General features: G+C 65.7%; 58 protein-coding genes and 1 tRNA gene (1 of these 59 cut by a window edge). 31 read left to right on the top strand and 28 right to left on the bottom strand.

From position 1 onward, the window contains the following. The 6 genes from IWX81_RS10950 to IWX81_RS10925 form a co-directional block, all read left to right on the top strand. Window positions 1-265, top strand: the 3' end of a protein-coding gene (locus tag IWX81_RS10950) for an aldose 1-epimerase family protein (RefSeq protein ID WP_199281361.1). 671 nt of this gene lie to the left of the window's left edge; only the last 265 of its 936 coding nucleotides appear in the window; its start codon lies beyond the left edge, outside the window; the stop codon is at window positions 263-265. A gap of 12 nt (window positions 266-277) precedes the next feature. Beyond that, entirely contained in the window at window positions 278-427 is a 150-nt protein-coding gene (locus IWX81_RS10945) for a hypothetical protein (protein ID WP_199281360.1), read from the top strand. 32 nt (window positions 428-459) lie between these two features. Next, window positions 460-1,551, top strand: a complete 1,092-nt coding sequence (locus tag IWX81_RS10940) for a VIT1/CCC1 transporter family protein (protein ID WP_199281359.1) — start codon at window positions 460-462, stop codon at window positions 1,549-1,551. Between the two features lie 19 nt (window positions 1,552-1,570). Further along, window positions 1,571-1,975 (top strand): pilus assembly protein CpaE, encoded by a 405-nt coding sequence (locus tag IWX81_RS10935; protein ID WP_199281358.1) that lies wholly within the window; start codon window positions 1,571-1,573, stop codon window positions 1,973-1,975. A gap of 96 nt (window positions 1,976-2,071) precedes the next feature. Further along, the gene (locus IWX81_RS10930) at window positions 2,072-2,284 is read left to right on the top strand and encodes a hypothetical protein (protein WP_199281357.1); all 213 of its coding nucleotides are present in this window, start codon (window positions 2,072-2,074) and stop codon (window positions 2,282-2,284) included. A gap of 35 nt (window positions 2,285-2,319) precedes the next feature. Beyond that, complete coding sequence (locus tag IWX81_RS10925; RefSeq protein WP_199281356.1) at window positions 2,320-2,568, top strand: hypothetical protein; 249 nt, start codon at window positions 2,320-2,322, stop codon at window positions 2,566-2,568. Between the two features lie 27 nt (window positions 2,569-2,595). Here IWX81_RS10925 and IWX81_RS10920 read toward each other — a convergent pair whose 3' ends face one another. The 8 genes from IWX81_RS10920 to IWX81_RS10885 all read right to left on the bottom strand — a co-directional run bounded on the left by IWX81_RS10920 (window position 2,596) and on the right by IWX81_RS10885 (window position 11,638). Next, window positions 2,596-3,282 (bottom strand): hypothetical protein, encoded by a 687-nt coding sequence (locus IWX81_RS10920; RefSeq protein ID WP_199281355.1) that lies wholly within the window; start codon window positions 3,280-3,282, stop codon window positions 2,596-2,598. Between the two features lie 140 nt (window positions 3,283-3,422). Beyond that, window positions 3,423-4,466 (bottom strand): NAD(P)-dependent alcohol dehydrogenase, encoded by a 1,044-nt coding sequence (locus IWX81_RS10915; RefSeq protein ID WP_199281354.1) that lies wholly within the window; start codon window positions 4,464-4,466, stop codon window positions 3,423-3,425. 70 nt (window positions 4,467-4,536) lie between these two features. Continuing rightward, entirely contained in the window at window positions 4,537-5,418 is an 882-nt protein-coding gene (locus IWX81_RS10910) for a universal stress protein (RefSeq protein WP_199281353.1), read from the bottom strand. A 31-nt stretch (window positions 5,419-5,449) separates the two neighbouring features. Beyond that, the gene (locus IWX81_RS10905; RefSeq protein WP_199281352.1) at window positions 5,450-5,881 is read right to left on the bottom strand and encodes a pyridoxamine 5'-phosphate oxidase family protein; all 432 of its coding nucleotides are present in this window, start codon (window positions 5,879-5,881) and stop codon (window positions 5,450-5,452) included. Further along, complete coding sequence (locus IWX81_RS10900) at window positions 5,881-8,289, bottom strand: phosphoketolase family protein (protein WP_199281351.1); 2,409 nt, start codon at window positions 8,287-8,289, stop codon at window positions 5,881-5,883. Before IWX81_RS10900 ends, IWX81_RS10905 begins: the two co-directional genes overlap by 1 nt. An 85-nt stretch (window positions 8,290-8,374) precedes the next feature. Then, entirely contained in the window at window positions 8,375-9,325 is a 951-nt protein-coding gene (locus IWX81_RS10895) for a universal stress protein (RefSeq protein ID WP_199281350.1), read from the bottom strand. Window positions 9,326-9,392: 67 nt separating this feature from the next. Continuing rightward, window positions 9,393-10,025, bottom strand: a complete 633-nt coding sequence (locus tag IWX81_RS10890; RefSeq protein WP_199281349.1) for a response regulator — start codon at window positions 10,023-10,025, stop codon at window positions 9,393-9,395. Beyond that, window positions 10,022-11,638 carry a sensor histidine kinase gene (locus IWX81_RS10885; protein WP_199281348.1) on the bottom strand — a complete coding sequence of 539 codons (1,617 nt, stop codon included), beginning with the start codon at window positions 11,636-11,638 and terminating at the stop codon, window positions 10,022-10,024. The genes IWX81_RS10890 and IWX81_RS10885 overlap by 4 nt, the downstream gene beginning before the upstream one ends. A gap of 145 nt (window positions 11,639-11,783) precedes the next feature. On the opposite strand from IWX81_RS10885, the gene IWX81_RS10880 reads away from it, so the two are divergent. Both IWX81_RS10880 and IWX81_RS10875 read left to right on the top strand, forming a co-directional pair. Beyond that, entirely contained in the window at window positions 11,784-12,635 is an 852-nt protein-coding gene (locus IWX81_RS10880; RefSeq protein WP_199281347.1) for a universal stress protein, read from the top strand. Beyond that, on the top strand, window positions 12,632-13,096 hold the full coding sequence (locus IWX81_RS10875; protein ID WP_334593920.1) for a DUF1003 domain-containing protein: 465 nt from the start codon (window positions 12,632-12,634) through the stop codon (window positions 13,094-13,096). Before IWX81_RS10880 ends, IWX81_RS10875 begins: the two co-directional genes overlap by 4 nt. A 12-nt stretch (window positions 13,097-13,108) precedes the next feature. Here IWX81_RS10875 and IWX81_RS10870 read toward each other — a convergent pair whose 3' ends face one another. Next, the gene (locus tag IWX81_RS10870) at window positions 13,109-13,684 is read right to left on the bottom strand and encodes a DoxX family protein (RefSeq protein ID WP_199281346.1); all 576 of its coding nucleotides are present in this window, start codon (window positions 13,682-13,684) and stop codon (window positions 13,109-13,111) included. Between the two features lie 201 nt (window positions 13,685-13,885). Here IWX81_RS10870 and IWX81_RS10865 point away from each other — a divergent pair, with 201 nt between their 5' ends. From IWX81_RS10865 to IWX81_RS10850, 4 genes are all read left to right on the top strand, one after another. Then, window positions 13,886-14,746, top strand: coding sequence for a universal stress protein (locus tag IWX81_RS10865; protein ID WP_199281345.1), 861 nt, complete (start codon window positions 13,886-13,888; stop codon window positions 14,744-14,746). Window positions 14,747-14,807: 61 nt separating this feature from the next. Next, on the top strand, window positions 14,808-16,658 hold the full coding sequence (locus IWX81_RS10860) for a heavy metal translocating P-type ATPase (protein ID WP_199281591.1): 1,851 nt from the start codon (window positions 14,808-14,810) through the stop codon (window positions 16,656-16,658). Between the two features lie 48 nt (window positions 16,659-16,706). Beyond that, window positions 16,707-17,567, top strand: a complete 861-nt coding sequence (locus IWX81_RS10855) for a 3-hydroxyacyl-CoA dehydrogenase (RefSeq protein ID WP_199281344.1) — start codon at window positions 16,707-16,709, stop codon at window positions 17,565-17,567. Window positions 17,568-17,644: 77 nt separating this feature from the next. Further along, window positions 17,645-18,136, top strand: a complete 492-nt coding sequence (locus IWX81_RS10850) for a DUF2231 domain-containing protein (protein ID WP_199281590.1) — start codon at window positions 17,645-17,647, stop codon at window positions 18,134-18,136. A gap of 23 nt (window positions 18,137-18,159) precedes the next feature. Here the strand turns inward: IWX81_RS10850 and IWX81_RS10845 are convergent, their stop codons facing one another. Further along, window positions 18,160-21,663, bottom strand: coding sequence for a DUF4132 domain-containing protein (locus IWX81_RS10845; protein WP_334594073.1), 3,504 nt, complete (start codon window positions 21,661-21,663; stop codon window positions 18,160-18,162). A 155-nt stretch (window positions 21,664-21,818) separates the two neighbouring features. Here IWX81_RS10845 and IWX81_RS10840 point away from each other — a divergent pair, with 155 nt between their 5' ends. The 6 genes from IWX81_RS10840 (at window position 21,819) to IWX81_RS10815 (ending at window position 27,897) form a co-directional block, all read left to right on the top strand. Further along, complete coding sequence (locus IWX81_RS10840) at window positions 21,819-22,952, top strand: ROK family transcriptional regulator (protein ID WP_199281342.1); 1,134 nt, start codon at window positions 21,819-21,821, stop codon at window positions 22,950-22,952. A 48-nt stretch (window positions 22,953-23,000) separates the two neighbouring features. Further along, window positions 23,001-24,293 carry an extracellular solute-binding protein gene (locus tag IWX81_RS10835; RefSeq protein ID WP_199281341.1) on the top strand — a complete coding sequence of 431 codons (1,293 nt, stop codon included), beginning with the start codon at window positions 23,001-23,003 and terminating at the stop codon, window positions 24,291-24,293. Window positions 24,294-24,423: 130 nt separating this feature from the next. Then, window positions 24,424-25,344, top strand: a complete 921-nt coding sequence (locus IWX81_RS10830) for a carbohydrate ABC transporter permease (protein WP_199281340.1) — start codon at window positions 24,424-24,426, stop codon at window positions 25,342-25,344. Beyond that, complete coding sequence (locus IWX81_RS10825) at window positions 25,302-26,177, top strand: carbohydrate ABC transporter permease (protein WP_442977752.1); 876 nt, start codon at window positions 25,302-25,304, stop codon at window positions 26,175-26,177. Before IWX81_RS10830 ends, IWX81_RS10825 begins: the two co-directional genes overlap by 43 nt. Next, entirely contained in the window at window positions 26,174-27,127 is a 954-nt protein-coding gene (locus IWX81_RS10820) for an ROK family protein (RefSeq protein ID WP_334593914.1), read from the top strand. Before IWX81_RS10825 ends, IWX81_RS10820 begins: the two co-directional genes overlap by 4 nt. Further along, window positions 27,127-27,897 carry a glucosamine-6-phosphate deaminase gene (locus IWX81_RS10815; protein ID WP_199281339.1) on the top strand — a complete coding sequence of 257 codons (771 nt, stop codon included), beginning with the start codon at window positions 27,127-27,129 and terminating at the stop codon, window positions 27,895-27,897. Before IWX81_RS10820 ends, IWX81_RS10815 begins: the two co-directional genes overlap by 1 nt. A gap of 190 nt (window positions 27,898-28,087) precedes the next feature. On the opposite strand, the gene nagA is transcribed toward IWX81_RS10815, so the two are convergent. The 3 genes from nagA to IWX81_RS10800 all read right to left on the bottom strand — a co-directional run bounded on the left by nagA (window position 28,088) and on the right by IWX81_RS10800 (window position 31,686). Then, window positions 28,088-29,233: an N-acetylglucosamine-6-phosphate deacetylase gene (gene nagA, locus IWX81_RS10810; RefSeq protein WP_442977711.1), complete on the bottom strand. Its 1,146-nt coding sequence runs from the start codon at window positions 29,231-29,233 to the stop codon at window positions 28,088-28,090. A gap of 5 nt (window positions 29,234-29,238) precedes the next feature. After that, a complete protein-coding gene (locus tag IWX81_RS10805; RefSeq protein ID WP_199281338.1) occupies window positions 29,239-30,642 on the bottom strand; it encodes a family 20 glycosylhydrolase in 1,404 nt (467 codons plus the stop codon). A gap of 96 nt (window positions 30,643-30,738) precedes the next feature. Then, window positions 30,739-31,686: an NAD(P)/FAD-dependent oxidoreductase gene (locus IWX81_RS10800; RefSeq protein WP_199281337.1), complete on the bottom strand. Its 948-nt coding sequence runs from the start codon at window positions 31,684-31,686 to the stop codon at window positions 30,739-30,741. A gap of 141 nt (window positions 31,687-31,827) precedes the next feature. Between IWX81_RS10800 and IWX81_RS10795 the strand changes: the two genes are divergently transcribed. Then, window positions 31,828-32,424 carry a GNAT family N-acetyltransferase gene (locus IWX81_RS10795; protein WP_199281336.1) on the top strand — a complete coding sequence of 199 codons (597 nt, stop codon included), beginning with the start codon at window positions 31,828-31,830 and terminating at the stop codon, window positions 32,422-32,424. 9 nt (window positions 32,425-32,433) lie between these two features. Further along, a complete protein-coding gene (locus tag IWX81_RS10790; protein WP_199281335.1) occupies window positions 32,434-32,814 on the top strand; it encodes a VOC family protein in 381 nt (126 codons plus the stop codon). A gap of 111 nt (window positions 32,815-32,925) precedes the next feature. Here IWX81_RS10790 and IWX81_RS15080 read toward each other — a convergent pair whose 3' ends face one another. Next, window positions 32,926-33,072, bottom strand: coding sequence for an HNH endonuclease (locus IWX81_RS15080; protein WP_442977751.1), 147 nt, complete (start codon window positions 33,070-33,072; stop codon window positions 32,926-32,928). 1,182 nt (window positions 33,073-34,254) lie between these two features. Between IWX81_RS15080 and IWX81_RS10780 the strand changes: the two genes are divergently transcribed. Then, window positions 34,255-34,926, top strand: a complete 672-nt coding sequence (locus IWX81_RS10780; RefSeq protein WP_199281333.1) for a hypothetical protein — start codon at window positions 34,255-34,257, stop codon at window positions 34,924-34,926. A gap of 17 nt (window positions 34,927-34,943) precedes the next feature. On the opposite strand, the gene IWX81_RS10775 is transcribed toward IWX81_RS10780, so the two are convergent. The 3 genes from IWX81_RS10775 to IWX81_RS10765 form a co-directional block, all read right to left on the bottom strand. After that, window positions 34,944-35,459 (bottom strand): GNAT family N-acetyltransferase, encoded by a 516-nt coding sequence (locus IWX81_RS10775; RefSeq protein ID WP_199281332.1) that lies wholly within the window; start codon window positions 35,457-35,459, stop codon window positions 34,944-34,946. Further along, a complete protein-coding gene (locus IWX81_RS10770; RefSeq protein WP_199281331.1) occupies window positions 35,456-35,728 on the bottom strand; it encodes a type II toxin-antitoxin system TacA family antitoxin in 273 nt (90 codons plus the stop codon). The genes IWX81_RS10775 and IWX81_RS10770 overlap by 4 nt, the downstream gene beginning before the upstream one ends. Window positions 35,729-36,215: 487 nt before the next feature. Further along, window positions 36,216-36,288, bottom strand: a tRNA-Lys gene (locus IWX81_RS10765). Between the two features lie 25 nt (window positions 36,289-36,313). On the opposite strand from IWX81_RS10765, the gene IWX81_RS10760 reads away from it, so the two are divergent. The 3 genes from IWX81_RS10760 to IWX81_RS10750 all read left to right on the top strand — a co-directional run bounded on the left by IWX81_RS10760 (window position 36,314) and on the right by IWX81_RS10750 (window position 38,576). Further along, window positions 36,314-36,943: a DNA-directed RNA polymerase subunit beta gene (locus IWX81_RS10760; protein ID WP_199281330.1), complete on the top strand. Its 630-nt coding sequence runs from the start codon at window positions 36,314-36,316 to the stop codon at window positions 36,941-36,943. A gap of 263 nt (window positions 36,944-37,206) precedes the next feature. Next, window positions 37,207-37,803: a sigma-70 family RNA polymerase sigma factor gene (locus IWX81_RS10755; RefSeq protein ID WP_334593907.1), complete on the top strand. Its 597-nt coding sequence runs from the start codon at window positions 37,207-37,209 to the stop codon at window positions 37,801-37,803. Then, window positions 37,800-38,576 (top strand): anti-sigma factor, encoded by a 777-nt coding sequence (locus IWX81_RS10750; protein ID WP_199281328.1) that lies wholly within the window; start codon window positions 37,800-37,802, stop codon window positions 38,574-38,576. The genes IWX81_RS10755 and IWX81_RS10750 overlap by 4 nt, the downstream gene beginning before the upstream one ends. A 119-nt stretch (window positions 38,577-38,695) precedes the next feature. Here IWX81_RS10750 and pstB read toward each other — a convergent pair whose 3' ends face one another. The 8 genes from pstB to IWX81_RS10710 form a co-directional block, all read right to left on the bottom strand. Continuing rightward, the gene (gene pstB, locus IWX81_RS10745; RefSeq protein WP_199281327.1) at window positions 38,696-39,475 is read right to left on the bottom strand and encodes a phosphate ABC transporter ATP-binding protein PstB; all 780 of its coding nucleotides are present in this window, start codon (window positions 39,473-39,475) and stop codon (window positions 38,696-38,698) included. A 24-nt stretch (window positions 39,476-39,499) separates the two neighbouring features. Further along, window positions 39,500-40,579, bottom strand: coding sequence for a phosphate ABC transporter permease PstA (gene pstA / locus IWX81_RS10740; RefSeq protein WP_199281326.1), 1,080 nt, complete (start codon window positions 40,577-40,579; stop codon window positions 39,500-39,502). Then, a complete protein-coding gene (pstC, locus tag IWX81_RS10735; protein WP_199281325.1) occupies window positions 40,579-41,517 on the bottom strand; it encodes a phosphate ABC transporter permease subunit PstC in 939 nt (312 codons plus the stop codon). The genes pstA and pstC overlap by 1 nt, the downstream gene beginning before the upstream one ends. Window positions 41,518-41,682: 165 nt before the next feature. Next, window positions 41,683-42,789, bottom strand: a complete 1,107-nt coding sequence (locus IWX81_RS10730; RefSeq protein ID WP_199281324.1) for a phosphate ABC transporter substrate-binding protein PstS — start codon at window positions 42,787-42,789, stop codon at window positions 41,683-41,685. 141 nt (window positions 42,790-42,930) lie between these two features. After that, complete coding sequence (locus IWX81_RS10725; protein WP_334593904.1) at window positions 42,931-43,866, bottom strand: NUDIX hydrolase; 936 nt, start codon at window positions 43,864-43,866, stop codon at window positions 42,931-42,933. Between the two features lie 2 nt (window positions 43,867-43,868). Continuing rightward, complete coding sequence (locus IWX81_RS10720; protein ID WP_199281322.1) at window positions 43,869-46,046, bottom strand: RNA degradosome polyphosphate kinase; 2,178 nt, start codon at window positions 46,044-46,046, stop codon at window positions 43,869-43,871. Window positions 46,047-46,289: 243 nt separating this feature from the next. Continuing rightward, window positions 46,290-47,159: a mycothiol synthase gene (mshD, locus tag IWX81_RS10715; RefSeq protein WP_199281321.1), complete on the bottom strand. Its 870-nt coding sequence runs from the start codon at window positions 47,157-47,159 to the stop codon at window positions 46,290-46,292. Then, entirely contained in the window at window positions 47,128-47,820 is a 693-nt protein-coding gene (locus IWX81_RS10710) for a response regulator transcription factor (protein ID WP_199281320.1), read from the bottom strand. The genes mshD and IWX81_RS10710 overlap by 32 nt, the downstream gene beginning before the upstream one ends. 55 nt (window positions 47,821-47,875) lie before the next feature. On the opposite strand from IWX81_RS10710, the gene IWX81_RS10705 reads away from it, so the two are divergent. The 4 genes from IWX81_RS10705 (at window position 47,876) to IWX81_RS10690 (ending at window position 51,024) form a co-directional block, all read left to right on the top strand. Next, the gene (locus tag IWX81_RS10705; protein WP_199281319.1) at window positions 47,876-48,133 is read left to right on the top strand and encodes a hypothetical protein; all 258 of its coding nucleotides are present in this window, start codon (window positions 47,876-47,878) and stop codon (window positions 48,131-48,133) included. A 153-nt stretch (window positions 48,134-48,286) separates the two neighbouring features. Continuing rightward, the gene (locus IWX81_RS10700) at window positions 48,287-48,883 is read left to right on the top strand and encodes an FABP family protein (protein ID WP_199281318.1); all 597 of its coding nucleotides are present in this window, start codon (window positions 48,287-48,289) and stop codon (window positions 48,881-48,883) included. Then, window positions 48,852-49,907 (top strand): CAF17-like 4Fe-4S cluster assembly/insertion protein YgfZ, encoded by a 1,056-nt coding sequence (gene ygfZ, locus IWX81_RS10695; RefSeq protein WP_199281317.1) that lies wholly within the window; start codon window positions 48,852-48,854, stop codon window positions 49,905-49,907. Before IWX81_RS10700 ends, ygfZ begins: the two co-directional genes overlap by 32 nt. Window positions 49,908-49,917: 10 nt before the next feature. Further along, window positions 49,918-51,024 carry an FUSC family protein gene (locus tag IWX81_RS10690; RefSeq protein WP_199281316.1) on the top strand — a complete coding sequence of 369 codons (1,107 nt, stop codon included), beginning with the start codon at window positions 49,918-49,920 and terminating at the stop codon, window positions 51,022-51,024. Between the two features lie 106 nt (window positions 51,025-51,130). Here the strand turns inward: IWX81_RS10690 and IWX81_RS10685 are convergent, their stop codons facing one another. Beyond that, a complete protein-coding gene (locus tag IWX81_RS10685) occupies window positions 51,131-51,904 on the bottom strand; it encodes a class I SAM-dependent methyltransferase (RefSeq protein WP_199281315.1) in 774 nt (257 codons plus the stop codon). 257 nt (window positions 51,905-52,161) lie between these two features. Here IWX81_RS10685 and IWX81_RS10680 point away from each other — a divergent pair, with 257 nt between their 5' ends. From IWX81_RS10680 to IWX81_RS10670, 3 genes are read left to right on the top strand one after another with little or no spacing between them, the layout of a single operon-like run. Continuing rightward, window positions 52,162-52,908 (top strand): phosphoglyceromutase, encoded by a 747-nt coding sequence (locus IWX81_RS10680; protein ID WP_199281314.1) that lies wholly within the window; start codon window positions 52,162-52,164, stop codon window positions 52,906-52,908. Beyond that, on the top strand, window positions 52,905-53,390 hold the full coding sequence (locus IWX81_RS10675; RefSeq protein WP_199281313.1) for a 2'-5' RNA ligase family protein: 486 nt from the start codon (window positions 52,905-52,907) through the stop codon (window positions 53,388-53,390). The genes IWX81_RS10680 and IWX81_RS10675 overlap by 4 nt, the downstream gene beginning before the upstream one ends. 30 nt (window positions 53,391-53,420) lie before the next feature. After that, entirely contained in the window at window positions 53,421-53,717 is a 297-nt protein-coding gene (locus IWX81_RS10670; RefSeq protein WP_199281312.1) for a hypothetical protein, read from the top strand. A gap of 15 nt (window positions 53,718-53,732) precedes the next feature. On the opposite strand, the gene IWX81_RS10665 is transcribed toward IWX81_RS10670, so the two are convergent. Next, window positions 53,733-54,686: a nuclease-related domain-containing protein gene (locus tag IWX81_RS10665; protein WP_199281311.1), complete on the bottom strand. Its 954-nt coding sequence runs from the start codon at window positions 54,684-54,686 to the stop codon at window positions 53,733-53,735. A 92-nt stretch (window positions 54,687-54,778) separates the two neighbouring features. Beyond that, a complete protein-coding gene (locus IWX81_RS10660) occupies window positions 54,779-54,967 on the bottom strand; it encodes a hypothetical protein (RefSeq protein ID WP_199281310.1) in 189 nt (62 codons plus the stop codon). Window positions 54,968-55,723: the final 756 nt, after the last annotated feature.

Below are 55,723 nucleotides of genomic sequence, written 5' to 3'. Positions count from 1 at the left end.
AGTGGATGGCGTGAGCGCCGTGCTGCGCGCTCCGGACGGCCGCGAGGTGCGACTGCTCCAGGATGCCGATCACAGGTTCGTGCAGGTCTTCACGACCCCGATCTTCCCGAAAGACGGCGGGCTCAGCCGCGCGGTCGCGATCGAGCCGATGACCGCTCCGCCGAACGCGTTCAACTCCGGGCAGGGGCTGCGGTGGGTGGAACCCGGCGAGACGTGGACGCTCGGCTGGGGCATCCGGTACTCTGGGTCACACGAAGGGGAGTAGTTCCCAGCGCGAGTGCAGGTAGGGCGGCTCGCGTGGAGTGAGACATCGACATACTGGCTCGTCACGATGACGGGCCCGGTGCTCCACCAGCGGCATCATTCTGATCCGCTGGCGAACGAGACCTTCGGTCAGTCAGACCTGGCCGGAGTCGTCGTACCCTGATTCCGGCATGGTCCTCACCGAAGGAACCCGCCATGAGCGACACCGTGCACGACCGCGCCGCCCCGAGCCCGTCCGATCTGCGCCGCTGGCGTAAGTACCTCGCCGCCGAACGCGCTGAGGCGGCCGTCTACCGTGACCTCGCGTCGCGGCGCAGCGGCGAGGAACGGGACATCCTGCTGGCGCTCGCCGAGGCCGAAGGCCGGCACGAGCAGCACTGGATCAGGCTCCTCGGAAACGACGTGGGTCATCCGCAAACCGGTGATCTACGCACTCGCTTCCTGGGGTTCCTCGCCCGCCGATTCGGTTCGGTGTTCGTGCTGGCGCTCGCCCAGCGGGCCGAATCGCGATCGCCCTACGAGGCAGACAACGACGCGACCGACGCGATGGCGGCGGATGAGCGCATCCACGAGGAGGTCGTCAGGGCACTCGCCGCTCGGGGCCGCCAGCGGCTTTCCGGCACGTTCAGGGCCGCCGTGTTCGGTGCCAATGACGGTCTCGTCTCCAACCTCGCGCTCGTGCTCGGTGTGGGGGCCGCCGGAGTCGACACCCGCATCGTGCTGCTCACCGGAATCGCTGGACTGCTCGCCGGAGCGCTGTCCATGGGGGCCGGCGAATACGTCTCGGTGCGCTCGCAGCGTGAGTTGCTGGATGCCACGACTCCGAGCCAGGAGACCGGTGACTCTGTGCCCTTCCTCGACGTCGATGCCAACGAGCTGGCCCTCGTGTACCGGGCCAGGGGCATGAGCGTCGATGACGCCACCACCCACGCCGCAGAGGTAATCGACGCAGCGGCCGTCGGCGGTCGCTCGACTGCTCCCGTTCTTCGGCCGCAGGATCACGAAGCTGTCGGCTCTGCGATCGGCGCTGCGCTGTCGAGCTTCTGCTTCTTCGCCTCCGGCGCCATCATCCCGGTGCTTCCGTACCTGTTCGGCGCCGAAGGGTCGACCGCCGTGATCATCTCGGCCGTGCTGGTCGGGCTGGCGTTGCTGGGCACCGGAGCCATCGTCGGGCTGCTGGCCGGGGCATCCCCGTTCAAGCGCGCCCTGCGCCAACTGGCCATCGGGTTCGGCGCTGCCGGCGTCACGTACCTGCTGGGCCTGCTCTTCGGAGTGAGCGCGGGCTAGTATCGCGCATAATCGAAGGATGATCTCCACCGCCCTCGCTCGTGCCCTGCGCGATTCCGGACTGACATGGCGCCCGAAGGCCGGCGACGCGTTTCGGATCGACAGGGTGGAGGCCGATGAAGAGGTCTACATCCTCAGCGACATGACGGTCGAAGCTCACGATTACGGCACGGGAACGGTACTCGGCTTCAACGGCACCACCGAGTGGGCGTTGGATTCCGTAGCGCTCGACGACGCACTGTGGCTGCCTCACGAACACCAGCTGCGGCAGTTCCTGGCCGCGACGTTCCGCTCTTTGACGGTGCGCGATGGCTTCGTAGTGCAGATGGAAGCGGAAGGCCAGCTTCATGATTTCGAAGCGGATGACGCGGCCGACGCGTATGCGCGCGCAGCACTATACCTGCTCGACTCCCTCGCCGTATAGGGGCCACAAGGTTCCCAGCCGACGCCTGTAGGTTCGACGGTGACCGCAAAGGCGCGCTCATGTAAACCGGAACCACACAGTTAGAAGGAGCCTCACATGCGCCCCCAGTACCTCGTCATTGCCGTCATCGCGCTTGCCGCTTACGTTCTCGGTGCGAAGGCTGGCGAGAGCCGATACAACGAGATCAAGAAGGTCGCCACCCGTTACTGGAACGACCCGCAGGTGAAGAAGGCCCGCAAGAAGGCCAAGAAGGCCCGTGACAAGGCCCGTAAGGCTGCAAGCAAGCAGATCCACTCGTTCAACCGGTGATCCGGCCTCGCGCGGCGCGTGTGCAGTGCACACTGATGCGCGCCGTCGCTGCGGGAGACAGCGCCGCTTTCTCGCGGCTGTACGACATCCTCAGTGTTGCCACGTACACGGTCTTCCGTCGTCATTTTCCTGACCAGGCTGAGGCAGACCTCGCGATGAAAGCGATGTGGTTATCGGTGTGGCAAAACGCCAGCACCCTGAGTCATGCGCCAGGAACTCCATCAGAAAAGATCGTCGCGATCGCAGAACACTGGGCGCGGTCCCGGGTGGCCAGCGCAATCTGAGTTGACCGCTGTCTGAGTTGACGACTGTCAGGTCGCTCGCATCGAGTTGATCGCGTCGACGACGGCGACAGCACCGTCCTGATCGACTGTTCCCTCGACCCCGAGGGCTGCGAATCCGAAACTCACGAGCAGCGGCTGAGGGATCGGCCGCACATCGAGAGCCGCCCCGATTCTCTGTCGGCCCCCGAGCGAGGAGAACGACACAGCCGAGACCTCTCCGATTTCCGACCACTGGATCAGAATGAGCTCCTTCGGGCGCACGCCTGTCGACCACACGGAGATGCCCCGGTCGTCGACGACCGACATAACCCAGGAGTCCGGGATGTTTTCGGTGTTGTCTTTGCGGTACTGGTAGGTCTCGAGGTGGGGCGCGGCGGTCAGTTCGCGCAGCGCCAGGAAGACGAGGGCTTCAGGCCGTGAACGCTGCATCCGCGAGACAGCCATCCCTCTCAGAAGGGGTGCGCCGCCCAGGCCGAGGAGCAGGAATCCGAGGCCGATGGAGGCGAGAGTGAAAGACGGATTCCACGGTTGGCCTGAGACGGCGAGCACGGAGACCCCGGCCGCGACGACGAGAACCACCGCCGCGATGGTCAGGCTGGCGATTTTCGTCGATCGTGCGGCGCGCCGGGCCTGAGCGGCTGCCACTCGTGCCCTGGCGCTCCCGATCGGGAAGGTTCGGGGGCGATCGAGCAGTCGGATGTCGTGCGCGCTCATTCGATGTCCCCCGTGCTGCGACCCTGACTGCTGTCACTGTCGATCATGAACCAGGCGGACGTGCTTGCCGATGTGCGGCACACCCTGTCATCGATATCGGGTACAGGGTGTGCCGCGGAGGCGAGCCCGGGCCGGCCCCGTCACGGCACGATCACGGCGCGACCGCGGATGGTGCCGGCGTGCAGCTTCTCGTAAGCGAGGGGCGCATCGGCGAGGGAGAACACTTCGGTCTCGACGGTGATCCTTCCGGCGCGGGCGAGATCCAGCACCTCCATCAGTTCTGCCCGTGTTCCCCAGTACGGTGTGCGGACGGCGACATCGTACGGCACGCTCCCGAACCCCACGGGGAGCATCCCGCCTCCGATGCCGACGATGGTCAGGTCGCCCTCGACAGCAACCACCGTGCTCGCCAGCTCGACCGTGGGTTGTGCGCCGACGAAGTCGATGACGACGCTCGCTCCCAGCCCTCCGGTGAGGCCGCGGATGACGGATGCCGTGTCACCATCGCTCAGCATCGCCTCATCCGCCCCGACAGAGCGTGCGAGTTCGAGTTTTTGCTCGCTCAGGTCGACCGCGATGACCCTGGCCGGCGTCATGGCTTTGAGGATCTGGATGCCGACATGGCCGAGTCCACCCGCGCCGATGACAACGGCCGTGGTTCCCGCCACGAGTTTCGGCAGCGACAGCGTGATCGCGTGATACGGAGTCAGCCCCGCATCCGTCAGGGATACGTTGGCGACAGGGTCGAGATCGCCGAGCGGGACGAGGTGCCTTGCGTCGTCGATCAGCAGGTAGTCGGCCATCGATCCGGGCGCGCCCAGCCCGGGCGGCTGGATGCCGAGGCTCGCCGCAGCGGTGCAGTAGTTCTCCTTGCCCTGCGCGCACATGTGGCAGCGGCCGCATCCCCAGGGGCCGTAGACGGCCATCGATTCTCCGAGCGAGACACCGGTCACGCCGGCGCCGATCGCCTCGACCGTTCCGGCGCCCTCGTGCCCGAGGGTGAGGGGCAACCCGAAACCGTAGGCGTCGTACTGCTCCTGGGGCAGCCCCATGAGGAACTGGTCGGAGTGGCAGACGCCGGCGGCAGAGACTTTCAGGAGGACCTGGCCGGGGCCGGGTTCAGGCTGGTCGACCTCGACCAGGACGGGGGCGGATCCGATGGCTCGATACTGGAGTGCTCTCATGGCTTCACGATAGATCGCGGCATCCGGATGCGCCCGGGCCGAAAGTCCCTATCCCGGCCCGGAGCAGCCCCTAGAAATCTTCGTCGAGGATGTCGGGGTACACGTCGAGGGGAGCCTCCCACTTCGGTATGACCGCCACGGGCGCTGGCATGTTGAGCAGCACGTCATGGCTGATCGATCCCAGGAAGAATCCCGCGATGGCTCCGCGCCCGCGTGAACCCACCACGACGAGGGAGGCGCCACGTGCAGCGCGAACGATCGCCACGGCCGCAGAGCCGGGGTGGAGTCCCTGGGTGACCGAGAGGTGTGGATATGCCCGCTCGATCCTGTGGGCAGCCGTCGCAAGCAGCGAGCGATTCGTGGTCATGATCTCTTCGACGATGATCGCGGGCGTCTCGACGGAGGTGGGTGCTGCGGTCCAGGTGTGCACGATCAAGAGGCTGGACTTGCTGTGCGATGCCTCGGCTGCGGCGAAGTCGAGAGCCTCCTCGGAGATGGGGTCGTTGTCCCACCCGGCCACGACCTGTCCTTCGCCCGGTACCCAGTTCACGGGAACCACGACGGTCACGCACGACGACTGCCCCGCCACCTTGAGCGCAAGGGTTCCGTGCACGATCCCGGCGATGGGTGAGGTCTTATTGGTGCCGATGACGAGCAGGTCTGAGCTCAGGCCCGCCGTGACGAGCGCCTCATGGGGGAGGCCGCGCAGAATCGTCGTCGTCACGGCGAGACCGGGCACCGCAGCGCGAACCCGTGCTTTCGCCCGATCGAGCGCATCCTCGAAGGGCGTGCGATAGTGCGACTCTGCCCCGGTCGGAAGCTCAGAATCCAGCCCGACCGCGGCGACGATGTCGAGCACCAGCTCTGTCGACCGCGTGCGGTGGATGACCCACTCGACGGCAGCGTCGCTGGCCGGTCCTCCGTCGACGGCGACGGTTACTCTCTCAACCATTGTTCTCTCCTCTGCCTGTGTATACCTGTACTCAGCGTGTGCGCGAGACGAAACGGCGCCCCGTGATGGACGTCGGCGTGATCCGGATGTAGTTCCACTTCGACGACGAGGTCATCGTCGTGAGGTCGAGAACTCCGGAGTCGACGATGTCCGTGTCGTACGACATGCGCTCGGCCACACCGTGCAGCACGACGCTCCAGTGGGTGCGCCACCGGCTTCCGTCGATCTCGAAGGCCACGGATGGCGCCTTGACGATGTCGACCAGCTTCGAACCGGGAGCGCTGCGAAGGTACACAGCGTGATCCTTGACCACGAAGTTGACCGGGAAGATGTCGACGCCATCGCCTGCCTGCACCGCCAGCCGGCCGATCGGCGCGCGTTCGAGCAGCGCCCAGCTCTCGTTCGGGCCGAGCTTCTCGACCTGCGGTGTCTCTTCCGGCGTCAGCCAGGATCTGCCGACCATCAGTTGCCCTCTCTCGTGGCTATCCACTCCCAGCCTGTGACCTCCGGGCTGTCCTCGCCGTGTGCGTAGGCGAACGCGCGCAGGCGGGAGCGTTCATCCTCGAAGAATTCGATGAGGCTGCTGTAGCGATCCTGCAGCCCCGGGATACGGCGGATCACGTCGATCGCGATCCGGTACCTGTCGAGGTCGTTCATCATGAGCATGTCGAACGGCGTGGTGGTCGTACCCTTCTCGCGGAATCCGAGCACATGGAAGTTGACGTGATTCGTGTGCTTGTAGGCGAGCTGGTGGATGAGGCTCGGGTAGCCATGGAATGCGAAAATGACGGGCTTGCTCGCGGTGAAGATCGAATCGAAATCACCGGTCGACATGCCGTGCGGGTGTTGCTCTCTGGTCTGCAGCCGCATCAGGTCGACGACGTTGACGAACCGCAGCGAGATGCCGGGGATCGCGTCGCGCAGCAGCGCCACCGCGGCCATGGCCTCGAGCGTCGGCACGTCGCCGGCGGAGGCGATGACGGCATCCGGTGCAGTGCCGGGCTGCTCGGTGCCCGCCCAGTCCCAGATGCTGATGCCGCGCGCGCCGTGGGTTCGTGCCTCGGTGAGGCTGAGGAAGGTGGGTGCCGGCTGCTTGCCGGCCACGATGACGTTGACGTGATCCCTGGTTGTGAAGCAGTGCTCAGCCGTCACGAGGAGGGTGTTCGCATCCGGCGGTAGGTAGACCCGCACGATGTCGGGGCTCTTGTTCACCACGTGGCCCAGGAATCCGGGATCCTGGTGGGAGAAGCCGTTGTGATCCTGTCGCCACACGTGTGAACTCAGCAGGTAGGTGAGGGATGCGACCGGACGGCGCCAGGGGATCTCCTTCGCGGCTTCGAGCCACTTCGCGTGCTGGTTGAACATCGAATCGACGACGTGGATGAACGCTTCGTACGAGCTCATCAGGCCGTGGCGACCGGTCAGCAGGTAGCCTTCGAGCAATCCCTCGATCAGGTTTTCACTGAGGATCTCGATCACGCGACCCTGGCGCGCGAGGTGCTGATCGGTGGATTCCGTGCTGCCCATCCACTGTTTGGCGGTGACGTCATAGACCGCATCGAGGCGGTTGGATGCGGTCTCGTCCGGGCCGAAGATCCTGAACGTGTCGGGATTGAGCCTGGTGACATCGGCGAGCCATCGACCGAGCACGCGCGTGGCTTCCGCCGTCGCGCCCCGACCGGCCGAGACATCCACAGCCACGGACTCGAGCGGAGGCAGGTGGAGGTCGGTGAGCAGTAGTCCTCCGTTGGACGCGGGCAGGGCACTCATCCTGTGTTCGCCGCGAGGTCGGATCGACGACAGCATCGGCATGGGGGATCCGTCAGCGGCGAACAGCTCCTCGGGGCGATAGCTGAGCATCCACTGCTCCAGCATGGCGAGGTGCTCGGGGTTCTCCCTCACAGCCGCCAGCGGAACCTGGTGCGCCCGCCAGGTGCCTTCCACCGGCAGCCCGTCGACCTCTTTCGGCCCTGTCCAGCCCTTGGGGGTGCGCAGGATGATCATGGGCCAGGCCGGGCGAGGTGCCGGCTGCGGGCTCCGGGCCGCCCGGCGGATCTCGGCGATGCGGTCTGCCGCATCCTCGAGGGCATCGGCCATCGCGGAATGCACCACCATGGGGTCTTCGCCGTGGAAGCCGCCGGAAACCAGGATCGGGTCATAACCGTATCCCCGGAACAGATCGAACAGTTCGGACTCAGGGATGCGGGCGAGCACCGACGGGTTGGCGATCTTGTACCCGTTCAGGTTGAGGATCGGGAGCACCGCGCCGTCGGTGTCGGGGTTCAGGAACTTGTTGAGATGCCAGCTCGCGGCGAGCGTGCCCGTCTCGGCTTCGCCGTCACCGATCACGCAGGCCACGATGAGGCCGGGATTATCGAGCGCGGCGCCGAAGGCGTGCACCAGCGAGTAGCCCAGCTCACCGCCTTCGTTGATGGATCCCGGTGTGCCGGGGGAGGCGTGCGAGGGGATACCGCCCGGTGCCGAGAACTGGCGGAACAGCTCGAGCATTCCCGCGCCATCCTGGGTCACCGCAGGGAACAGCTCGGAGTATGTCTGGTCGAGCCACGTATTGGCCACCATGGCCGGCCCGCCGTGCCCCGGTCCCGCGATGTACAGGACATCGAGGGATCGCTGCACGATCAGGCGGTTCAGGTGGGCATAGATCAGATTGAGCGCGGGCGAGGTGCCCCAGTGCCCCAGAAGTCGCGGTTTGATGTCTGCCGGGGTCAGGGCTTCGCGCAGCAACGCATTCTCGCGCAGGTAGATCTGGCCGACCGTGAGGTAGTTCGCTGCGCGCCACCACGCGTCGACGACATGCAGGGGTGCCTGAGTGGTGAGAGCAAGTTCGTGGTGTGCGTCGGGGCTCGTCATACCTCGACGGTAACGATCGCGACCTGCCCGCTACAGGGTCGAAGGTCCCACCGTGCGGACGCGACCGGACGTGTGCTGTGGGTCCTTACTCGTGATGCGGCACGACGAGAACCGGACACTCGGCGCGATGCGCGCAGTGCATACTGACCGATCCGAGCATAAGGCTGCTGAAACCTCCACGCCCTCGGCTGCCGACAACCAGCATGAGCGCATCGCGGGATGCGCGAGTCAGAATGACGGTGGGCTGTCCCAAAACACCGATGTAGTCGACGACGACCCCGGGATGACGGCTCGTCACAGGCTGGGTTTCGGCCGTCAGTCTCTGGCGCACAGCCTCGGACACGTCGAGATGTGACGCCACAGCGCCGTCTTTCCACAGCTCTCCGTGGGGCGCGCTGTCGATACTCCAGGTTCGGATGATCGCCACCGGAACATCGAGGTCATGAGCCAGTTGCAGGGCCTCGGTGAGCGCTCGGTCGGCACCATGAGAGCCATCGTGACCCACCACGATTGATCCCGGAGTCACACTCGGAATTGCGATCTCGCCCGGATGCGCAGGGCGTGGCTCGATCCGGGTCGATGCCTCCGGTGTTCTCGGTTCGTGAACCACGAGCACAGGCTCGGTCGACTGGTGAAGGCACGCGTTGCTGACCGACCCGAGCAACAGGCCGGAAACGCCGCCCAAACCCCTCGACCCCACCACGAGCATCCGGGCAGCAGTGGATGCCTCGCACAACAGATCAGCGGGTGATTGAGATCCCGACCTGAAGTCGATCGACACATCGGGGTGCTCATCGACGATCGACCGAGTCTCGCTCACGAGTTCATCGAGAACCTGCTCGGTGAACTCGGCAGCCGGTGTGGCGTCTTCGAGCGTCTCGGCGAGGTAGGAATTGCGCGCGTGAGCGCCCCAGGACCGGACGACAATCACCGGAGAATCCAGCCGTTCGGCAAGGTCGAGCGCGAGTTCGAGTGCGTGTCGTGAGCCGGTGGAGCCGTCATCGCCGACGACGAGAGGAAGGGATGGAGTGGTCATGACTCCACCCTCGCGGGCGTATGCCTCGAAGGGTAGGGCCCAAAGGCCCTTATTTCGAAGGAGAGCCCTAATCCTGCTTCGACTCCAGATGCAGCACGGCGGCCTGGGTGCGCCGCTGCAGGCCGAGCTTGCTGAGCAGGCCGGAGATGTAGTTCTTGACCGTCTTCTCGGCGAGGTTCAGCCGCTCCCCGATCTCCCGGTTGGTCAGACCCTCGGCGATAAGGGGAAGGATCTGCCGCTCCCGCATGGTGAGTGACTCGAGCCTGGGGTCTGCCTCGTGATTCTCGCTGATCCGCTGCACGACCCGCTGGTTCAGCGCCGGGTCGAGAAGGGAGCGCCCTGCGGCTACGGCTCGGACCGACTCCACGAGACCGCTCCCCCTGATGTCCTTGATGACGTAACCCGAGGCGCCGGCGAGCACGGCGGCATAGATCGCTTCGTCATCGTCGTATCCGGTCAGCATGAGGCAGCGTGTGCCGGGCAGGGAAGAGCGGATGTCGCGACAGACGTCGATGCCGCTCCCGTCGGGCAGGCGCACGTCGAGCACCGCGACATCCGGAGCCGTCGCCCGGATGCGCCCGATCGCCTGCGCCGCGGTGGATGCCTCGCCGACCACCTCGATATCGACCTCAGCACTCAGCAGGGCGTTGATTCCGCGGCGCACCAGCTCGTGATCGTCGAGCAGGAATACCCGGATCACGGTGTCGCCTCGATGGGGACGGACCAGCGCAGGCGTGTGCCGTGGTGATCGGAGTCGAGTGTGAAGCTGCCGCCGCGATCGAGCGCCCGATTCTCGAGGTTCATGACTCCGCTGCGGCGGGTCGAGCCCTTCATGCCGCGGCCGTCATCCGTGATCGCCAGCGTCGCCCAGCCGTACTGGACGGTCAGGTCGATGGAGACGGTGCGGGCCTCGGCGTGCTTGACGACATTGGCCAGCGCCTCGCGCGTGACAGCGAGCACATCGTCGGCGAGAGTGTCGGTGATCATGAGATCGACGGGTCCGGAGAAGCTGACGGTAGGAGTTTTGGAGAGAGGGGAGGCGAATTCATTGGCGAGATCGATGACCGCGTGTCGCACGGCCGGGCTGCCTTCCCTGGTCGAGGTCGACAGCGCGAAGATGACGGTGCGAATCTGCGAGATGCTGGCGTCGAGGTTGGTCACCGAGGCCGAGATCCGGTCGGCGACGTCGCCCTGGGTCTGTCCGGCGATGTTCTGCAGTTCGAGCCCGGTGGCGAAGAGTTGCTGGATGACGTGGTCGTGCAGGTCCCTGGCGATCCGTCCGCGATCCTCCAGCAGCGCCACCTTCTGGCGGGCGGCCCGAGCGGCGGAGATTTCCATGGCGACGCTCGCCTGACCGGCGAAGTTGGCTGCCATCTCGAGGTCGGCTCGAGCGAACCGGGGGCGACCGGCCACGCGCGCGACGAGCAGCACTCCCCGGCCCGGTGCGGCGAGCGGCACGGCCATGACGGCGCCCAGATGCTGGGCATTGCCGGGTAACGGCTGCAATCCGGCCCCGTCGTCGACCAGCCGCGGTTGCCCCGCCTCGATGACGCTCGCGATGATCGAGCTGCCGGCATTCAGGGTGATTCCCTCGATGCGCTCCTCGTCGATTCCCCGCGCCGTCGTGACGACCCATTGGCCGGAATCGTTCGTGGGCTGCAGCACCCAGACGATGTCGGCCTCGGCGAGGGTGAGCATCCGTGCTGTCAGGATGTTGAGGCTGTTGCCCTCGTCGGTCGATACGAGGGCCGCCGTGATCTCTGCGGATGCCGCGGCCCATGCCTGGCGTCGGTGTGTCTCGGCAAAGAGTCGCGCGTTCTCGATCGCGATCCCGGCGGTGGCGGCCAGTGCGACCACGAGCTTCTCGTCGTCGTCGCTGAATTCTCCCGACGACTGGTTGCTCAGGTAGAGATTTCCGTACACCTCGTCGCGCACCCGGATCGGCACGCCCAGGAAGCTCGCCATCGGTGGATGGTGGGCGGGGAAGCCTGCGGATCGTGGATCGTCAGCGAGCCTCGGTACCCGGATGGGATGGGGATCGTCGATCAGGGCGCCGAGCAGTCCATGGCCCTGGGGGAGGTGGCCGATGTGCTTGACCTGGTCCGGCGTCATGCCGACGTTGATGAATTGTTCGAGTCCGCCGTCCGGAGACAGCACGCCCAGTGCGCCGTACTGGGCGCCCACGAGGTTGACGGCCACACCGACTATGCGTTCGAGCACCACCGGGAGATCGAGGTGGCCGATAATCGCCTCGTTCGCACGGAGAAGCGCGCGAAGACGCCCCTGCGTGGCCAGATCCTGAAGTTGATCCACGACACACCCCGGCTGTGCGCTCAGGAGGGTGATCCTGTTCCAGGCCTCCGAGCCCGAGCTTACGCGCAGGGACGGTGGGGGACCAATGGCCCTATCTCGGCAGGCTGGCACGGGTGATGCTCGATGGGAAAGGTGGCGGTAAGGCATGGTCGAAACCACACTCGTCGAAACCACACTCGTCGGAACGATAGTTGTCGGAGCGAACGACTCGGGGCCCAGTCGCGCCGCAACCGATTGGGCGATCGAGCGTGCGGGGGCCCGAGGGCTGTCCGTTCAGCTTGTCCACGTCCTCGACGAACGGTGGCTGGGGCTGGGGGCTGCCCGCGACACCACGGTGCGGGACCACGCGGCAGCCGTGCTCGATGCCGAGCTCGAGCGCCTGGGAGCCGACCGGGTCACGCCACCGGTGCGCGGTCGGGTGGTGACGGGCCTGCCGCCCAGGGCACTGCTCGACGCTTCCGTCGGTGCCGAGCTGCTGGTGATCGGCACCCATAAAACCGGTTTCACCTATGGCCAGTCCTTCGAATCGAGCTTCCTGGGGATCGTCATGCGGGCTCGTTGCGCCGTGGCGATCATCCCGGAGTTCCACGCGCGCTCCCGTCGTGGCGTCGTCGTGGCGGCGCAGGTGGATACCGGCGGTGAACCCCTCGTATCCGCCACTCGCGAAGCCGTGCGGCTTGGAGAGGAGCTGCTCATCGTCTCGGCCTGGGGCGCGGCCTCGGTGGCCGGGCGGGGGGAGGATGGCAGGGCCGCACGGCTCGAGGCAGCGGCATCCACCGCTCGGAGCATCGATTCCGGAGTGACGGTCAGGGCACGCCTGTCGACGAGTACCGTGTCTGAAGCACTTGTTTCGGCGGCGGCCACGGCGAGCGCACTGGTGCTGGCCAGACCGGGCGCCGACCCGGATGACCCCGCCATCGCCGTCAATCATGACGTCTTCGCGAACATCTCGAGCCCTGTGATCGTTCTTGGGCGCCAGCCCGGAAAGTCGTCATGACCCGAAGCGCCCGCCAGATTCCACGACTCAACTGGCACGAGACCCAGGCGCAGAATCTCACGAGGGGTGAGCGCGCCGCAGACCGCATGCGCAACGTCATGGGCAGTTGGCGATTCGTCGCCGGGTTCATCGGGTTCATGATTCTCTGGGCCCTGCTCAATTCGCTGGGCGGGGGGTGGGATGTGTACCCCTTCATCCTGCTGAATCTCTTCCTCAGCATGCTCGCGGGGCTCCAGGGTGCGATCCTGCTCATCGCGGCCAAGCGGCAGGATGCCATCGCAGCAGCCCTCGCCTCACACGACTTCGACACCAACGTAGCGGCGAAGATCGACATCGAGACCCTGCTCGAGATCAATCGCCGGCAGCTTCTCATGATCGCCGAGCTTCATTCGATCCTCGTTGCCAGCAATGAGAGAAAGGGCAGCATCCCCGAAGATGCTGCCCTTCCTGATTCCTCCTAGAGGAGCCGCTCTCTAGAACAGCCAGTGCTGGGTGCGCACGATCGGCAGCCTGCGCCACGCCGCCCCGAAGCCCCAGGTGTCTCCGGCGGCCGTGGTGGCGACCACGATCAGCGCGAGGGCGTAGATGATGTGGTAATCGACGGCGGGATTGGTGGATGCCGCTCCCGCGGTGAACGGCCACTCAGCGAGGTACATGAGCACCATGATGACGGTGCCGGCAACAGCGCTGATGCGCAGGCCGATGCCGAGCATGACGGCAAGACCGATGCCGAGCATCCCGAGCATGAAGAGCACATCGGTGGCAGGGCTCGCGATGCCGGCGAAGAAGGGCTGCAGCGGGCCCGTCACGGCCTCGCTCCCGAGGAAGCCCTGGCTGGGTGTGCCTCCATTGACCCACGCGCGTTCGGCGGGGGTGGAGAACCCGAGACCGAAGGTCTTGTCGAGAAAGGCCCACAGGAAGATGAAACCGGTGGCGAGGCGCAGCAGGGCGAGGCTGCGGCGCGCAACCGGTCGGTCGAGCGCCGCTGTGCTTGCGAGGGGCGTCGCGGCAGCGGTATCGCGAGCCGCGGGGGAGGTGATGGTGGTCATGGCATTCCTATCGTTGGGGGGCCGGTCGCGGTCGACGACCGGTAGTGGTGCAGGGCCCACTGTGGCGTGACGCTGCCGCCGCGGTTAGTGCCGAAGGTCCCGTGGGTTCGGGGCCGTGACGACGGGGGTGCCGGGACTTTCGGCCCTGTGACAGGTGGTGCAGAAACGTCACCATGAATCATGGATGAGAGGACATGACTGATGACTGAGAAGCTCACTGTCGCGGTCGACGGCGAACCGGCGAGTGACGCCGCGGTCGCATGGGTGATCGATCGCGCTACCCACGTCGACCTGTCCCTGGAGATCACCGCTGTCATCGCGTTGAACGTGGAACTGCCGCAGGGCGCGGTCAGCCGCACGCCCTATGAGCACGCCGTGGCGCAGGCGCGAGCCAGCGTCATCCTCGTCCACCCCGACCTGCCCCTGGTGACAAATCTTCGCCATGGAATCGTGCACGATGAGATCGTCGCCGCGTCCCGACGCTCCGACCTTTTGGTGATCGGATCCAACCGGCCGTCGGCGCTCGCCGGCATGATCAACGGCACCCTTCCCCTCCGAGTCGCAGGATGGGCCGGATGCACCACGATCGTCGTCCCCGCCGGCTGGAGGGCATCCACCGGTCGCATCGTGGCCGGCTGGACCGATGACGAGACGAGCGACCGTGCCCTGGATTTCGCGGCTCGAGAGGCGGTCAGGCGAAAGGTGGGGCTCACGATCGTGCACGCGTGGAGCGCGCCGCCCTCGGGATCCCTGGTGCCGTCGACTCCGCCATCGATCGTGCAGGATCTCGCCACGGCTCATCGCGGACTCCTCGCCGAGGCCGTCGATCGGATCACCCGCGAGTTTCCCGAACTGCAGGTGTCTCACTCCCTGAGCTCGGGGTCGGCCTCGGCGGCGATCATCAGGGCCGCAGCGGGAGCCTCACTCGTGGTGATCGGTTCGCGGGGCCGCGGAGTTATCGCGAGTCTCATTCTCGGTTCGGTCAGCCATGACGTGCTGATGACCATGCCTACCGTCGTCGCGGTGATCCCGCGGGAGGATCACCATCATGAACCTCACTGATCATGAACCCCGCTGACCCGAACCCCACTGACCTGAACCGCGCTGGGGCGTTGTCCGAGTGATGCTGCGCTACAGGTTCATCTGGGCGACCCTGCTCGTGGCGGCAGTCGCGGGGATCCTGCTTCTCACGCCGTGGGCGGCTGCCGCGCAGTGGGTGGCCAGCGCCTTTGCAATCCTGATCGCTGCCCGCAGTGGCTGGTCGATGGTGAAGTCGCTGCGAAGCGGCACCTGGGGTATCGACATACTGGCGGTCGCGGCCATCGTCTCGACGGTCGTGATCGGCGACTATTGGGCGGCACTCGTCGTCGTGCTCATGCTCATGTCGGGTGAGGCCCTGGAGGATTTCGCCGCCCATCGCGCGCGAAGAGAGCTGACGGCGCTCATGAGCCGGGCGCCGAGGATCGCGCACAGGGAATCCGGGAGCGAGGTCGACGACGTTCCTGTGGATGTCGTGGCCCCTGGCGATATTCTCGAGGTGAAGCCGGGGGAGGCGGTGCCGGTCGATTCCGAACTGCTCTCCGATGGCGCGTTTTTCGACCAGTCGTCGATCAACGGCGAGAGCCTGCCGGTCTGGATATCGGCGGGCGGGCAGCTGCTCAGTGGCGCGGTGAACACCGACGACGTCATCAGGATCCGAGCGACCACGACGGCGAAACTCAGCCAGTACCAGACCATCGTCGACCTCGTGCGTGGCGCTGCCGACAGCCGTGCGCCCTTCGTGCGTCTCGCAGACCGGGTGGCGATTCCGTTCACCATCGGCGCCTTCGCCCTCGGGATCGTTGCCTGGATCATCTCGGGTGACCCGGTTCGGCTGGCCGAGGTGCTCGTGGTAGCGACGCCGTGCCCGCTGTTGATCGCCACTCCGGTGGCGTTCATCGCGGGAATGAGTCGTGCCGCTGCCCGCGGTGTCATCGTCAAGGGAGGTGGCGCACTCGAACAACTGTCGCGTGTGCGCACCGCCGCATTCGACAAGACGGGCACTATCACCCAGGGCATTCCACGGGTCGACCGGATCGACTCCCTGGGTGACGGCGACGAACAGGTGTTGTCGCTGGCGGCTGCCCTCGAAACACATTCTGCGCACGTGCTTGCGCAGGCGATCGTGGATGGCGCCGAAGATCGAAGCCTCGACCTGCCGGCTGCGGCGAACGTCACAGAGGTGGTCGCGATGGGTCTTCACGGGCTCCTGGACGGCACGGAGATCGCCGTCGGGAAGCTGGCTTTTGTCGCCCCCGACACGGAGCAACCGTGGGCTGCGCTCGCGGCGGGCGAGACGGCGGTCTACGTATCGCGCGCGGGCACGCTGATCGGCCGCGTCGTGCTGACCGACCGCGTGCGACCGGAGGCCGCCGAGGCGATGGCGCGGCTGCACGAACTGGGGGTGGAGCGCACCCTCATGCTGAGCGGCGACGCCCAGGACACCGCGGCCAAGGTCGCCAAAGGCGTCGGGATCGACGACGTGCGAGGCGGGCTCATGCCCATCGACAAGGTCGAAGCCATGCGTTCAATGCAACCCCGACCCGCGATGATGGTCGGCGACGGGGTCAATGATGCGCCGGTGCTGGCTGTTGCCGATGTGGGGGTGGCCATGGGCGCCCGCGGGGCGACAGCGGCGAGCGAATCCGCCGATGTCGTGGTTCTCGTCGATGATCTCGGTCGTGTTCCCGAGGTCGTGTCGATCGCCCGGCGCACCGTCAGGATCGCCTATCAGAGCATCGGGATCGGGATAGGGCTCAGCATCGTGCTCATGCTGGTCGCATCGGTGGGCGTGCTGCCGGCGATCATCGGCGCTGCGCTGCAGGAGGTCGTCGACGTCGTGACGATCCTGAACAGCCTGAGGGCCGGACGGCATCAGCCCGTCGGCTCCCGCGAGGGGACCTTCGCCCCTGTTGCCCAGGTGAGTGCACAGTGATGATGACAGAGTGAGTGAGTAATACCCACCACTCGGCAGGAGAGAAACATGACCGACATCAAGAATGTGACAGTGCTGGGAACCGGAGTGCTCGGCTCCCAGATCGCGTTCCAGACCGCGTTCAGCGGGCTCAGCGTCGTGGCGTACGACATCTCGGATGAGGTACTCGAGACGGCCAGGGTGCGGTTCGCCGGCCTGGCCAGGACGTACGTCGATGACGGCGTCGACGGCGCAGGTGACGGCAAGGCGGCGGAAGCTCTGTCTCTGGTGCGATTCTCGTCCGACCTCGCCGACGCGGTCAAGGATGCCGACCTCGTCATCGAAGCCATTCCCGAGATTCTCGATATGAAGCGCTCCACCTACGCGGAACTCGGTCGGGTCGCCCCCGAGCACACGATCTTCGCCACCAATTCGTCGACGCTGCTTCCCAGCGACATGAAGGATTCCACGGGCCGACCCGCGCGGTTCCTCGCCCTGCATTTCGCCAACCACGTGTGGAAGTTCAACACTGCCGAAGTGATGGGGACGGCAGATACCGACCCGGCGGTGTTCGACGAGGTCGTGCGGTTCGCGTCATCCATCGGAATGGTGCCGATCCCGATCCACAAGGAGAAGGCCGGGTACGTGCTCAACTCGCTCCTGGTCCCGTTCCTCAACGCCGCAGCGGGGCTCGCTGCCGGCGGATACGCCGAGCCCGCCGACGTCGACAAGACCTGGCGCATCGCCACGGGCGCCCCGATGGGTCCCTTCCAGATCTACGACGTGATCGGGTTGACGACGCCATACAACATCCTGTCCCACGGTGATGACAGGTCGAAGGCGCTCGCGGCCTGGCTCAAGGAGAACTACATCGATAAGGGTCACCTCGGAATGGCGAGCGGCCAGGGCTTCTATACCTATTCCGCCTGACCCGCGCGCGAACCCGCGAACCACACCCCCGGCGCGCCAGCCGCAATCATGATCGAAAAATCGGAGTAGTGCACACCATGGAATGGATCGTCGACGGATTACCCATCCACCCGCTTCTCGTGCATTTCGTGGTGATCGTGGTGCCGCTGGCAGCGTTGTGCGCGGTGCTCTCTGTGCTGTGGCCGGCCGCTCGCCACAGGCTCGGCATCGTGACCCCGCTCGTGGCGCTCGCCGCACTCATCGCTGTGCCGATCACGGCTGAGGCGGGCGAAGCGCTGGAGGAGCAGATTGCCGAGACGAGTCTCAGCGAAGCGCACACAGAGATCGGAGGCGACCTGCTTCCCTGGGCGATCGCTCTCTTCGCCCTCGCAGCCCTGCAGTGGGGGTGGTTCAGGTTCTTCACCGGAGACGGTCGGTGGGCTGGTCGCGTCACCTCTGCCACCGTCAGCAGGGTCATCTCGATCGTGCTGATCGTCGCCGTGGTGGCGGTCGGCATTGGCTCAGTCGTCGAGATCGTGCTGATCGGTGAGTCGGGCGCGCGCGCCGTGTGGGACTCGCGTCTCGGCTGAGCCGGGGGGAGGAGTTGAGCGCCTCAGTCGGCCCCGAATGCCAGATAGTCGGCAACGAGTTCCGACAGCAGCGCCGGCGGGACCTCTGAGAATCGCACCAGCTCGCCTCGACCCTTGCTCGTTCGGCGCACGGTAAACGCGCCCAACTCGATAGGGATGCTGGTCTCAGGCAGCGAGCTTCCTGAAAATGCGACGACCCCTTCCAGGCCCGCCTTGTCGAATCGCTTGACGTACTCGTCGAAACTCGCGCCATCGCCGGTCTCGCCGCGCGTCCACTCGCGGGCTTTCGCCCGCGACCTGAGTTGGAATGACTCGGAGGGAGATCCCTCCAAGTCGAAGCGCCGTGACTCGGTTCCGTCGATCTCCAAGGCGGGCGCGTCGAACTGGTCGAAACCCAGCTGCACTTCTGACGGCATCTCTTTCCAAACTGCGATCTCCGCAGGCGAGAGAGTGGTCGAATGGGCCACGCTGATCCGGGCATCCTGAGTGATGTCGATTGCCAGTCCCGCGGATGTGCGCACGACACCCGAGAGGTCGGGCCGTCCCGTGGTCCCGTCGATGTGCCAGACGAGACCCGTCACCAAGATCCCCACGATGGGATGCTCGAGCAACAGTTCGCTCCACTGGGAGCCGTCCCACTCCCGCCGAAGACACATCGCGTCGTAGAGGCGTCTCTGCTGCGTAGCCACCACGGAAGCGAGTTCTTTCCTCCTGGCAGCCCATTGGACTTTCACAGCCGGCGCATGGAGATCGTCCTGCCGGGGGGAAGGAAGGGCGCGTAGGGCTTCTCCCTCTGCAGTCTCGAGACTGAGTTTCAGACCGGTTCCGAGCCGGGCGACAAAGGTGCGTGAGCCGTAGTCGAGCCGCATGGTGCGATCACGGTCAAGACCGGCGGTGGGGATCATGCGGTCAGCAAGCTCATCAGGGCTCCAGCCGCGCCGAGTGGCCACCTCCTCGATGAGGGCTCGAGCTGCGGCCTGAACCGAAGCCGTGCGGTGCCGGCGCCCGGTCGCGACGAGCAACTGCACGGGGGCGGGCTCGTCAGAGAGTGACAGCAGCACGAGGAGCGCCTCGATCTGGGCGCGCTTGAGGTGTTGCCGTCGCATGAACTCTCGGGCGATCGCGGCGAGTTCCGCTCCTGGGACGAGGCAGGCGAGCGCGAGCATTCCCTTGTCTGAGATCGCACTCGGGGCGGATGCCGACAATCTCTCGCGCTTCTCCTCGAACAGATCGAAGAGGTACTCAGCGTGCTCGTGCACCTCCGGGTCGCCTAACCCCATCATCGACAGCACCCGCGCGAGCTGGGTGATGGCGGAGAGCGCACGGTTCATCAGCTTCTCGTCGTCGTGGTTGCTATCTCTGGCAAGCCAGGCTGCGAGAACGAACCGACCGAGTGACGCAGCGCTCGCACTGTCGAGCGTGCGGACGTAGAGGGGAAGCAAGCCGGCTCCTGCAGGGTCTTTCAGTGTGAACGCGAGAGTGACCCACCACCTCATCACCGAGGACGGTACCGTGGCACCGTCGAGATACCGGGCATCCGGCACCTCGTCGAAAGGGAACCACATCAGCCCTTTAGGGGTGGCCTTCGCGAGCCCGGCAATGGCTTCGGCTTCGAGCGCGGCAGGCCGAAGATAGTCATGGATATCGCGCCCGAGTCGCTCGAGTGCCGCGAGAATCGTCGCGCGAACGGCGGGGGTGCGTTCCCTGTCGAACTGGCGCGACAACGCCTCCAAAGCCCATTGGCCTCCGAGATGCTCGACCCACACCGCGGCGGCGATCCGGCCCGCCGTGCTGGTCGCTCGCAGCGATTCCTCGGCTATTCGTTCCGCGAGCCCGTGGTTCTCGAGCACACGTTGAGCGATTGCCCTGTGGGTCTTTGTGTCACCGATCGCGAGTTCCGTGACCACTGGCAGATATCGTGCGGCCAACACGCGAGACACCTCGAGAATCGCGAGTACATCGCCCCTGTGATCGATGGTCGGGTCGGGACGGGCACCAGCGTCCAGACCCAGGATCACATCGAAGACGTGAGGATACTCAGCCATGTACTCGACGAACTGGATCGGCGCGAGCATGGGACCGGCCCAGATGCTGGTGAGTGCGAGTCGAGCGACAGTGCTGTGGGCATCCTTCTCGGTGTGGCCGGACCGCACCAGAACATCGACGGCCGGACGCACATCCGAGGTTCCACGCTCGACCCATGCCCGGTGACTCGATGCCTCCCGGTCGGGTCTTGCTGACACTCGTACGCGATGGACCGCCCGCAATCCGAGGATTCGCTCGCTCACGCCCTGGAATCTGAGCGGCTCGAGGAGATCGCTGCCGGGGTGGGGAGCTTCGCCTGAAAGGTATTCCACGATGGTCGGCAGTGCGGCCAGTGTGGCGTCGATGCGCGCGATCCATCCTTCGTACATTCTGATGGCGCTCGAAGAGTATGACCCGGGGAAGTGAGTAACCGATTCAGCTGTGGCCATCGTCATGTTCGCGATCACCCGCTTCTGGGTTTCACGGAAGGCGACCAGAGCACTGCGGATCGAGTCGACGGATGCGCCATCCAACGGTTCGTCGGGCCACGGCACCATGGGCGTGAGATCGGGCGCGGTGGGAGTCTCAGACAATTCGTAGATTGCCAGTCGCTGGATGGACCGGTCGATCGCGATCGATCCGGGTCCACCGCGGGACAGCGCACGCTCCAAAACCCCGATCGCAGCTGCGCGGTCCGGGATCCGTTCGATGGCAGCGATGACCCGCCCGCGGTGGGGCTCCGTTGTCGTTGCGATCAACGGCTCCAGTACCGCGACCTGAGTGTCGACCTGCAGTGAACCGACGACGGCCAGCGCGGCCGCGCGAAGTGGGGCGCCGAACGCAATCGCGCAATACGCGAGCACATCGGCCTGCGCGGCGGCGATCGATGGTTCGATCGACGCGAGTCTCACGACTTCCAGAAAGGCCTCCTCGCTGAATCCTTCCAGGCGCGATCGCAGCGCCTCCGGGTGGGCGGCTACAAACTCGGGGATGCCCGGAATCGTCTGCAGGCCCCGCACCGAGTAGCCATCGGATCTCCGAGATGTCCCCACGAGGAGTTCGATCACGAGGGCGGGGATCGCGTCACTCCGCACCCCCTCGAGCGCGAAGAGTGCCCGGATGCGGTCGATAGTGATCGATGTGAAGGCGGGGGCGGACTGCGCTGGACCAAACGCAGAATCCCTCGCATCAGTGATTACCGCCCAGATGGACGCCGGCACATCCCGCGGCCAGGGATACCACGAGGGCTGAGTAGCCACCAGAAGCCGACCGAGCCGCACGATGATCTGGTCGTCTGCGCGATCGATGGCATCGAGGTGACGGTAGAACTCGGACCGCGTGTGCGGTCTGATGGCGCTGAGCGCCAGTCTGTGTTTCTCACGCAGCCGGGACGGGAACCGAGCGTCGGTGCCGATGAACACGTAGTCCATCACGTTCTTCCGCACGCGGGGATCGAGCTCACTGAAGGACTCCGCCAAGAGGGTGCGGGGGTCGACGATCATCACAGCAGGCCGCCTCGCGTTTGGGAGTTCGCCTCAATATTTTCAGAATGCGGCGGAAGTGCCACCCTCCAGTAGTGGGGGTGCTGACTCCCGAGCCCGAGTCTGACGACATTTCCCTCTTGCACATAATTAGTTCGTAAGCTTTACTAACAAACATGACAACGAGGTTCAGCACCGGCCGAGCACTGCGACCGACCACCAAACTGCTCCCGGAGCACGCCCGCGGACACAACCGTGCTCTCGTGCTGCAGACCGTCTACCGCGTCGGGCAGCAGAGCCGGGCCGACATCGCCCGCGAGACCGGCCTGACCCGCGTCACCGTATCCGATCTCGTCGCCGAACTGATCGCCGAGGGCCTCGTGATCGAGACCGGGCAGCGCGAAGATGCACGACCGGGCAAGCCCGCAACGCTTCTCGAACTCGACCGCACGGCGTTCCAGATCATCGGCATCGACCTCAGCGAATACGCCATCTTCCGCGGGGCCGTGCTCGACCTCGATGGCCAGATCATGCACCGCGCCGAAGTCCCGCTCGGTGGTGCCACCGGAGCGGATGCCACGGCGCTGGTGATTCAGCTGACCGAGTCGCTCGTGGCCCAGTCGACGCTGCCGATCCTCGGACTCGGCGTCGGATCCCCCGGTGTCGTTGATCTCGCGGGCGTCGTGCTCTCGGCCCCCAACCTCGGCTGGCTGGGGGAAGACCTGCAGGGCATCCTGTCCACCCACTTCGGGCTGCCCGTCGTGGTAGCCAATGACGCGAATGCCGCTGCGCTCGCCGAGCACAGCTTCGGTGACGCCGACAGCGACATGATGCTCGTCAAGGTCGGCCACGGCGTCGGCGCCGGGCTCCTGCTCGACGGAACACCACTCTTCGGCAGCCGGTTCGCGGCCGGCGAGATCGGACACGTCGTGGTCGGCACCGACGGTGGCCTCGAGTGCGTGTGCGGAAAGCACGGCTGCCTCGAGACCTGGCTCGCGACTCCTCGACTGGAGAACGCCATCGCGGCCGCCCCCGAGTCGCGCACCGAGATTTTGACGGAGGCCGGCCAGCGCCTCGGCATCGCGCTCGCCCCCGTCGTCGGCGCGCTCAACCTGGCCGAGATCGTGCTGAGCGGTCCGACAGAACTTCTCGATGGCCCGCTTGCCCTGGCGACCATCGAGACCCTCCGCAGCAGGACGATGGCCGAATTCCACGGCGATCTGACGCTGCGGATGACAACGCTCGGTGAAGACATCGTCATGCGCGGCGCCGCCGTCATGGTCCTCTCCGCGCAACTCGGGGTCTCCTGACCCCACGCACCACTGCCCGCACCACCCCATCCACAGAAGGAAGACACAATGAAGCGAAAGATCGGACTGGTCGCAGCAGCGACCGCCGCACTCGTCGTTCTCGCCGGGTGCTCCGCTCCGGCTCCCGCCGAGGAATCGGCCGACGGCCAGAACATCACCCTCTGGCTCATGGGAGGTGACACCCCGGATACGCTGCGTGACTTCCTTAAGACAGAGTACGCAGACGCAACCGGGGGCACCCTTACCGTTGAGCAGCAGGACTGGTCGGACGCCCTTTCGAAGCTGACGACAGCGCTACCCGATACCGAGAATACGCCCGACGTGACGGAGATCGGCAACACCTGGTCGCCGACCTTCACGACAGTCGGTGCGTTCAGCGACATCAGCGACATGTACGGCGAGCTCGGTGGCGACAAGCTGCTGCCCTCCTTCGTCGAGGTCGGTGCCGTGGACGGCGCGAATTATGCGCTGCCCTACTACTTCGGTTCGCGCTACATTTTCATGCGCAAAGACGTCTGGACTGCTGCGGGCCTGGAGGTTCCGACGACCCTCGCGCAGTTCAACGAGGATGCCGCGAAGCTGAAGACCGACACCCAGTCCGGTTTCTACATCGGTGGCGAAGACTGGCGCAACGGCGTGTCATGGGTCTTCGCGAACGGTGGGGAGCTCGCCACCAAGGACGGCGACACCTGGACGTCGACCCTCTCTGACCCGAAGACGGTCGAGGGTCTCACCCAGTTGCAGACCCTGTACACGGATGCCTCGCTCGCCCCGGTCACCGAGGCCGACAGCACCCCGTGGGTCAACATCAACAACAACGCCGCCACCGGCGCCCCCGAGGCGGCGACCATCATCGCTCCGGGCTGGGCGCACTGGTCCATCGGTGACCTGACCCCCGACCCGAAGGACAGCACGAAAACCGTAGCGACGTGGAACGACGCCACCTTCGGCAGCTTCGTGCTTCCCGGTGTCGATGGCGGAGCAGCCCCGGTGTTTGCCGGCGGCTCCAACATCGCGATTTCGGCGGCCAGCAAGAACCAGGCCGGTTCTCGCGAGCTGATGAAGATCATCTTCTCCGAGGAGTACCAGAACATGCTCGGCGAAAACGGGCTCGGCCCGGCCAACCTGGACTACGCCTCATCGCTCGGTGACGACCAGTTCGCCACGGCCCTCTCGGAGTCGGCTGCCAACTCGAAGCTCACCCCCGCCGCTCCCGGCTGGGCCGCTGTCGAAGGCTCGGGCCTTCTCGAGGAGTTCTTCGGCAAGGTCAATGGCGGTGGCGACATCGAGGCGCTTGCCGCAGAGTACGACGCCAGGATCGACGACCTAATCAACGGCTGACGCTGTCAACCCGGGCTGGGCGACGTGCCAGCGTCGCCCGGCCCGCACCATCCACTTCTCTGCGCTTCCGACCCACCCTGCCGAAAGCCCACTCTGCCGAAAGCCCACTCTGCCGAAAGGAGGACCAGCCATGTCTGCTGACGCTCTCACCCGCACCAACAACCGCCGCGGCATCCGTGCCCCGCACCTGCTGCTCATCCCGGCGATAGCGATCCTCCTGCTCGGCATGGGGTATCCGGTGATCTGGCAGATCGTCACATCGTTCCAGGAATATGGGCTGAAACAGCAGTTCGGCCAGGCCGCGCCCTTTGTCGGCTTCGACAATTACGTCACCCTCGCCACCGACCCGCAGCTGTGGGTCGTCGTCGGCAAGTCGCTGGCCTTCTGCCTGGTCACCGCGTTCGTGACGCTGGGCATCGGAACGCTGCTCTCGCTGCTGATGTCGGCCGTGACGAAGACGGCGAGACTCGTGCTGCAGGTGGCGCTCCTGCTCGCCTGGTCGATGCCCGTCGTCTCGGCCATGACAGTCTGGATCTGGCTGTTCGACCGCCGCAGGGGCGCGATCAACTACCTGCTCGACATGGTCCCCGGCGTCGATATGAACCGTTTCGACTGGCTGTCGACGCCGTTCACGTTCCTGCTCGTCGCCTCCATCATCGTCGTGTGGATGAGCGTGCCCTTTGTCGCCTTTTCCGTCTACGCCGGGCTCACCCAGGTATCAGACGAAGTGCTCGAGGCCGCGCAGCTCGACGGTGCGACGGGCTGGCAGCGGTTCTGGGGGATCATCCTCCCGATGATCCGCCCGGTGATCTCGATCGTGCTACTGCTCCAGCTGATCTGGGACCTGCGCGTATTCACCCAGATCAAGCTGCTGCAGGATGCCGGCTCCAAGTCGGGCGATTACGACCTGCTCGGCACCTACATCTACAAGCTCGGCACGAGCGCGCAGGACTTCGGGATGGCCTCGGCCGTGTCGATCCTCGTGCTCGGCATTACCATCGCCGTGAGCTGGTTCTACATCCGCAGCCTGCTGAAGGAGGACGCAGCGTGAACCGCCGTCTCGCGAAGGGGCTCCTGAGCGCTCTTGCCATCGTCATCGCCCTGGTCTGGGTGTTCCCGGTCTACTGGATGGTGAGCTCGTCGTTCATTCCCACGGCGATCCTGCAGTCGTTCATCCCGACCTTCTTCCCCGTCGACGGAACGGTGAGCAACTACGCGGGCGCGATCGCCGATGGTGCGTTCTTCAGCGCCCTCGGCATGAGCGTCGCCATCACCCTCACGGTCGTGCTGTTCTGCATAGTCTTCGCGTTCCTCGCGGCCGTGGCGATCAGCCGGTTCCGGTTCCGCGGTCGCCGTAGCTTCGTTCTCGCCGTGCTCATCGTGCAGATGCTCCCGGCCGAGGGGCTCTTCATCGCCCAGTACAAGATGGTGGCGAGCGTTCAGCTGCTCGACAGCGTCATCGGCGTCAGCGTGATCTACATCGCGGCCGTCGTGCCGTTCACCATCTGGATGCTGCGCGGTTTCGTGGCTGGCGTCCCGGTCGACCTCGAGGAGGCCGCGATGGTGGACGGGCTCAGCAGGTTCGGAGCCTTCATGCGCATCACGTTCCCGTTGCTCGCACCCGGGCTCGTGGCATCCGGTGTCTACGCGTTCCTGCAGGCCTGGAACGAGTTCACCGTCGCCCTCGTGCTGCTGCCCTCCGAGGCGGCCCAGACCCTGCCGCTGTGGCTGCGCGGCTTCGTGCAGGCCTCCGCCACGCGAGAGACCGACTGGGGCCAGGTCATGGCGGCGTCCACGCTCGTCGCCGTGCCGGTGATCATCTTCTTCCTCATCGTGCAGGGCCGACTCACCTCGGGACTTGTGAGCGGGGCGGTGAAGGGATGACCGACACCCAGCTCCACGTCGACACGGCGCTCGCGGCCGGCAGCGCGCTGCGCATCGGCATCGACATCGGCGGCACCAAGACCGATGCGGTGGTGATCGACCCGACCGGCACCATCGTGCAGCGACTCAGGCTTCCCACCGGCTTCGGTCCGGATGCCGTGCTCGAGACCGCGGTCGCTGCCGTCACCCGGCTCGCCGACCTCGCGCAGACCGGAGTCACGAGTTTCGCCTCCATCGGTGTCGGAATCCCCGGAGCCGTCGACAATGGCACGGGCCGGGTGACCCACGCCGTGAACCTCGGGCTCGAGGGGCTCGAACTGGGTTCGGAACTCACCCGCCGGCTCGGGCGACCGGTGCGCATCGACAACGACGTGAACGCGGCGGCGCTCGGGGCGTTCCACCTATTGGAGAAGCACGAGAGCTTCTCGATGGCCTACCTCAATCTCGGCACGGGACTCGCCGCCGGCATTGTCATCGACGGTCGGGTGTGGCGGGGTTCGCGAGGTACGGCGGGGGAGATCGGCCACATCCCGGTCGACCCGCAGGGCCCCGAGTGCCCGTGCGGCCAGCGTGGCTGCCTGGAGATGCTCGCGTCAGGCTCCGCGATTGCGCGCCAGTGGCCGACCGACGATCCCAAGCCGGCCCGTGCGCTCTTCGCTGCCGCAGCCGCGGGCGACCCCGTGGCCACGCAGGTCAAGACCAGGTTCGTCGAGAACGTCGCGGCCGCGGTGCGGATCCTCGTGCTGACCGTGGACGTCGACAGTGTCGTCATCGGGGGCGGGCTGTCGTCGCTCGGCCCGATCCTCCTCGACGAGGTCAGGGCTGTGCTCAGCTCGTGGGAGGCCGCGTCCGGATTCCTCGCCTCCACCGGCCTCAGCGGCCGCGTCGCGATCGTGCCCGTCGACTTCCCCGCGGCAGCCGTGGGTGCTGCGTTGGTGGGGGTGGCCTGATGGCCGAGGTGGTGATCGTCGAATCGGCGGATGCCGCGGGCGAGGTGGCTGCGGACGCGATCGAGCGGCTCGTCCGCCGTGACCCCCGGGCCGTCCTCGGGCTCGCGACGGGTTCGACCCCCCTCTCCACGTGGACCGCGCTCGCGGCCCGCAACCTCGACCTGACGCAGGTGCGGGGGTTCGCGCTCGACGAGTACGTGGGGCTGCCGGCGGGGCATCCTGAGTCGTATCGCGCCGTCATCACGCGCGAAGTCGTCGAGCCACTCGGGCTGAATCCCGGCCTCGTGCGTGTGCCGGCCGACAGCGGACCCATCGAGACCGCAGGGGACGACTACGAGTCGGCGATCATCGAGGCCGGCGGGGTCGACCTGCAGATCCTGGGGATCGGGCGCACCGGGCACATCGGCTTCAACGAGCCCGGATCGTCGTTCGCATCGCTCACCAGGATCAAGACGCTGACCGAGCAGACGCGGCTCGACAACGCGCGCTTCTTCCACTCGCCGGAGCAGGTGCCCATGCACTGCATCACGCAGGGGCTCGGCACGATCCTGCGAGCCCGCCACCTCGTGCTGCTCGCGTTCGGTGCTGCGAAGGCGAAGGCGCTGGCGGGAGCAGTGGAGGGCCCGCTGACCGCATCGCTGCCGGGCTCCGCCATCCAGCTGCACCCGCGGGTGACAGTCATCGTGGATGACGCGGCCGCCGCCGAACTGGAGCACGCCGACTACTACCGCTACGCATGGAACAACCGCCCGGAGTGGGAGCGGAACTAGCGCCGCGACCCTTTCCGTCGGTCCGAGCTGCGGCCTCCCGTCGCTGACGCACCTCGAAACTCCAGCCATTGCGCGCGGATGGCGCTCCGCGGTGAATACTGGAGTCTCGAGACCCTGCGCCGACTGCTGGCGCGCGACCGGGGCTGAGGTGCGGCACCATCATCGTTCCGAGCGCTTCGAGGGGCGTGAGCTAGATGCGCGCTCCGTCGGCCCACACTCCGGTGACGTTCCACTCGTGGTCGAGCAGCACGGCGTCCGCGGCGAAGCCCGGCGCCAGCAGGCCGAGGCGGTGGCCGTGGCGGTGGTCGAGGCCGAGAGCCCGCGCCGGCGTGAGGGTGAGCGCCGTGACCGCGTCGACCGGGAGGATGCGGGCATCGGCGATCGCGTGCCTGAGGGCGGCATCCTGCGTCAGGGTGGAACCGGCGATCGTCGCCGTCCCGCGGATCGTCGCGAGCCCGTCGCGCACCGTCACGTCTCGCGCTCCGAGCGTGTAGTCACCGTCGCTCGAGCCGGCGGCGGCCATCGCATCGGTCACGAGGGCGATGCGGCCGGGCGCTGCACCGAAGGCGAGGCGCACGACGCTCGGATGCACGTGCATCCCGTCGACGATCAGCTCGAGGGTCACCCGGTCGTCGTCGAATGCGGCCACCACGGGGCCTGGCGCTCGGTGGTGGATGCCCGGCATCGCGTTGAACGCATGGGTGAGCATGCGCGCACCGGCGTCGAAGGCCCGCTGCGTGAGAGCTTCGTCGGCCAGAGTGTGGCCGACCGCGACCGCGACCCCCGCCTCGACGAGAACGTCGATCGCCTCAAAGGCGTTGGGGAGTTCGGGGGCGATCGTAATCTGCCGCAGCGTGCCGCGGGCCGCGTTCAGCAGCTGGTCGACGACCATCGGAGAGGGTTCGAGCAGATGCTCCAGGCCGTGCGCGCCGCGATTGCCCGGCGCCAGGAACGGACCCTCGAGGTGCGAGCCGAGCACGAGCGGATCCGCGGCGGCCGCAGCCGCGACCACCTCCAGGTTCGCGAGCAGCTCGTCGAGCGGGGTCGTGACGAGGCTGATGACCGAGCGGGTGGTGCCGTGCGAGCGGTGCATGGCGAGAGCCGAGGCGAGGGCATCCGGTCCGCCGTCGTAGGCGAAGCCGCCGCCGCCGTGGCCGTGCAGGTCGATGAACCCCGGGACGAGCCAGTGTCCGCCGACGTCGACCGTCTCGGTCGCGAAGGGATGCTGCGGTCCGCTGCCGGTCGTCGCTATGGTGTCGCCGTCGACGAGCATCCAGAAGTCGTCGACCTGCCCGTGCGCGTCGAGTTTGCGCGCGGAGTGGAAGAGGGTGCTCACGGTGCTCAGGCTACGCCGCCGTGGTGGATGCCGAGGGCATCGAGAAGCTGGACGAACCTGTCGAGACGCTGCCGAAACTCGACGGCGTCGCGCTTTCCGGCTGGTGACCACGCGATCTCCGCGATCGAGGCGATCCGGGGGAACGCGAGGTATTCGACGTCGCCGATCGTCGCCGTCGTCTCGCTCCACAGCGGGGCCTCGACGCCCAGCAACTGCTCGTCGCCGATGCCGGGGATGATCGCGGCCGGGTCCCAGTCGTACGAGTCCGCGACCGATGTCGGGCCGTTCGCCCACACCAGCCCCAGCTCGGTGGCGTCGTCGTATTTGATGTCGAGGTAGGCCACATCCGCCGGCGACATGATGATCTGGCCGCCCTGCCTCACGAACGAGAGGGTGTGCTCGGCGGCGCCCTCCTGCGGGGTGGTGAAGCTCCAGTACTGCCCGATCGTGCCGGCAGGCAGCGCCGTGCTTCGGCCCATCTCGTGCCAGCCGATGAGGGTTTTGCCGTACCGCGCCGCGATCGCGGTCGCCCGCTGGATGAAGTACAGGAAGTCGTCGTCGGTCGTCGACAGAGACTCGTCGCCGCCGAGGTGCAGGTAGGGGCCGGGCGTCAGGCCAGCGATCTCGCGGATGACGTCGTCGACGAACCTGTAGGTCGTCTCGCTGCGGATGGCGAGGGAGCTGAAGCCCACCTCGATGCCCTCGTACGGCTCCACCGGCACGTCGCTGAGCTCGGGGTAGGCGACGCTCGCGGCGTTCGTGTGGCCGGGCAGGTCGATCTCCGGCACGATCGTGATGAACCTGGATGCCGCGTACAGCACGATCTCGCGGTAATCGTCTTTCGAGTAGAAGCCGCCGCCGCGCCCTCCGATCTCCGTGGTCGCCCCGGCTCGCGTTAGCTCCGGCCATGAGTCGATGTGGATGCGCCAGCCCTGGTCATCGGTGAGATGAAGGTGCAGGTGGTTGAGTTTGAGCAGCGCTATGTCGTCGATGTACTTCTTGACGGCATCCACGGGGAAAAAGTGGCGGGCGACATCGAGCATCGCGCCGCGATAGTGGAACCGCGGGTGATCGTCGATGCGGGTGATCGGCAGCTCGGCGCTCGTCACCCCGGTCGCCTGGTCGGCGGGCAGCAGCTGGCGCAGCGACTGCACGGCGAGAAAGAGACCGGCGGCGGTGTCGGCTTCGGCGCGGATGCCGCCGCTCGTGATCTCGAGCGAATAGCCGCCCGGCGCGGGTGATGCCGCCAGCGCGAGGTCGATCGTCGGATCACCGGAGACCGCGAGCCCCAGCACTTCGGCGGCGTAACCGGCTGTGACGGTATCGCCGCCGACCGTCGCGGAGCTCGTGAGGGTGAACGTGCCCGGGCCGTCGACCCGGCTCACGGGCGCGGGGATGACTGTCGTCACATCGGTCCAATCGCTGGGCGGCCGTAGTTTGTCAGGAGTCCTAACTAACTATCGGTCCATTCTGCCAGAGATGAGGCCGCTGCGGTCGGATTCCGGCTACCCGGCGGCGATAGCCCGGCCCAGCGCGTCCCCGGACGCCCACGCTGTCGCCACCGATGAGCGCTCGCCCCAGGCGTCACCACACACCCCGATGCCGTCGTCGAGCTGGAACGGTTCGGCGTGCTGCGACGTCGGCCGCGCGAAAGTCCAGCGGTGCGCGAACGAATGCAGCGGTGCATCCTTCAGTGACAGCAGCCTCTGCACCGCCTCGATGGCCGGAGCGATCGCGCGATCAGGGTCGTCGAGGTGCTCGAGGGCGAGCTCGGCGGTCGTGTGCGCGACGAGCACGTTGGCGCCGTCGCCGCGTCGGTCGCCGTCATCGGCCAGCGACGACAGCGTGGGGGCATCGTTGACGAAGGCCGCGTGGAACGGTTCCCACTCGCGGCTCGCCCACTCGAGCACCACAGCGATGCTGGGCGCCCAGCCCGAGCCGTCATCCAGCTTCTCGCGAAGAGTGGATGCCTCGTCGAGCAGCCGCCGCGCCTGCGGGTCCGGCATCGCGAGCACCTCCGTGTCGTAGCGCTCGCCGTCTGCCTCACCCGGTGCAACGTGCTCGATGGTGATGCCCTGCTCGACCTCAAGCCCGGTCGCGAGGTCGACAACGAGCCCGCGGAGTCCGCTAGGGGCGGCGTACCGCATCGGCCCGGTGCTGGAACGCTGGATGCCGTCGGGCCCGGCCACCGCGATCGTGTCGGTCCACGGGCGCGCGAGACCGCGCTCCACCCAGCCATCCACCACGCCGGCAAACCCCGAGCCGGGCTCCGCCGTGAAGTACGCGGCCCCGAGATCGACGGTACGACCGTTGATCGTGCGGCTGGCCATCCGGCCTCCCGCCCTGCGGCCGCGATCCACGATGCGTGCCGTGATCCCGGCGCTGCGGAGGGCCTGGGCGCAGGCGACCCCGGCAATGCCGGCGCCGACGATGAGAACTGAAGGTTTTTGCATCCCTTCATCCTGCCCCGTCCCGACGAGCGCGGGCTACCGGTCGCGGCACAGGTTCGACCCAGGGCACCCCTGGTCCCGTCAACGGCTCCAGACCCTCATGTCGCCGGTGACAGCATCCGGAGCCGGGAGTACGGTGTGGGCATGGCTGAACTCGTGGTCAGACCGCTCACGTCGGAAACCTTCCCTGCCTGGCTGGCGCTTGCCCAGAAGCACAACGGCGTGTGGGGAGGCTGCTACTGCTCGTACTTTCACGGCGACACGCAACAGACAGTCAAGAGCGAGTACGACGGGCCGACGTTCAAGCGGCGACTCGTCGAAGAGGGTGTCGCGCACGCCGCACTCGTGTTCGAGGGCGACAACGCGATCGCCTGGTGTGAATACGGCAGCCCGCTCGAGCTGCCGGGCATCTACCACCGCAAGCAATACGACGCGGGCGACACTCGGCCTGCCCCGTGGCGCATCACCTGCTTCTTCGTCGACCGGGACCACCGACGCTCAGGAGTAGCACGGGTCGCGCTGGATGGTGCGCTCGAGCTGATCGCGCAGGCCGGCGGCGGCGAGGTGGTCTCGTTTCCCAACGAGCTGCGCCCCGACAAGAAGACGTCGTCGTCGTTCCTCCACAACGGCACGAGGGCCATGTTCGAGAAGGCCGGATTCACGTTCGAGCGTCACATCGGCACAAGCAAGACCGTGATGCGCCTGACGGTTCCCCCGGCTGACGGTATCCGCAGAGAGTAGCTTGGGGGCATGGCTTCCCGCATCAGCGAACTCGTCCTCGATTGTCGTGACCCCGAACTGCTGGCCACCTTTTGGTGCGAAGTTCTGGATTTCGTGGTGCTCGATCGAGACGGCGACGGATCCCTCGAGATCGGGCCGCGCGACGGCTTCGGCGGTGCCCAGCCCACGATCATCCTGAGCCCCAGCAACGAGCCGCGGATGTCGAAGTCCCGCCTGCACATCGACGTCAACGCGACCGACCGTGACCAGGATGCGGAACTCGAGCGCCTGCTTGCTCTTGGTGCGCGCGTGGCAGACATCGGCCAGACGGGAGAGGAGTCGCGGCACGTGCTCGCCGACCCGGAAGGCAACGAGTTCGGCCTGCTGAAGACGCGCCTCAACCCGCTGTGAGTTCTCGCTTCGAGACTTTTGCGCGGCGGCCCTCCGAGCCTCGGCATGGCTGATTCAGCTAAGTCCTCTTGATTTCAGCAGGCAACGGTCCCGTAGCGCTCTTCGTCCCGACTAGCCGACAAACCTGTTGCTCTTTCCTAGGTTGCATGGCTCGCAAAGAGTCTGAAGGTTCTCTGGAACAGTTCGCCCGTCGCGGCTAACGGGAATGATGTGGTCCACGTGCAAAGTCGCCCCGTTGGACGCGGATGCTCCGCACATGCGACAACGGTAACTGTCTCCGCGAAGGATTGTCATCCGCAAGTGGTCCGTCATGAGACTGCGCTCTCGCCGGCGCAGAGCTTGTGTTGTTGACTGGCGTGCTCGGGTCGCTTGCGGAAGTTGGAGGCCGTGTGTCAGCTGATCGAAGTCCCATGAGAGGCTCCGAGAATACGAGTTCTGCCCCTTCGGGCTCGTGTATTTGACGACGGAGCTTACGCGCGCCATCGGCACAGGGTATTTGAGCTTTCGCCGGCGGAATTGCTTCATCTCGATAGAGGTGAACCGCGCCTCCTTGACGCTGGGATGACCGCTATTCCCTAAAAAACGATCTCCTAGGGACTCGAAGTCGCGGTCATAAATGCTGAAACAGATGGTCGCTGCAACTCGAAGTTCAACCTCCTGAACAAACCACTCTTCATTGTCCAAGACGTTAGAAGCCATCACAGCAGGGAGATCTTGGCGATCGAATCTCTGTTTCGAGGTTGCCCTCATGGTGAACGACTGAGAGATCGGAGGTCGTTGATCAAGAGACGCGCGAGCGCTCGCATTGAGATCCTCGAGTCGGCGCAATGCTTCGCTCGCCTCGGAGATCCGCTTCCGCTCTCGCACGATGAGGAGAAGCCAGATCAGGGCCAGTGAGGCCACAGCTGCGGCAGCAATCAAAAAGACGGACGTCTCAGGGGACATAATCCGTTCTCCGATCGGACGGCGGGCCGCTTTTCCGTCTTATCCTCACGTTATAGGGCGAAGGGTTTCGGTGTTCCCCCCAGAGATGGGGTGGCTTGCGGTCAGAATCGCAAGTCGACGAATGGCTCGACGCCCCGCTAGATATGTCTCACCCGGTGGGCTCGCGGAGGATCGAACCCGGGACCCGCGGATCTAAGGACGGAACCGGGGAGTTTTTTGGGGTGTTGCCGGTGCCCAACTTCCCTCCATTCACAGGCATTTTGAGTGACGTGGGTCACGTTGCGATGATCACAATTTGATTCAGTTGTCGGCAAAATCTGGGCACGGGAGGCATGTCCGACCACGGCCTAGGATTGGCCCGTGCACATGCCCACGCGAATCCTGGCGAAGTCAGCGCCGGTGCAGCTGGGCGCAGACGGCGCTCAGCTGTCGTTCGTCCGTCCTGACCCGGCGAAGCCTGGGCAGACAGGCGATCGGCGCCTGCGGCTCGACGGAGTGGACGCGTTCGACCTGAGCTTCTGGTGCGGCACGTGCCCATTACTCTTCGAGCGGATGGGTGGGGCGAACGAAACCCTCTCGAATGACGAGATGCAGTCCCTGCTGAATCGTGGTCTCACCTCGATCGATCGAAAGGTCATCAAGGCCGCCTCGAAGATTCTGCCGAAGGGCCGCTATCTGCCCATGCTCCTTTCGGTTGACCCGACTCTAGTGATGCCTTTTTCTAAAGGCGACTACTTCGCGAACGAGCAGGTCGCTCATCGCGGAGTCGAACCATTCTGGGGAATGCCGCACAACGTTCGTACGCCCTACTACCGGGGCGACACCTGGCAGGTGGAACACGAGAGCCTGTTCGAGTTCATCGTTCCGATTGTGCCTCCATCATGGAACGAGTCCTCGCGAGTTGACGACTATGAAGCGCGCTTTAGGGGCGGCGAAACCCCGACCGTCCTGGCGCTCTCGGTTGTCGATCGCACCCAGCCTTCGGACGGCTTCGATGCGCATTCGGGTCTCATGCATTTTGTTCTCGACGGCCATCACAAGCTCGAGGCGGCAGCTCGCGTCGGTTCGACCGTGACGCTCTTGTCGCTCGTCGCAGTCGACGACAGTCTCGTCGGCACGGATGATCTAGAGCGACTACTCGGGATGATCGCGACGGAGGAGCGTTAAGAGCTCATCCTCTGGACTTACTTGTCCAGGTCGGCGACCGTCGCTTCGGCGTCCTTGACGAGCAGGTACATCGCACGCTTGCTAGCGGGCGGCACGAGCGTGAAGCCGAACTTCTCGTAGAAGCGTTCCGCATCGCTGTCTAGGGCGTCGACGATGAAGGCCCGTGCTCCCAGAATGCGTGAAGCTTCGATCCCTTTGAGCAATGCGTCCTGGAGGAGCGATGCGCCAAGGCCTCTACCCTTGAACGCCTGGTCGACTGCGAGGCGGCCGATCAGGATCACACGAACCGGGTCGGGCATGTTCCTCGTCACCTTGCTCGGAGCATCCTCTTGACGCAGCGAGCTGGCGGACAAGCAATAGTAGCCGGCGATCGTGTCAGTCTCGCTGTCGATGGACACGAACGTCCGTGATGCCCCCGTGGCTTGGTTCTTTATCGCACGTAAATTGAGCCAGTTATTGAGGCTCTGTTCACCACAGTCGAACTTCGAGACGTCGTCGGACGCACCTAGCGGTCTGGGGCTGCGAAGGCTCAATCCTCGAACACCGAGGGTCGCTTCAGGAGGTCAGCCAATCCGCTGACCGGCTTGGCGGGTCGGTCAAGGATCTCGTTGAAGGCATCCCAAGACTTCTTGGACATGCGTAGGTCGCGTTCAACGCGGATGATCTGCTCGGCTTCTTTCACGAGAAGCGGTATGGAGAAGTCAGTTACAGACCGCCCTGAGAGAGCCGCAGCCTGCTCGATCTCCGTCTTTTGCTCGCGAGTGAGGCGCAGTTCAATACGGTCGGATTTGGTGAGAGCCATGTTTCTTACTGTACGGCAATTATCCGTACAACGGATAGTCGTGTAGCGACTTGGCAGATTGCGCAAACCGCTCGGTTGGTCCCTCACCCGTCGCGAGGGACCAAACGAGGGGTTCGCTGGGGTGGTCGTTCGGGTGGTCACCCAAAGCGACAGCAGACCCGCTCGATGATTCGGACTGCTCAGCGGGGCCCACGACTGGTTCTTTTGCGTGCGGGCCCACATCGGCGACGCGATCATAGTTGATGGCTAGAAGGAGTTGGGGCAGGGTGACCGCGTCACCATCATGGGCCCGCCGGGGCTCGACTCCCCTACTGAGCCCCCGGCTCATTGCGCGGTATTGGGGGAGGGGGATGTGCAGCGACGGCGCAATGATCCGGACTGCTCAGCGAGGGCCCACGACGGGTTCTTCTGCGTGCGGGCCCACAAACGCGACACGGTCAGGTGCGCGAGGGGACGAGTTGAGGGGATGGTGACCGCGTCACCTTTGTGGGCCCGCCGGGGCTCGAACCCGGGACCCGCGGATTAAAAGTCCGATGCTCTACCAACTGAGCTACAGGCCCTACCCGTCAAGCGTACCGTGGAGTTATGGCCGACGATTTCCACAAGCCCACCCAGTACTCCGGCGATAAGTTCGACACCTTCGAAGGCGGAGAAGACCCGGCGCAGATCATGCGGGTGGCCCACGACACCGCGAATGCGCTGCTGAGCCGCGCCAGGGCCACCGACGACACGGAGGTCATCGAACGGCTCGTGGCCTACACCGACGCGAACGGCATCGACGCGCTCGCCGAACTCTGGGCACGCTCCAGCCCGCGCAGCCTGCCCGGCGCCCTGTGGCGCATCTACCTCATCCGGGTGCTCATTCGGCAGGATGCCACGGGCACCAGTTTCCTGTTCCAGCGAGGCCTCGACATGCTTCCGACCATTGACGCTCTCGTCGCCGGAGCGCCGATGCCCACGGGTCCCGACGAGATCACGGCCCTCGCCGACCAGATCCTGCGCGGTCTCTTCCGCGGGGACTTCGCGATAGCCCTCGACCGAGCCGCATCGTTCAGCCGCATCCTCGCCGCGGGCTGTACCAGCGCTGCGGATGACGCGGACCCGACGAACCCGGAGCGGGCCACCGAGCTGACCACCCGGGCCGACCGTCTCGCGCTGACGGCCGACGAGTTCGCGGCGTGTGCGCGGCTGTATCGCGCGGGCAATCTTGAATAGGGAACCTGAAGCAGGGCATCCACAACTGGACGCGGCATTCAGCGAACGTTGCTAAAATATTCGAGCCGGGCCGCGGTAACCCCGGGCTCCACTAATAGCCGCTTCGAGCGGCCTTGCGCCGAGAGGCGTTCTGCGGTCCGGCACCACTCCCGGTAGGCGACTCACCCCGCCTCACCCCGGTCGAGACCAAACTCCTCCCGCTACGGCCACGAATACCCTGTGATCCGATGCAGCAGGGGAGGTTAAGTGTCATGCTGGAGACCATGTCTCAGGAGAATGACGTTTCGGCCGGTCCCAACGCTGGGCGCGCCGCTGCTGCGAGCCAGCAGGATCTCCTCGAGCGCGTAGCAAACGGTGACCAGTTGGCGTTCAGCGAACTGTACGACCAGATCTCGCCCCGAGTCTTCGGGCTCATCAAGCGACTTCTGCGTGACCACTCCCAATCGGAAGAAGTGACGCAGGAAGTCTTTTTAGAGATCTGGCAAACCGCAACACGCTTCGATCCGAATAAGGGTGCAGCAGCAACGTGGATTCTCACGATGGCCCACCGCCGAGCGGTAGACCGGGTGAGATCCTCACAGTCGTCACGCGACCGCGACACCCGCATCGGAATCCGTGATTACAGCCCCGAATACGACAATGTCGCAGAAACAATCGAGGTCCGCATCGAACACGAAAGGGTGGAGAAGGCAATGTCACGACTTACCGAACTACAGCGCCAGGCTGTCTCCCTTGCGTACTACGGCGGATTCAGCCACAGCGAGGTGGCAGCACAACTGAGCGTGCCGATCGGCACGGTCAAAACACGACTGCGCGACGGCATGATCCGCCTGCGTGATGAGTTGGGGGTGACATCGTGACTCCCCGAAAGCACGACGTCGAAAGCCTGTCGGGGGCATACGCCCTTCATGCACTGAGCGACGACGAGACGAAGCTTTTCGAAGCCCACCTCGCCGAGTCTGAAGAGACCCGCAACGAGGTCACCGAGTTGACGGATACCGCCGTGCTGCTCGGCATGGCCATCGACCCGGTCGCGCCTCCCGCATCCCTCAAGCAGGGCATCATGGCGCAACTCGCTTCCACGCCCCAGCTGCCACGTGAGGAGCCCGTAGAGGCTCCCATCCACATCAGCAGCTTCACCGGTAAGGCTGCAGCAAAAGCGCAGGCTCGCTGGTTTTCGAAGCCGCTGACGGCACTCGCAAGTGTTGCTGCCGCGGTCATCCTGATCATCGGTGGTGGCGTCGTCGTCAACACCGTCAACGACAACTCGTTCCAGCAGGCACAGGCGAACCAGCTCGCCGCCATCGGATCGGCCAGCGACACCCAGCGTGTCGACACCGAAATCGACGGCGGAGGCTCGGCCACCCTGATGTGGTCGGAAGAGCTCGGCACCTCGGCGTTCATCGCCGAAGGCCTGCAGGCGCTCGAGTCCGGCAAGGTCTATGAGCTGTGGTACATCAACGACGAGGGTCCGCGTGCCGCCGGCACGTTCAGCATCGACGACGACGGCAAGGCCTGGCGCGTGCTCGATGGTGAACTGCAGAGCGGCGATGTCATCGGCGTCACCATCGAACCACGGGGCGGCTCGGAGTCACCGACCACGGCCCCGGTCATCAGCATCCAAAGCGCCTGACCTGCACCAGCGCCTGACCTGCACCAGCGCCTGACCAGCACGTCAGCCTGACCTGCAGCCCAGTCGCACAAAGGCCCCCGAGTGATCGGGGGCCTTATGCGTGCGTCAGACGGTCGGGATCAACCGAACTTGCCTGATACGTAGTCTTCGGTGGCCTGCACGCTGGGCTTCGAGAACATCGTGACGGTGTCGTCGTACTCGATGAGCTTGCCCGGTTTGCCGGTGCCGGCGATGTTGAAGAAGGCCGTGCGGTCCGAGACGCGCGAGGCCTGCTGCATGTTGTGGGTTACGATCACGATCGTGAACTCCTGCTTGAGCTCCTCGATGAGGTCCTCGATAGCGAGCGTCGAGATCGGGTCGAGTGCCGAACACGGCTCGTCCATGAGGATCACCTCGGGCTCGACGGCGATCGCGCGGGCGATGCACAATCGCTGCTGCTGCCCACCGGAGAGACCGGAGCCGGGAAGTGCCAGGCGATCCTTGACCTCGTTCCAGAGGTTGGCGCCCTGCAGCGACTTCTCGACGAGGTCGTCTCCGTCACTCTTCGACATGCGGGTGTTGTTGAGCTTCACGCCGGCCAGCACATTGTCACGGATCGACATGGTGGGGAACGGGTTCGGGCGCTGGAACACCATGCCGACCTGGCGACGCACCAGCACGGGGTCGACACCGGGGCCGTAGAGGTTGTTGCCGTCGATCAGCACCTCACCCTCGACATAGGCGCCGGGGATGACCTCATGCATACGGTTGAGCGTGCGCAGGAACGTCGACTTGCCACAACCGGAGGGTCCGATGAAGGCCGTCACGGTGCGGGGTTCGATTTTCAGGGTGACATCCTCCACGGCCTTGAACTTGCCGTAGAAGACGTTGAGGTCGTTGACTTCAATGCGCTTTGACACAGGTTTCCTTTTCTTGCGCGCCGCTTAGCGGCCGAGCTTGGGGGAGAAGATGCGGGCGATCAATCGGGCGATCAGGTTCAGCGCCATCACGATGAGAATGAGGGTCAGCGCGCCCGCCCAGGCGCGGTCGAGGTAGACCTGCACGTCGGTGCCGGGCTGCGCGTACTGGTTGTAGACGAAGACGGGCAGGGTCATCATCCGGTCAGAGAAGATGTCGTAGTTCATGCTCGTTGCGAAGCCCGAGATGATCAGCAGCGGTGCGGTCTCACCGATTACGCGCGCGATGGCCAGCGTGACTCCGGTGGTGATGCCTGCGATCGATGTGGGGATAACGATCTTCAGGATGGTGAGCCATTTCGGCACACCGAGCGCGTAAGAAGCTTCACGCAGCTCGTTGGGAACGAGCTTGAGCATCTCTTCGCTGGACCGCACAACGACCGGGACCATCAGGAGGGATAGTGCGACAGCCCCACCGAAGCCGAATCTGATTCCGGCGTCGCCAGTGATCAGTGCGAAAAACGCAAACGCGAACAGGCCTGCGACGATGGAGGGAATGCCCGTCATCACGTCCACGAAGAACGTGATTGCGCGCGCCAGCGCGCCTCGACCGTACTCCACCAGGTAGATGGCAGTGAGTAGGCCCACGGGAACAGAGATCAGCGCCGCGGTACCCGTGATGAGCAGTGTGCCGGTAATCGCATGAAGCGCTCCACCGCCCTCGCCGACGACGTTCCGCATCGAGCTGCTGAAGAAGAGCGGATCGAAGCGGACGAGGCCGCTCGCCACCACTGTGTAGATGAGCGAGATGAGCGGGAGCAGCGCGATGATGAACGCCGTAGAGACGAGTGACGTGACCAGGCGGTTGCGCGCCTGTCGTGCACCCTCGACCAGGTAGGCGATCACGAAGATCACGATGTTGAACAGGATTGTGCCGACGAAGATCGCGAGCACGATGTTGAATTCGGCTGATGTCGCAGCGGCGAGTAGCGCGAAGAAGGCTGACGACACGGCCCAGCTCGCCCCGAGCATAAGCCATGGGGCCCAGCGCGGAAGGCGCCCGGTCGTGAGTGAGTTGACGATCCCCGTAGAAGCAGTCGTGGTCATCAGTTCGCTCCAGAGAATGCCTTGCGGCGGTTGACGACAAATCGGGCTAGTGAGTTGATCACCAGGGTAATCACGAACAACACAAGGCCTGTGGCGATGAGCGCGTTGACTCCGAGTCCGTAGGCTTCGGGGAAGTTGAGGGCGATGTTTCCGGCGATCGTATTCGAGTTTGCCGATCCGGTCAGCACGAAGCTGATCAGGACCGCCGGTGACAGCACCATCGCAACAACCATGGTTTCGCCGAGTGCGCGACCGAGGCCGAGCATCGCTGCCGAGATGATGCCGGGTCGACCGAAGGGGAGCACCGCCATCTGGATCATCTCCCAGCGTGTGGCTCCCAGGGCGAGCGCTGCTTCCTCGTGCAGCACGGGAGTCTGCAGGAATACCTCGCGCGAGATCGCGGTGATGATGGGGAGGATCATCACCGCTAGCACGATAGCGACCGTGAGGATGGTGCGGCCGGTTCCTGAAACGGGGCCGGTGAAGAAGGGCAGCCAGCCGAAGTTGTCCACGAGCCACGTGTACAGCGGCTGTACCGCCGGTGCAAGGACTTTGATGCCCCAGAGCCCGAACACGACAGACGGTACCGCGGCGAGCAGGTCGATGATGTAGCCGAGCCCCTGCGCCACTTTGCGCGGTGCGTAATGGGAGATGAAAAGTGCGATGCCGAGTGACACCGGCAGGGCCATCAGCAGGGCGAGGAATGCCGCCCAGACCGTGCCGAAGGCGAGAGGGGCAACGTAATCCCAGAAGCTTGCCGGAGCACCCGGTAGATCGGCAGGATCAGCCAGCAGCGCAGGGAGGCTCTGCGCGAGAAGGAAAACGGCGACCGCGGTGAGAGCGGCGAGAATGATGCTGCCAGCGACGATGGTGCTGCCGGCGAAGATGCGATCTGCAGGCCTTGTCTTGGGCTTGCGTACCGCAGGTGTGGTGGTCATCGCAGTCGTCCTGGGCCCGTCTGTCTCGTATTTGCTGAACTTGTCTGGAGCCATTGTGGCGGTCGAGGGAGCCGATGTCACTAACGCTGGCCGAGTCCCTCAAGCCTGTCGGGCTACGACCGCCGCGCGATGCGCGGGGCCGCAGCCCGACAGGGTGGGGATGTGTTACTTGATGACGTCGATCGCGGCGGTGACGCGCTCGAAGAGAGCGTCGGAGATCGGAGCCGAACCGGCACCCTCCTGCGCAGCGGCCTGGCCCTCAGCGCTGGCCATATAGGTGAAGTAGGACTTCACGAGCTGCCCCTGTGCCTCGTCGAGGTAGGTCTCGCAACCGACCAGGTAGGCGACGAGCACGACCGGGTACGAGGCGGTGTCAGGTGTGCGGTCGAGTTCGAGCGAGAGGTCGAAGTCGGGACGACCATCGATGAACGGCGATGCGTCGACGACAGCAGCTGCGGCTTCCGGCGAGAACGGCACGTATTCGTCGCCGACCAGAACCGACACGGTTCCGAGGTCACCGGCGCGCGATGCGTCCGCGTACCCGATGGTGCCGGTGCCGTTGGTGACCGCGTCAACGACGCCGGAGGTGCCCTGTGCGGCCTCGCCACCCTCGAACGGCCATACGCCATCAGCCTCAGCCGTCCAGATCTCCGGAGCGGCCTGGTTCAGGTAGTCGGTGAAGTTCTCGGTGGTACCCGAGTCGTCCGAACGGTGAACCGCGGTGATGGGGAGAGCGGGAAGCTCGACGCCGTCGTTCTGCGCGGCGATCTCCGGGGCATCCCATGACGTGATCGCGCCGGAGAAGATTCCAGCGAGCGAGGCTGCGTCAAGGTCGAGGGTCTCGATGCCCTCGAGGTTGAAGATGACGGCGATAGGCGAGATGTAGAGCGGGAGCTGCACAACGCCGCTATCGGGAGCGCACGATGCGAAGCCGCCTGCGGCGACCTCTTCGTCGTTGAACGCGCGGTCGGTACCAGCGAAGTCGCTGCCGCCGCCGAGGAAGGTCTCGCGGCCTGCTCCTGAACCGCTGGGGTCGTACGTGATCGTGAGGTCGGGGTTAGCGCTCTGGAATTCGGCGATCCAGGTCTCCTGGGCTGCGCCTACTGCTGATGAGCCTGCGCCGACAAGGGTGCCGGACAGCGTCTCAGCCGACGCCTCGTCGGTGGGGGTGCCACCCTCGTTTGCTGCGCACGACGAGAGGAGGATCGTTCCTGCGATGGCGACCGCGCCGATGGAGGCGAGGCGCTTGTACCGGGAAAGTACAGAGTTCAAAGTTGTGTCCCTTTCAGGAGGTTTCGCTGGGATTACAGGGTGTGGGCCGGTGCGACCCAAGGAAAGAACTTATGCACGGCGATTGACCGAGATCGACACCTGAGGTGAACGGAAGGTTAACGCTCGTCAAACAACCGGCGTTCAGGCTGGGGTGTGGGTCTCGACCGCGACGATCCCGGCGGCCTTATTGGCGCGGGAGAGGTGCAGCACAGTGAAGTCGCCGGTGTCGAGGGATGACGCGGACTGCAGTGCGTTATCCATCGACGTTCCCGACTGGTGGGCCACCTCGGCGATGAGCCTCGGAAGCACCGGTCCGTGGCTGCACAGCACGGTGGTCACGCGCTTCTTCAGTCGCCGAGAGGTCACAGAGGGCACGTCTGAGGTGCCGTTCTCTAGCGCATCCTGGCTGATCCGGTCACTCGGCTTGACCTCGATGCCGGTGAGGGCGGCCAGCGGTGCCACTGTCGCGAGGCATCGGGCAGCGGTGCTGCTCATGATCTTCTCCGGTCCGAACGCGGCTATCCCTTTGGCGATACCCGCGGCCTGGTCGCTGCCACGGTGCATGAGCGGCCGCGTGGCATCCGGGCCATCCCAGGTCGACGGAGGAACGGCCTTGCCGTGGCGGACGGCGATGATCGCGAACGTGCGCACACAGTCGGCGTCGAGCAGCTTCTCGAAACGGTCGAGCACATCGAGGTCGTGCGGGTACGTCAGTTTCTTGCGGGCCTTTGCCACGGGCAGCCACTCGACGGCGGCGATCTCGTCGTTGGGCTGGAACCTGGCGAGCTCGAGGGCGTGGTCATCCACTTCGGCAGCCCAGTAGTACACGACCTTGTCGCGACCGCCCGGCAGCGTGTAGTCGACGGTTCCCAGCGGCGGCCCCAGAACGATGCCCAGGCCCGTCTCTTCCCGGATCTCACGCACGGCAGTTTCCGGCAGGGTCTCCCCGGGGTCGAGCTTGCCCTTGGGCAGCGAGTAGTCGGAGTGCGTCGCCCGGTAGACGACCAGCACTTTCGCTTTGCCGTCGACGATGCGCCAGCACACGGCGCCTGCCGCGAGCACGGGCGGTGCTGACACGCTCAACGGCTGCTGCTGCGCTTGCGCTGGGAGACCTGCTTCATGAGCACATTCTGCAGGTCCTGGAGTCGGCTGCCGTCTTCCGCGAGGTGGTGGCGTGTCCATGACCCGTCGGATTCCAGCCACCACGACGAGGTCTCATCAGACAGCGCGAGATCGAACTGCTGGTCGAGTTCGGCGAGGTGGGCCGGGCTCGTGAGTCGCACGAGCGCCTCCACCCTGCGGTCGAGGTTGCGGTGCATCATGTCCGAGCTGCCGATGTAGACCTGAGGGTCACCGTTGTTGTGGAACGAGAAGATGCGCGCGTGCTCCAGGTATCGCCCGAGCACGGAACGCACAGTGATGTTCTCGCTCAGGCCTTCGACGCCCGGCCGGATCGAGCAGATGCCGCGCACCACGAGTTCGACCGGCACGCCGGCGTTGCTGGCGCGGTAGAGCGCGTCGATGATGGCCTCATCCACGATCGAATTGAGTTTGATCCGGATGCCCGACGGCAGCCCGGCCTTCGCATTCTCGGTCTCGATCCTGATGAGCTTGAGCAGCCCTTTGCGGAGGTGGAGCGGGGCCACGAGCAGCCTCTTGAACTTCTTCTCGATGGCGTAACCGGAGAGTTCGTTGAACAGCCGCGTGAGGTCTTTGCCGACGGTGCCGCTCGCGGTGAGCAGCCCGAGATCCTCATAGATGCGGCTCGTTTTGGGGTTGTAGTTGCCCGTGCCGATGTGGCTGTAGCTGCGCAGCACCCCGTGCTCCTGGCGCACCACGAGCGCGAGCTTGCAGTGGGTCTTCAGCCCGACGAGGCCGTAGACGACGTGCACGCCGGCCTTCTCGAGCTTGCGCGCCCAGTTGATGTTCGCGGTCTCGTCGAACCTGGCCTTGATCTCGACGAGCGCGAGCACGGCCTTGCCGGCCTCGGCGGCGGCGATGAGGGCTTCGACGATGGGGCTGTCGCCGCTCGTGCGGTAGAGCGTCTGCTTGATGGCGAGAACGTTCGGGTCGGCCGCGGCCTGCTCGAGGAATGCCTGCACGCTCGTGGAGAACGATTCGTAGGGGTGGTGCAGCAGGATGTCCTGCTTGGCGATCGACGCGAAGATGTTGGGTGTCGCATTCGGTTCGCTCGGCAGCAGTGCGACGGCGGTCGTGGGCACGTGGCGTGGGTACTTGAGCTTCGGTTCGTCGATCTTGGTGAGCTGGAAGAGGCCGCCGAGGTCGAGAGGAGCCGGCAGGCGGTAGACCTCCTGCTCGGTGATGTCGAGCTCGCTCATGAGGAGGCCGAGGGTCACCTCATCCATGTCGTCGGTGATCTCGAGCCTGATCGGCGGGCCGAATCGACGGTTCAGGATCTGCTTCTCGAGGGCTTTGAGGAGGTTATCGGACTCGTCCTCGTCGACCTCGAGGTCTTCGTTGCGGGTGACCCGGAACTCGTGGTGCTCGAGGATCTCCATGCCGGGGAACAGGTCGCCGAGGTGGTTGGAGATGAGGTCTTCGAGCGGAATGAACCTGAGCAGCCCACTCTTGTCATCCGGAAGCTGCACGAACCGCGGCAGGTTCTGCGGCACCTTCAGGCGCGCGAACTCCTCCTTGCCGTTCTTGGGGCTGCGAACCCGGATGGACAGGTTGAGCGACAGCCCGGAGATATAGGGGAACGGATGCGCGGGGTCGACGGCCAGCGGCATCAGCACGGGGAAGATCTGGGTGGAGAAAATCTCGTCGATGCGGACGCGGTCGGCGTCGTCGAGGTCGGCCCAGGTCTCGATGTGGATGTCTGCGGCGTCGAGGTCGGGCTTGACGAGGGTGCGGAACGCCTGCGCGTGACGCTCCTGCAGCTCGTGGGCTTTCGCGCTGACGAGATCCAGCACCTCGACCGGCGCACGTCCCACGTTGGTAGGCACAGCGAGACCGGTCAGGATGCGTCGCTTGAGACCTGCGACGCGCACCATGAAGAACTCGTCGAGGTTGCTCGCGAAGATGGCGAGGAAGTTCGCGCGTTCCAGCAGGGGGAGCGCCGGGTCTTCGGCCAGTTCCAGTACACGCTGGTTGAACGCGAGCCAGCTCAGCTCGCGGTCGAGGAAGCGGTCGGGCTCGAGAGTCCCGTCGTCGACACTCGATGACTCGTCGAGGTCGTATTCGTCGAGCGAGTCTGTCGCGTCTGCGGCATCGGTGAGGCTGTGGGAACTGTCCATCTGCCCATACTGTCACTCACTCGTGAACGTCGGATTAACTGGGCGCCGCGCCGGGCGGGCTCGCGCTGGGCTCGCGCTGGGCTCGCGCCTGCTGCCCGCTGCCTGCTGCCTGCCGCCCGCCGCTGTCGGCGCTGGCCCCGGCTCGGTGCTCGCCTTCACGTGATGTCAGTTCAGACTGACATCAGTCGCAACTGACACCCTGAAAATACCGACACTGCGCCGGGGACGTTGTGGCCGGCGAGTTCAGGCCTGCGGTACCCAGCGGTACTGGATGTCGACCGACCGGTTCGTGAACCCGAAACCCCGATACAGCTTCAGTGCTGGTGCGTTGTCGCCCTCGACATAGAGGTGCGCCATGCGAATGCCGCGGCCGGCCAGTCGCGCGAGCCCGGCCTCCACGAGCCGCCGTCCGAGCCGCTCGCCCTGCCGGTCCGGGTCGACACCGACCACGTAGAACTCGCCTTCGCCACCGTCGACCTTGAGCCAGCAGAATCCGATCATCGAAGGGCCGTCGCGCAACACGAGGAAGTCGTCGGCGTCGAACCACGACTCCGCCATGGTGGTGTCGAGGTCGGCGCGCGTCACCCTGCCCTGCTCAGGATGCCCGGCAAAGGCTCGCGCGTTCAGCCCCAGCCACGCCTGAGCCTCCTCCGGCAGCCGGATCGGCGCGATGGCGGCGCCGTCAGCCCGCGAGTGTTCCGTTTCGGCGACCCGAGTCGCTGTTTCGGCGACAGATCCGGAACACTCGGCCGGGACGACGGCCTCGAGGTGCAGCAACTCCCGCACCGGCTCGAGCGCGTGACTCGCGGCGAGGGCCCGCGCGCCGGGGTGGTCGCCGTGCGACCAGAACAGCAGTTGCCCCGGGGCCGCGGTCGTGAGGTGCTCGAGCATGCGCGTTCCGAGGCCTCGGCGGCGGGCATCCGGATCCACGACGAACTCGACTGACTCGGCCGTGACGATCGCGGCGGCGCCATCGAGCCATTGCAGGTTCGCTGTGCCCTGCGCGAGTTCGACGAGAGCGCCGTCCGAGAACGGAGGCGATCCGTCGGCAGCACGCGCGCGCCCGACGAGCGACTGCAGGCTACTGCGCGTTGGCGAGAGCGGGTCGCTCATTATCGTCGTCATAGACATTGAAGCGATATCCGACGTTCCGCACGGTGCCGATGAGCGACTCCAGGTCGCCGAGCTTGGCGCGGAGCCGTCGCACGTGCACGTCGACCGTGCGGGTTCCACCGAAGTAGTCGTAGCCCCAGACCTCGCTGAGCAACTGTTCGCGCGTGAACACCCGCGACGGGTGGGTGGCGAGAAAGCGCAGCAGCTCGAATTCTTTGAACGTGAGGTCGAGCGGGCGACCGTGCACTTTCGCCGAGTATGAGGCCTCGTCGATGACGACTCCCGAGGCCTGGATCTTCGACGAGCCGGCGTTCTGTGCCTGGCGACCGAGCGCGAGCCTGATGCGAGCGTCGGCCTCGGCCGGGCCTGCGGAGACGAGGATCACGTCGTCCACACCCCAGTCTGCCGAGACCGCCGTCAGCCCACCCTCGGTGAGGATGAGGATCAGTGGCACGGTCACACCCGTGGTGGTGAGGATCTTGCACAGCGACTTCGCGCTGGCCAGATCCTGTCGGGCATCCACGAAAATAAGGTCGCAACTGGGCGCGGAGATCAGCGACGCCGGGGACGCCGGAATCTGCCTCGTGCTATGGCTCAACAGCCCCAATGCGGGAAGGACTTCAGCGTCGACCGCAGAGGTCAAAATCAACAGCTGCGCCAACGTGCCTCCAAAGTGGTGGGGATAGTCTATCGGGCCATCGAATACCATGGCAGATATGAGGTGGCAGGCAGCAAGCGTGATCCCGGTGTGGCTCATCGCGCTCGTGGGAGCCGTCGTAATCGGCGTGGTCTCGCCCCGTGACGAATACTTCACCTGGCTCGGAGTCGTCGCGGCCGCTGCGGTGATCGCCACCTTCGCCCTGCAGCTGGCGACGAGGCGTCCCGAGGGGTTCGTCGTGCGCGCGATGGCGAGCATCGGCGTGAGCGTCGTCATCCTCGCTGTGGCGACCGGTGCGACCCTGCTCTTTGGATAGGATAAGAGGATGCTGCTCGCACTCGAACTCTTCTTCGTCGGCCTCCTCGTGCTGGCGACGCTGTCGATCGGATTCGTCTCCGTCGTCGTGCTGTACAACCTCTTCCGCGGCCAGCGCTGAGCTGGTTCAGCCAGAGCGGAAAGGTGAGGCACAGTGATTGAACTGGATGCCACCAACCCGGCGGAACTCGCACCCATCTCGTGGCTCATCGGGCTGTGGGAAGGTACTGGCATTGTCGACTACAAGGTGGGCGACGAGACACGCTCCCTCGAGTTCGGCCAGCGGCTGAGCTTCACGCACGACGGCCTGCCGCACCTCAACTACAACTCGTACACGTGGCTGCTCGATGAGGATCGCACCCCCCACGTCACCGAGACGGGCTACTGGAAGCTGACCAGGCCGGCGCTCGAGGGCGACCCGGGTCCGGGGCTGCTGCCCGGGATCGGACCTCGACCGTTCACGACGGCGCGCGCGGTCGAGACCCTGCGCCGCTCAGACGGCAGCTTCGAGATCGAGGTCTCGATCGTGCATCCGGGAGGCGTCAACGAGTTCTACCTCGGTCGCGCCAACGGTCCGCGCATCGACCTCTCCACCGATGCCGTCATGCGCACCGCCAGCGCCAAGGAATACGCGGCGGCGACCAGGCTCTACGGACTCGTCGACAACCACCTGCTCTGGGCGTGGGATATCGCCGCCCTCGGTCAGGACCTTCGCACCCATGCTTCGGGAAGGCTCGCTCGTGTCGAGTAGTTTCAGCGCAAGGCCGGGAGCCGTCGGCGACCCACCGCAGCATTACGGCAACCCGCTCGGCGAGCAGAAGGCGCTCGCGAACGGCGAGGCGATCGTCGACCTCTCCGACCGTGCCGCCATCACGATCACGGGACCGGATCGGCTGACGTGGCTCGACTCGCTCACGTCGCAGTCCGTTGCGAAGCTCGCCCCGGGGGAGTCGGCCGAGACGCTGCTGCTCGACCCGTCCGGTCGACTCGAGCAGGCCATCCGGCTGGTGGATGACGGCGAGACAGCCTGGCTGCTCGTCGACGCCACCGAAGGCCCGACCCTCGCCGCCTGGCTCGACCGCATGCGCTTCATGCTGCGCGTCGAGGTCGCCGACCGCACGGCAGACTTCGCGACGATCGGCACCCTCGGTTCGCCCGACCTGCCCGCTGTCGTCACCTGGCACGATCCGTGGCTGGATGGCCCCGGCCACACCTATGCAGCGTCGAGGCCGGATGCGCCCTGGACGTACAGCGAGGTGCTCGTCACCCGCGACGCCGACCTCAGCGCGTTCCCGGCGGCAGGATCCCTCGCGCTCGAGGCCCTGCGCATCGCCGCCTGGCGTCCGCGGCTCGTGACGGAGGGCGACGAGAAGTCGATCCCGCACGAGCTCGACTGGCTGCGTTCGGCCGTTCACCTGTCGAAGGGCTGCTACCGCGGCCAGGAGACCGTCGCAAAGGTGCACAACCTCGGGCATCCGCCGCGCCGGCTCGTGATGCTGCACCTCGACGGCTCGGATGGCGTGCACGCTGCTGCCGGTTCGCCGGTGCTCGTCGGCGATGCCGAAGTCGGTCGCGTCACCTCGGCAGCGCTGCACTTCGAGCTCGGGCCCATTGCCCTCGCCATCGTGAAGCGCAACGTCGACCCCGCTGCGGAGCTCGTGGTCAGGGTGGACGAGATACGGATCGCCGCCGCCCAGGAAGTGATCGTGCCGACGGATGCCGGTGCCTCCGCGAACGTTCCCCGCCTTCCGCGACTCGGTGCCGTGCGGCGTTGATTCGCACGACATGACCGATTCCGCTCCGCTTCGTCGCCTCGCCCGGCGGGTGCACGTACGGGTCACTGTGCGGTCCGCCGTGCGGCGCGCCACGGAATCGCTGCCCGCGGTCATCCAGATCGTCGCGGCGGCCGTGGCCTCGTACTCGATCTCGCACTTCCTGCTGGGGCATCCGACACCGTTCATCGCTGTAGCCGTGACGATCACCTCGCTCGGCCTCACCAGGGATGCCCGGCCCCGTCGTGTGTTCGACAACGCCCTCGGGGTCGCGATCGGCATCACGCTGAGCGAGCTCATGGTGCTCGTCGTGGGCAAGGGTGTCTGGCAGATCGCTCTCGTGCTGTTCGTGGTGCTGCTGGTCTCTCGGGCATTTTCCCCGAATCCGGCGTTCGCGGTCGCTGCCGCCGTGCAGTCCGGGATCGTCGTGATCGTGCCCGACCCGAGCGGCCTGGCGTTTACCCGCAGTCTCGACGCGATAGTCGCTGGCGTTGTCGCGCTGCTCGCGACCGCGCTCATCCCTCGCAACCCCAACCGCGATGCGTCGCGCGGCCGCCGTCGCCTGTTCGCGACGGTCGATGAGGGCGTCGGCAACGTGGTGGACTGTCTCCGGGACGCGGATGAGGCCGCCGGCGAACTCGGGCTCAACCGGCTGCGGCGCACCCAGCCGCTGATCGACGCGTGGACGACCGACCTCGAGAGCGCGATCGCGGTGGCGAAAATCTCACCGTTCCTGCGCGCGCGGCTGCCCGAGCTGCACCGCGACGTACGCTTTCTGGCCGCGGCTGATCTTGCCGCGCGCCACCTGCGCACCGTCGCCCGTCGAGCCGAGTTCCTCGTGCGCGACGGAGTGAAGCGGCCGGCGCTCGCCGAGATCGTGGCGCGGCTAGCCACCGGACTCCGGCTCATCGGCGAGGAGGCCGACGACCCTCAACTCGCGGGTGCCGCTCGATCATTGCTGACGGATGCCGCCCGCCAGCTCGATCCGGCCGTGATCGTCCCCGACGCCCACCTCACAGACCAGGCCATCGTGCTGATGCTGCGCCCGCTGGTCGTCGACCTGCTCGTGGGCACCGGAATGCCGATCGAGGAGGCACGGGACCTGCTGCCCGAGGTGTAGCGGGACTACATTCCCTCCGAGTGTTCCGCTTTTGTGAGGTGATCCCGTTCCGAGGCCGCAGAACCGGAACACTCGAGGGTGGATGGGGGTCGAGGTGTAGATGGGCTCACCACTCGAAGCCGAGCGGCGCCACCGCATCCCAGTCCACGGTCAGCTCGCCGAGTCGCCACCGTGCTTTCGTGCCCAGGATCGGCCAGCTCTGCTTCATGGATGCCGCCACCGCGGCCCAGCGCTGCGACGGCCCGTACACGCCGAGCGGTGCGTGCACCTGCCACCAGCGGTCCAGGTCGGCGAGGTAGTCGTGCACGGATTCGCCGGGAATGTTCCGGTGGATGAGCACCTTCGGCAGACGTTCAGCGACGATCGACGGCCGGTCGAGTTCGGCGAGGCGCAGGCTCACGGTGAGGCTGCGGGGGCCGGCGGTGGTGACATCCACCCAGCTGGCGACCCTGCCGACCTCGTTGCAGGTGCCCTCGACGAGCACCCCGCCGGGCTGCAGGCGGTCGACCATGCGGTGCCAGTTCGCGAGCACCTCCGATTCGTCGTATTGCCGCAGCACGTTCAGCGCCCGGATGATCGTGGGCCTGTCGCCCGGAACTTCGAAGCCGCCCAGCCTGAAGCTCACCCCGGGCCGCGCGCTCCTGCTGGCTTCGGCCACGCGAGCCTGCGAGATCTCGATGCCGACGACCTGCACGTCGGGTCGTACGCGTGCCAGCCGCTGGTGCAGCTCGAGGGACGTGGTGGCGGATGCCCCGTAGCCGAGGTCGACGACCAGCGGCACGCTCGCGAGCCGCAGTGGCGCGAGTTGCGCGATCCACCGGTCGACGCGGCGCAGCCTGTTGGTGCCGGTCGTTCCGCGCGTGACCTGACCGATGGGCATGGGTTCATTCTCCCGCACCCCCGCCCCGGAGTGCCCGAGTCGGGCTGTTCTCGAGTCGCGCCGTGTGTGCGGGCTGGGGGCATACCGTGCCGATGTTCATAACTCCTGCAGGTCGCGTGCGCGCCGGTAGCTCGTCCGCGGAATTCCGCAGATCGGGGCGTCCCAGTCCGGCCTGCTGCAGGAGTTATGAACATCGGCCTCACGCAACCCGCGGTGTCTGCCGGGTCACGCCAGCCGCCGTCGCTACGCTGGTACCCATGACGCACACCCTCATCCTTCTCCGCCATGGCAACTCAGACTGGAACCAGAAGAACCTGTTCACCGGCTGGGTCGATGTGCGACTCAGCGATCAGGGCGTTGCCGAGGCGACCAGGGCGGGAGAGCTGCTGGCCGAATCCGGTCTCAAGCCCGACGTGCTCTACACGAGCCTGCTGACCCGCGCGATTCAGACCGCCAACCTCGCACTGGATGCCGCCGATCGCGCCTGGCTGCCGGTGAAGCGCACGTGGCGCCTGAACGAGCGCCACTACGGCGCGCTGCAGGGGCTGGACAAGGCCGAGACGCTCGAGAAGTTCGGCCCCGAGAAGTTCATGGAGTGGCGCCGCAGCTTCGACGTGCCGCCGCCCGTGCTCGACGACGATGCCGAGTACAGCCAGGTGCACGACGAGCGTTACGTCGGCATCGATGGCGAGATCCCTCGCACCGAGAGCCTCAAGCTCGTCATCGACCGGATGCTGCCCTACTGGCAGTCCGACATCGTGCCGGACCTCGCGGCAGGCAAGACCGTACTGGTCACCGCCCACGGCAACTCACTGCGCGCGCTGGTGAAGCACCTCGACGGCATCTCGGATGACGCGATCGCCGAGCTCAACATCCCCACGGGCATCCCGCTTGTGTACGAACTCGACGACGACTTCATGCCGACCGGCCCCGCGAAATACCTCGACCCCGAGGCTGCGGCGGCAGGCGCGGCGGCTGTCGCAGCGCAGGGCGCCAAGAAGTGACCTCAGGCCGTTTCACGGTCAGTGCGCTGCTCGAACCGGCGAGCGATTTCTCGCATAACCGGTGGCCGCTGCATCTGACTGTGGTCGGCAATTTCGTGCTCGAAGGCTGCACGTACGACGTGAGCGAATTCCTCGTGGATGTCACGGCCTCCCATCCGCCGCTGACTCTTCTCTGCGGTCAGGATGCCTGGCTCGCGGGGGACAGCCTCGTCACCAGGATCGAGCCGAACGTGGCCCTGACCGAGCTGCACCGCGAGTTGTGCCACGGCCTGCTGCTGCTCGGGGCCAGGTTCGAGGCATCCGTTCAGATCATGCAGCACTTCGCCCCGCACGTGGCGGTGCAGAAGACCGCGCGACTGCGCGAGGGTGACGTGCTGAAGGTCGGCCAGCTTGCGCTGATCGATCGGGCTGCTGGCTGGGATCCCACAAGCCACGAGATCATCGCCCGGGGCGAGCTGCAGGATCTGGCCGCGCTGCGCTAGTTCGCGTTTCGCGAGGGCTACTATTCGCTCATGGTGACCTTGGGGATCGATTCTGCCGCTGGTGGTGCCGGCATCGTCATTGCGATTGTTGTCGCTGTCGTCCTGCTTGTCATCATCGTGATGTTTGCTCGTCGCGGAACTAAAGCTGCGTCCCTGTCTCGCGCCAGAAAGAGAGACAGCGGCGACGGCGGTGCCCCGTTTATCACCGGTGACATCGGTGGTTCGTCGCATCACCACGGTCCGTCTCACCACCAGGGCGACCACGGTGGTTGGGGTGGCGACAGCGGCGGAGGCGACGGCGGAGGCGGTGGGGGCGGCGGGGACTGAGCCCGTGGTGCCGCTTTACTTGCCCGTGATCACGTTCAGGTAGATCCACAGCCCGAAGAGGCCCGCCGCAGGAACCGCGACCCCGCTGAACAGCCTGTCCAGGTACGACTGGCGCTTACGCGAGGCAGGTCGGCGCGACGCAGCAGATCGCGCGCGGTTTCGGGTGGCGTTGGGGCGGGCACGGCCATAACCGACGCGGTCCCGAGCGGAGGGGGCGGGCATCCGCGGCACAGAAACCTTCGAGGGTGCAACGAAGGCGCGCGCGAGATGCGGGCCGACTTCCTCTTCGAGGGCTTCGAATTCACGGGTGATGTGGTGACCGGCCGTGGACTCCGCCGGCGATCGGTGCCACGTTGCCGGACGCACTGCGGCGGCGACGATGCGGGCAACCTGCTCGTCGCTGAACTGCGGACGGTCCATGAACACACGAAACAGTTCAGCGTCGGCCAGTACCCGGATGGCGGGATCATGCTCGCCACCGCCTGCGGGGCCTTTGTGGGTGATCGGTCCAGGATCGACGAATACGATCAGTGCGGTCACGGGGACTGTGAGTCCGGATGCCTCAGACAGCAGGTCGGCAGCGCGACGAGCCTCCGCGGCAGAGTTTCGCACGTAGAACTGTTTGTGTCCGTCGACGAACAGCCCATATCCGTTTACCCAGACCTTCTTGCCCGGGCTGTACTTGGTGTTGATGGTGAAGACGCCCGCGCGGCCGATGACGACCTGGTCGATGTCGCTTGAGCCCTTGCCGACGGGAACCGAGTGGAGCACCGTGTGCGATGTGCCGAGAGAATCGAGGATTGTTCCCACGCGGCGCTCTCCGATGACCCCGCGGTACCAACTGACGGCCTTGTCGTCGACGACGACCCCGTTGGTCGCGGCATCCAACCGGATCGTACCGATGTCCCACTGATGGAGGAGCATGTCGATGAGGGAATGGCCTGGCACTCGTTGTCGAAGATCACTCACGACTCGAGTCTGTGGGAGCGAGGCGAGGGGCAACAGCCCGTGTTCGGGGGTGGGTCTTCGTGCCGGTGTATCCGGCGATCCCCGACTCTGCTCTACTCCGTGCCGGGCTCCTCGCGCTGCCCCTCTTCAGCTGAGCGCACCGAGCGCACCTGATCTTCGAGGTACGCCTGGGCTGGATCCAGACCAGTGCTCGGCGCGGGGGCATCGCTGCTGACTTCGACATCCGGACCCTGCGCCTCGATGATGCCTGTGTCGTCGAACTCTTTATCTGTGTCAGACATTTCGGTCTCCTTTGTGTGAATTCCAGTTCATACCCTTCAGCCGACAATTTTCCAGTCCTTGCGGTTGCTGCACGGAGAGGCAAGTGGTGAAGGCAGAGTTGCGGCCGCTCGCCGATCGCCCGACGTGGTGTGGTGTGTGCAACAGGAAACAGGTCAGCAGAAGGGTGGGCCCGCTGAGGGGCCATGGCTCGGCTTGCGAGGCTAGTGACGCTTTGGGTCCCTCCCGGGGACGAAGCAGCCACAGGCCTGCCATGGCTGCATCCCGTGTTGTGCGCCAACATCCGCCAGCCGAGCAAGACTCGGCGGACGCCGGAGTTTCGCGACTATGAGCGGTCGCCTGCAGGCGACACGCCCGGGATGTGGGTTGGTTTGCCGGGCAGCCGGAGAAGCACGTAAAGTCATCTCTTGTCACCCCAAAGGTGCGGAAAATCAAGTCAGCTTAGCTGCTGGATTTCCGGCCTCAAGTGGGGGCCACCATCCTCCGAAACCCTAGGGTTTCGGTCGAGTCAGATAGCGATCCTGCTCTTGCAGGTTTCGACTTCAGATCTTAGGATGGGAACCCGCTTCATACGCGTGTTAGCCAGTTGTTCTCGCACTGTTCAGGTGCACATCAGCTGACTTGACAGTAGCGCTGTAGCTGGTAAGTTAGACAGGTTGCCTTTCGCTCTGCGGGGGTGGCTGATGAAGGTGTTGCTCTGGGTGAAGCCGTGTTGCGGTGGAGGTCAGGAGCGTCCGATCCTTGAGAACTCAACAGCG

It is taken from the genome of Salinibacterium sp. CAN_S4 (assembly GCF_015752305.1).
Lineage (GTDB): Bacteria > Actinomycetota > Actinomycetes > Actinomycetales > Microbacteriaceae > Rhodoglobus.
This window is presented reverse-complemented; position numbering and strand designations above follow the sequence as displayed.

Coding starts and splice junctions, on each gene's coding strand:
- IWX81_RS10680 (WP_199281314.1), top strand. CDS start 52,162: ATGACGCACACCCTCATCCTTCTCCGCCATGGCAACTCAGACTGGAAC.
- IWX81_RS10900 (WP_199281351.1), bottom strand. CDS start 8,289: ATGACGAGCCCCGACGCACACCACGAACTTGCTCTCACCACTCAGGCA.
- IWX81_RS10670 (WP_199281312.1), top strand. CDS start 53,421: ATGGTGACCTTGGGGATCGATTCTGCCGCTGGTGGTGCCGGCATCGTC.
- IWX81_RS10755 (WP_334593907.1), top strand. CDS start 37,207: ATGTCTCAGGAGAATGACGTTTCGGCCGGTCCCAACGCTGGGCGCGCC.
- mshD (WP_199281321.1), bottom strand. CDS start 47,159: ATGAGCGACCCGCTCTCGCCAACGCGCAGTAGCCTGCAGTCGCTCGTC.
- IWX81_RS10935 (WP_199281358.1), top strand. CDS start 1,571: ATGATCTCCACCGCCCTCGCTCGTGCCCTGCGCGATTCCGGACTGACA.
- IWX81_RS10870 (WP_199281346.1), bottom strand. CDS start 13,684: ATGACCACCATCACCTCCCCCGCGGCTCGCGATACCGCTGCCGCGACG.
- IWX81_RS10915 (WP_199281354.1), bottom strand. CDS start 4,466: ATGAGAGCACTCCAGTATCGAGCCATCGGATCCGCCCCCGTCCTGGTC.
- IWX81_RS10770 (WP_199281331.1), bottom strand. CDS start 35,728: ATGGCTCTCACCAAATCCGACCGTATTGAACTGCGCCTCACTCGCGAG.
- IWX81_RS10820 (WP_334593914.1), top strand. CDS start 26,174: ATGACCGACACCCAGCTCCACGTCGACACGGCGCTCGCGGCCGGCAGC.
- pstA (WP_199281326.1), bottom strand. CDS start 40,579: ATGACCACGACTGCTTCTACGGGGATCGTCAACTCACTCACGACCGGG.
- IWX81_RS10865 (WP_199281345.1), top strand. CDS start 13,886: ATGACTGAGAAGCTCACTGTCGCGGTCGACGGCGAACCGGCGAGTGAC.
- IWX81_RS10830 (WP_199281340.1), top strand. CDS start 24,424: ATGTCTGCTGACGCTCTCACCCGCACCAACAACCGCCGCGGCATCCGT.
- pstC (WP_199281325.1), bottom strand. CDS start 41,517: ATGACCACCACACCTGCGGTACGCAAGCCCAAGACAAGGCCTGCAGAT.
- IWX81_RS10760 (WP_199281330.1), top strand. CDS start 36,314: ATGGCCGACGATTTCCACAAGCCCACCCAGTACTCCGGCGATAAGTTC.
- IWX81_RS10925 (WP_199281356.1), top strand. CDS start 2,320: ATGCGCGCCGTCGCTGCGGGAGACAGCGCCGCTTTCTCGCGGCTGTAC.
- IWX81_RS10940 (WP_199281359.1), top strand. CDS start 460: ATGAGCGACACCGTGCACGACCGCGCCGCCCCGAGCCCGTCCGATCTG.
- IWX81_RS15080 (WP_442977751.1), bottom strand. CDS start 33,072: ATGTGCGGAGCATCCGCGTCCAACGGGGCGACTTTGCACGTGGACCAC.
- IWX81_RS10920 (WP_199281355.1), bottom strand. CDS start 3,282: ATGAGCGCGCACGACATCCGACTGCTCGATCGCCCCCGAACCTTCCCG.
- IWX81_RS10850 (WP_199281590.1), top strand. CDS start 17,645: ATGGAATGGATCGTCGACGGATTACCCATCCACCCGCTTCTCGTGCAT.
- IWX81_RS10930 (WP_199281357.1), top strand. CDS start 2,072: ATGCGCCCCCAGTACCTCGTCATTGCCGTCATCGCGCTTGCCGCTTAC.
- IWX81_RS10720 (WP_199281322.1), bottom strand. CDS start 46,046: ATGGACAGTTCCCACAGCCTCACCGATGCCGCAGACGCGACAGACTCG.
- IWX81_RS10895 (WP_199281350.1), bottom strand. CDS start 9,325: ATGACCACTCCATCCCTTCCTCTCGTCGTCGGCGATGACGGCTCCACC.
- IWX81_RS10875 (WP_334593920.1), top strand. CDS start 12,632: ATGACCCGAAGCGCCCGCCAGATTCCACGACTCAACTGGCACGAGACC.
- IWX81_RS10800 (WP_199281337.1), bottom strand. CDS start 31,686: ATGCAAAAACCTTCAGTTCTCATCGTCGGCGCCGGCATTGCCGGGGTC.
- IWX81_RS10660 (WP_199281310.1), bottom strand. CDS start 54,967: ATGTCTGACACAGATAAAGAGTTCGACGACACAGGCATCATCGAGGCG.
- IWX81_RS10840 (WP_199281342.1), top strand. CDS start 21,819: ATGACAACGAGGTTCAGCACCGGCCGAGCACTGCGACCGACCACCAAA.
- IWX81_RS10855 (WP_199281344.1), top strand. CDS start 16,707: ATGACCGACATCAAGAATGTGACAGTGCTGGGAACCGGAGTGCTCGGC.
- IWX81_RS10790 (WP_199281335.1), top strand. CDS start 32,434: ATGGCTTCCCGCATCAGCGAACTCGTCCTCGATTGTCGTGACCCCGAA.
- IWX81_RS10880 (WP_199281347.1), top strand. CDS start 11,784: ATGGTCGAAACCACACTCGTCGAAACCACACTCGTCGGAACGATAGTT.
- IWX81_RS10795 (WP_199281336.1), top strand. CDS start 31,828: ATGGCTGAACTCGTGGTCAGACCGCTCACGTCGGAAACCTTCCCTGCC.
- IWX81_RS10905 (WP_199281352.1), bottom strand. CDS start 5,881: ATGGTCGGCAGATCCTGGCTGACGCCGGAAGAGACACCGCAGGTCGAG.
- IWX81_RS10845 (WP_334594073.1), bottom strand. CDS start 21,663: ATGATCGTCGACCCCCGCACCCTCTTGGCGGAGTCCTTCAGTGAGCTC.
- IWX81_RS10685 (WP_199281315.1), bottom strand. CDS start 51,904: ATGCCCATCGGTCAGGTCACGCGCGGAACGACCGGCACCAACAGGCTG.
- IWX81_RS10860 (WP_199281591.1), top strand. CDS start 14,808: ATGCTGCGCTACAGGTTCATCTGGGCGACCCTGCTCGTGGCGGCAGTC.
- IWX81_RS10690 (WP_199281316.1), top strand. CDS start 49,918: ATGACCGATTCCGCTCCGCTTCGTCGCCTCGCCCGGCGGGTGCACGTA.
- IWX81_RS10910 (WP_199281353.1), bottom strand. CDS start 5,418: ATGGTTGAGAGAGTAACCGTCGCCGTCGACGGAGGACCGGCCAGCGAC.
- ygfZ (WP_199281317.1), top strand. CDS start 48,852: ATGCTTCGGGAAGGCTCGCTCGTGTCGAGTAGTTTCAGCGCAAGGCCG.
- IWX81_RS10835 (WP_199281341.1), top strand. CDS start 23,001: ATGAAGCGAAAGATCGGACTGGTCGCAGCAGCGACCGCCGCACTCGTC.
- IWX81_RS10705 (WP_199281319.1), top strand. CDS start 47,876: ATGAGGTGGCAGGCAGCAAGCGTGATCCCGGTGTGGCTCATCGCGCTC.
- IWX81_RS10815 (WP_199281339.1), top strand. CDS start 27,127: ATGGCCGAGGTGGTGATCGTCGAATCGGCGGATGCCGCGGGCGAGGTG.